Genomic DNA, 55180 nt, shown 5'->3' with positions numbered 1-55180 from the left:
AACGCTCCATTCCGACCAAAACGGGCGGCAAAAACGCCTTTTTCAAGCCTTAGCGGAGGCAAAGGCACTGCATCAGCCCGTTTTTCCGCGCCCTGCTAAAGCTGCTGCCGATGGCCCTCCGCAACGCATTTGACTTGTGACGCGGCGCGTTCCGCCGGATAAGGGCGCATGCAGACCAGCGCCACTCCCGTTTTCGACGCCATCGCCTCCGGTCCCTCCACCGGAAGCCCCATCACACATGGCGCCGGCCCCCTTGCGTCCATCGCGCCGGGAGTGGCCTTCTTCGACTTCGACGGGACGCTGATCCACGGCGACAGCCTGCTGATGTTCATCGGCGAGGTCATCGGGCGCAACCGCGCCCGGCTGGCCTTCCTGGACGCCCTGCGCTCCGGCCTGCACCGCCACGCGCGCGGGCGCGGGCCGGGGGTGGATTTTCCGGGATCGGTCAAGACCATCCTGCTGCGCCGCACGCTGCGCGGCGTTCCGGTGGTCGACGCGCTGGCCGCCGCGGAACGGCTGGTCTACCGCATCCGCTGGCACGCCCCGCTGGTCGAGACCCTGAAGATGCACCGGCGCGAGGGGCGCCGGGTGGTCGTCGCCACCGGGGCGCTCGACGTCTACATGCCGGCCCTGCTGCGCGGGCTGGGAGTCGACGACTTGCTCGCCACCGGGATGGAGGTCGAGGACAACACCCTGACCGGGCGGCTGTGCACCGGCAACTGCGTGCGGCTGGACAAGCTGGAACGGGTGCGCGGCTGGATCGCCGCCAACGGCCCCTTCGGCGAAACCTGGGGCTATGGCAACCGGCCCAGCGACCTGCCCATGCTGTCGATCGTCGACCGTCCCACCGTCGTCAAGATCCGCTGACGTCAATATCCGCTGATCGGACGGCGCGTGCCGCCCACGGTGATTTGCAACCGGCACCCGCGTGGCGTAGAAAATCTGTCAGATTCCAGGAAAGCCCGTGGTGAGACCCCCATGACGACCGGCTTTTCCATCGATGCCGACATCCGCCCGCCCGGCCAGGGGGGCCGCAGCGCCGTTGTCGCCGACGACGATCCCGGCCAGCGGGACGCGCTGGCCCGTCATCTGGCCGAACGCGGCTTCACCGTATCCACGGTGTCCGGCGGTTTCGAGGCGTTGACCATCATCGGAGCCGAAGGTTCCACCGTTGCCCTGCTCCACCGCCGCCGGCTGGAGGACGAGGGGGACCGCGCCGCGGCTCTGGCCTGCATGCTCTACCCGCACACCCGGATCATCCTGACCGCCGGAGCACCGGATGCCCAGCCGGGCAACAGCCCGGTCACCGTGCTGGCCCGCCCGGTGGATCTGGCGCTGCTCGACCGCTGCCTGGACGGGCTATAGGACGACCTCCACCGGCGTCCCCACGGCAAGCCCGGCGTCATGGTCGGCGCGGCCCCGGTTGACGGCGATCTCCGCCAGACCGCTGGAGTTCGCGTACCACAGCGCCTCCCCCACGGGGACGTCGGCGAAGGTCCGGCCCCGGCGCACCGTGCGCCCGCCGGCCCGCAGCACCGCGTCCTCCGGCAGCCGGTCGGCGCGCAGGCCGGTCATGGCGTTGCCGTAGACGTCCACATAGACGATCCGCGCCAGATCGTCCGGCCAGTCGGGCCGCGCGAGGCTGGCCGGATCGACGGGCTCCAGCGCGACCGGGTTGCCCATGGCGAGGCTGGCCGCCACCGGGGCGAACAGGTCCCGCCCGTGGAAGCTGGCCGACAGCCGCTCGGGCCGCCAGCCGATGCTCCAGGCGCGCACCGACCCGGCCCGCCGCAGCAGCAGCTCGAACAGGCCGTTGTCCGGCCCGACGAAGCGGCGCCCGTTGGCCTCCACCACCAGCGGGCGGCGGTCGGTCCCGACGCCGGGGTCCACCACGCAGAGGAAGACGCTGTCCGCCGGGAATTCCGGAGCGTAGGCGGCCAGCAGATAGGCCGACAGCTGCGGGTCGAAAGCGGGGGCGTCGGCGAACAGGTCGATGACCGGCAGGCCCGGCGCCATCCGCGCCAGCACCGCCTTCATCTGCCCGGTGTAGGGGCCGGACAGCCCGAAATCCGTAAAGAGCACGATCATCGCGCCACTGTAGCGCACTCCTCCCCGTTCGGTAAGACACGGATCGTCACGAGCCGCCTTGCAAGGCCGGAGAGGCGGTTCATATATTCAGGGAACGCAAATGCACTCCGCCCCGTTTACTTGGTCCGCCCACCGTAACCTTACCGATCTTTGTCGGGACCAATGAATATGAACATATGTTCAAAAACCTTCGCGACGAAGAGCCTGACGAAGTTTATTGCGGTCGCCATCTTGGCGATCGGCTTGGCCGCCGCTCTCCTCTTGCCGGGAGCGGCGTGGGCCGAGGGCGAGCGCCCGAAGATCGTCGCCACCACCGGCATGGTCGCCGACCTCGTGCGGGCGGTGGCCGGCGACCGGGCGGAGGTGGAGGCGCTGATGGGCGAAGGCGTCGATCCGCACCTGTTCAAGCCCACCCGGTCCGACACGGTGAAGCTGCTGCGGGCCGACGCGGTGTTCATCAGCGGCCTGCATCTGGAGGGAAAGATGACCGCCGCCTTCGACCGGCTGCGCGAGTCCGGCAAGCCGGTGGTGGCGCTGGGCGACGCCGTGCCCAAGGAGCGGCTGCTCAGCCCCCCGGAGTTCGAAGGCGCCCACGACCCGCACATCTGGATGGATGTGGGGATCTGGGCCAGCACCCTGCCGGCCATCCGCGACGGGCTGGCGCGTCTCGACCCCGCGGGTGCCGAGACGTACGCCCGCAACGCCGACGCGTACGGGGCGGAGCTGACGCGGCTCGACGCGTACGCCCGGCGCATCCTGTCCTCCATCCCCGGCAAGGCCCGCGTGCTGGTGACCGCCCACGACGCCTTCAATTATCTGGGCCGCGCCTATGCGATCGAGGTGCGCGGCATCCAAGGGATCAGCACGGAATCGGAAGCCGGTCTTCGAATCATCGAAGAATTGGCCGCGTTGCTGGCCGACCGCGGCGTGCCGGCGGTCTTCCCGGAAACCAGCGTGTCCGACCGCAACGTCCACGCCCTGGTCGAGGGGGCGGGGGCGCGCGGCCACCGCGTGACGCTGGGAGGTGCCCTGTTCTCCGACGCCATGGGCGCGCCGGGCAGCTATGAAGGCACTTACATCGGCATGATCGACCACAATGTGACGACCATCGCCCGCGCGCTGGGCGGCGAGGCGCCGGCCGACGGCTTTCAGGGCAAGCTCGCCCTGGCGCAGCGCTGACGCGGCGGAGGAGAAACGGACCATGCAGTATCTCTGGCGCACCCCCGGCAGCCGCACCGCCCCCGAAGAGGCTTCGCCCATCGGGCCGCCCCCCTTGGAAATTCGCGGCCTGACCGTCGCCTACCACCGCCGGCCGGTGCTGTGGAACGTCGACTACGCCGCCCCGCCCGGCGGGCTGATCGCCGTCGTCGGGCCGAACGGCGCGGGCAAGTCGACCCTCATCAAGGCGTGCCTCGGGCTGGTCCCACGGGTGTCGGGCACGGTGGAGGTGTTCGGGCGCCCGATCGCCAAACAGCGCCGCCTGATCGGCTATGTGCCGCAGCGGGAAAGCGTGGACTGGGACTTCCCCGTCTCGGCGCTCGACGTGGTGGCGATGGGCCGCTATGGGAAGATCGGCTGGTTCCGCCCGGTCACCCGCGCCCACAAGGAGGCGGCCCTGCACGCGCTGGAGCGGGTGGGCATGGCCGACTTCGCCAAGCGCCAGATCGGGCAATTGTCCGGCGGCCAGCAGCAGCGCGTCTTCCTGGCCCGCGCGCTGGCCCAGGAGGCGCAGCTCTATTTCATGGACGAGCCCTTCGCCGGGGTGGACGCTGCGACGGAGCGCGCGGTGCTCCAAGTGCTGCGCGACCTCGACGCCGCCGGGCGGACGGTGATCTGCGTCCACCACGACCTCCAGACGGTCAGCGACTATTTCGACCACGCCCTGCTGCTCAACACCCGCGTGGTCGCCCAGGGGCCGGTCGCGCGGGTGATGACGCCCGACCTGCTGTCCCGCACCTATGGCGGACGGCCCATGCCGGCCCCGGCGGCGGCGGCAGAGGAAGCGGAGGCGTCATGATGGATGAGGCCCTGCGCATCCTGACCTTCCAGTCCGGCTTCAACAGCGCCGTGGTGGTCGCCGGGACCGCCGCGCTGGGGCTGGCCGGCGGAACGGTCGGCACCTTCCTGCTGCTGCGCCGCCGCGCCCTGGTCAGCGACGCGCTGAGCCACGCCACCCTGCCCGGCATCGCCGTCGCTTTCCTGGTCGGGGCGGCGCTCGGCCTGCCCGAGCGTTCGCTGCCGCTGCTGCTGGCCGGGGCGGTGGCCAGCGGGGTGGTCGGGCTGCTGACCGTGCAGGCGCTGTCCCGCTTCACCCGGCTGACCGAGGATTCGGCGATCGGGGCGGTGCTGTCGGTCTTCTTCGGGCTGGGCGTCGTGCTGCTCAGCGTCATCCAGAATCTGGAGCTGGGCGGGCAGGCCGGGCTGAAGACCTTCATCCTGGGCCAGACCGCCGCCATGGCGCAGGGCGAGGCCATCGCCATCGGCCTGCTGGCCGCCGGGGCGGCGCTGGCCGTCGCCCTGTTGTTCAAGGAATTGCGGGTGCTGGCCTTCGACCCCGGCTTCGCCGCCGTGCAGGGCTGGCCGGTGGGAGCGCTCGACCTCGCGCTGATGGGGCTGGCGACGCTGGTGACGGTGATCGGGCTCCAGACGGTGGGGCTGATCCTGGTGGTCGCGCTTCTCATCATCCCGCCCGCCGCCGCCCGCTTCTGGACCGACCGGCTGCCCGCCCTGACCGTCGCCGCGGCGGTGATCGGCGCGCTGTCCGGCTGGCTCGGCGCCACCCTGTCGGCCCTGCTGCCCAAGCTGCCGGCGGGGGCGGTCATCGTCCTGGTCGCTGGTGGCTTCTTCCTGCTCAGCTTCCTGTTCGCCCCGGCGCGCGGGCTGGTCGCCGCCGCGCTGCGCCAGGGACGGCTGCGCCTGACCTTCGCGGAGCGGCGCGCCCTGACCGACCTTTTGGACGGCCGGCCGGTGGAGGGCTTCGTGGCGCTCTGGCTGCGCCTGCGCGGCCACACCCGCAACGGAGCCCTGACCCCCGCCGGGCAGGCCGCCGCCCGTGCGGCGGCGCGCGACCGCCGGCTGTGGGAGCGTTTCCTGGCCGATTATCCGGCCCTGCTGCCCGCCCACGCCAACTGGGGCGTCGACCCCATCGACTCGGTCCTGCCCGGCGACATGGTCCGGCTGCTGGAGGAGCGGAGCGCCCCGTCATGATGCCCGACGTCCAGGAATTCCTTCAGATCGACGCCCCCGCCCTGCTCGCCGCGGTGCTGGCCTGCGCCGCCTGCGCGCTGGTCGGCAATTTCCTGGTGCTGCGGCGCCAGGGCATGATGGGCGACGCGGTCAGCCACGCCATCCTGCCCGGCATCGTCGGCGGCTTCCTGGTTGCCGGCACGCGGGAGACGCTGCCGATGATGCTCGGCGCGCTGGCCGCCGCGGCGCTGGCCGGCCTGCTGATCGAGGCGGTGCGGCGGCTGGGCCGGCTGGAATCCGGCGCCGCCATGGGCGTCGTCTTCACCGTGATGTTCGCCGCCGGGGTGGTGATGATCGAGCAGGCGTCGGCCGGTGGGGTCGATCTGGACGCCGACTGCGTGCTCTACGGCCAGCTGGAGACCATCCTGTGGCTGGCCCCCAAGGGCTGGGCGTCGCTGACCGACCCGGCGGTGTGGGCGGCCCTGCCGCGGGAGGTGCTGACGCTGGCCGCGGTCTTCACGCTCTGCGTCACCCTGGTCGGGCTGTTCTACAAGGAGCTGAAGATCACCACCTTCGACCCGGCGCTGGCCTCCACGCTGGGCATCCCGGCCGGGCTGTTCCATTACGGGGTGGTGCTCCTGGTCGCCGCCACGGCCATCGCCGCCTTCGAGGCGGTGGGCTCCATCCTGGTCATCGCCATGCTGATCGCCCCGCCCGCCGCCGCCCGCCTGCTGACCGACCGGCTGGCCGCGCAGATCCTGCTCAGCGTCGCGCTGGGGGTGCTGGCGGCGCTGGCCGGCTACGGCGCTGCGGCCTTCGGGCCGATGCTGCTCGGGGCGTCGCACTCGCTGAACGCCGCGGGGATGATCGCCGTGGCGTCCGGGCTGATCCTGGCGCTGGCCGTCCTGTTCGGGCCGCGCCACGGCTTGCTGGGCCGGCGCCGCGCCGTCGGCCGGTTGCGCAGCACCTCTGGATTCATTGCTCCGGAGGCGCAAAAGCCGTAACGTTTTCGCCTCGTCCGATGCGGAGCGCCGAATGTCGTTCCTCCACCGCCGGCTGCGCCGTTGGAGCTGGCTCACCCTGGTCGCCTTCCTCCTTCTGATGGCGAGCGCGCTGCACACGCTGCGGCATCTTCTGGAGCATGGAACCGACGAGCTGATCTGGCCGTTTTTCGGGATCGGGCTGGCCGGCGCGGTGACGGCCCTGGCGGTGCTGCGCGAGCGGGAGGCCACCCGGCGCGCCGAGGCGGAGGCCCGCGCCGCCGACGGTCGGGCGGCCGACGCCCACCGCCGCCTGTCCGAAGCCATCGAGGTCGTCAACGAGGGCTTCGCCCTGTTCGACGCCGACGACCGGCTGGTCCAGTGCAACGCCCGTTTCCGCGAAATCTACGCCCTGCTGGGGCCTCTGGAGCCCGGCATCACCTTCGAATCGCTGATCCGCCGCGCCGCCGCCGCCGGCCATTACCCCGACTGCGCCCCCGGCGACATCGACCGCTGGGTCGAGCGGGAGATGGAGCGGCACCGCAACCCGCAGGGGCCGCAAGTGCTGCGGATCGGCGACGGGCGCTGGTTCAAGATCGAGGAGCGGCGGACCAGCGACGGCGGCTATGTCGGGCTGCGCACCGACATCAGCGAGCTGAAGCGGCGCGAGCAGGAGCTGGCCCACAAGTCCGACCTGCTGGAGGCCACCTTCAGCGCCATGTCGCAGGGCCTCGTGGTGTGGAGCGCGGACTATCATTTCCTGACCTGCAACCGGCGCCTGCGCGAGATGCTCGACCTGCCGGACGACGCGCTCCATCCCGGCCTCAGCATGGCCGGCTTCCTGCGCTTCATGGCCGAACGCGGCGAGTTCGGCCCCGGCGACACGGCGGACATCGTCGCCCGCCACCTGACCAATCTGCGCCCCGAGGGCGTCAGCCGGATCGAGCGCACACGCCCCGACGGCCGGGTGCTGGAGATCACCGCCAGCTTTCTGCCCGACCGCTCGGTCCTGATGACCTACACGGACATCACCGAGCACCGCCGGGTGGAACAGGCCCTGCGCGAGAGCGAGGACCGCTTCCGCAAGCTGTCGGACGCCGCCATGGACGGCATCCTGGTGCATGAGCAGGGGGTGATCGCCGACGCCAACCGGGCCGCCGCCGCCATCCTCGGCTACACGCCGGACGAGCTGACGGGGCAGTCGATCACCGCCCTGATGGCGCCGGAGGACCGCGACCTCTCCTGGCAGCGCATCCGCGCCCGCGACGAGACCCCCTTCGAAACCGTCTGCCTGCGCCGCAACGGCGAACGGCTGACGGTGCAGGGTGAGACCCGCTACGTGCCCTACCGCGGGCGGACGATGGCGATGGTGTCCTTCCGCGACATCACCGACCACCGTCGCACGGAGGCGCAGCTCCGCCTCGCCAAGGAGCAGGCGGAGCTGGCGAGCCGCGCCAAGTCGGAGTTCCTGCGCACCATCAGCCACGAGATCCGCACCCCGATGAACGGCGTCCTGGGCATGCTGGGGCTGCTGCTGGACGGTCCGCTGGGGGAGGAGCAGCGCACCTACGCCCGCACCGCCCGCGAGTCGGCGGAGGCGCTGCTGTCCATGCTCAACGACATCCTGGACATCTCCAAGATGGAGGCCGGGAAGCTGACCCTGGAGTCGGGCCGCTTCTCCCCCGCCGAGGTGGTGGAGAGCGTGGCCGAGCTGCAGGCCGCCCGCGCCTTCGCCAAGGGGATCGAACTGGCCGTCTGCATCCCCGGCGGCCTGCCGGCGACACTGCGCGGCGACTCGGGCCGGGTGCGGCAGGTCCTGCTGAACCTCGTCGGCAACGCCGTGAAATTCACCGACCATGGCGGCATCGCCGTCACCCTGTCGGAACTGGACGGCGACGGCCATGCGCCGCCGCGCCTGCGGTTCGAGGTGGCCGACACCGGCGTCGGCATTCCGCAGGAGGCGCAGGCCGACCTTTTCACCGAATTCTCCCAGGTGCATCCCCGTCTGTCGCGCCGCCACGACGGCGCCGGTCTGGGGTTGGCAATCTCCAAGCGGCTGGTGGAGATGATGGGGGGAAGCATCGGATTCGACAGCACCGCCGGCCAAGGCAGCCGCTTCTGGTTCACCCTGCCGTTGGAGCCCGGGACGCTGCGGACCGCCGACACGGAGCCGCCGCTGGCCGGGCAGACGGTCCTGCTTCTGGAATCCAATCCCGTCGCCCGAAAGGCGCTGGCCGAACAGATCCGGTCCTGGGGGGCCGCGGTCGGCGCGCCGGACGTCGTGGCGATGGTCGCCGGGCTGGACACCGGCACCCTGCCCGCCGCCGATGCCGCGGTGATCGGCAGCGTGGAAACCCCGGTCGCCGGCTCGCTGACCGACCGGCTGCGCGCGCGGGGCGTGGGGCGGATCGTCCGTCTCGCCCTGCCGCACCGGACCGTGGGCGGGGACGGCAACGGCGCCGACGCCACGGTGACGAAGCCGGCCCGGCCGTCGCGCCTGCTCGCCGCCATGACCGGGCGGAGCGTGGCCGAGGCGCCGCCCGCCGCGGAGCCGCGTCCGCACAGCGCGGCCGCCCCATCCGCCGCCGGACCGGGCCGGCGGATTCTCCTGGTCGAGGACAGCCCGACCAACCAGATGGTCGCCGCCCTGCTGCTGCGCGGCGCCGGCTATCGGGTCGACATCGCCAACAACGGGCGGGAAGCGCTGGAGGCGGTGCAGGCCGCGGCATCCGGCCCGTCGCCCTATGGGCTGGTGCTGATGGACCTCGCCATGCCCGAGATGGACGGGCTGACCGCCACCCGCCGGCTGCGCGGCCTGCCGCCGCCGGTCGGCGGCGTCCCGATCATCGCGATGACCGCCGACGCCATGGACAGCGACCGCGAACGCTGCCTGGCCGCCGGGATGAACGGGCATGTCGCCAAGCCCATCGACCGCCCGCATCTGCTGGAAACCGTCGCCCGCTGGCTGGACGCCGCCCCGTTGGAGCCTGCCGCGCCCGCGGAGGCCACCACGCCGATGACGGAGGGCGTGCCCGAGATGGGTGTGCTGGACATGGATGTCCTGGACATGGAGGTGCTGCAGCAACTCGCCCGGGATCTCGACGCGGACCTTCTGGCCGACGTCATCCGCCAGTTCGTGGAGGAAACGTTGGAGCGGGCGGAGAGGATCGACCGCGGCGGCGCGGCGGCGGCGGACGGGAACCCGGCCGATCTTGCCGGGCTGGCGAAGGAGGCCCACACGCTGAAGAGCACCGCCGGGACCTTCGGCGCCCGCGACCTGTCGGCGGCCGCCCGGGCGCTGGAGCTGGCCTGCCGGAGCAACGCGGTGGGCGAGGTGACGTCGCTGTGCCGCGACATCCCCCGCCTCACCCGGGAAGCCGTGGAGGCCTACCGGCTGCGCGGCTATGTCATCTCATGACGTCGCTTCACTCCATGACGCTGATGTTGACCGCGGCGTCCTTGCCGTTGTTGCCGCGCGCGACCTCGAACTCGACGCGCTGGCCCTCGGACAGGGCGTGAAGACCCGACTTCTGCACGGCCGTGATGTGCACGAACACGTCCTTGGCGCCGGCCTCCGGCGCGATGAAGCCATATCCCTTGGTGGTGTTGAACCATTTGACGGTGCCGGTGGTCATAAGGCGAACTCCTGCTCCTCGGTCGGGGGGCTGCCGCCGGTCCGCGCCGCGGGGCGCAAGGGGCCGGCGAAGGACGATGGACGGTGTGGCGGTCATGTCCGGCGATCCGGTGTAGCGGTCCGGTGTGGCGCCACGCGGAAGCGCAAGCAAAGCAACGCGAGGGGAGGCTAGCCGGATGGCACCGGAACCGGCAAGGCGGCTTCACGGCATATGCCCAATGTGGCCAGAACGGTCATTTGGAAATAAGCCGATGGCGGCAGGTCCCGGCACGGCAAGACTTTCGATGGTCTTGCGTGAATTGAACGCACACGAAGCCTATGCTTCGGCAGGACCAGTGGCGCGGGGCTGGGAACGGGGCCTGGAACGGGGGACGGGACTCAGAGTTTCCCTTCGGCCTGCCAGGCGAGGCGCTTGCGGTAGATCGTCGAGGCGCTGATCTCCAGCAGGGCCGCGGCACGGGGGATGTTGCCGTCGCAGGCGGCGATGGCCTCCTCGATGGCGTCGCGCTCCACCTCCCACAGCGGCTTCACCGTCTTGGGGGACGGCGCCTGGGCCGCGGAGGGGTGGGCATGGGCATGGCCGCCCTGACCGTTTCCGCCGTTCGCGGGAAGCGGCGCCGCGGTCCCCGCCGGGGTGCCGAGCGGGGCCGGCAGCATGGCCGGCGTCACGGTGTCACCGTCGTGCAGAACCACGATGTTGCGCACCACGTTCTGCACCTGCCGCACGTTGCCCGGCCAGTGGTAGGTGCGCAGCGCCTCCTCCGCCGCCGGGGAGAAGCGGACGAAGCCCTTGCCCTCTTCCCGGGTGTAGTCGGCCAGGAACTGGCGGCAGATCTCCAGCACGTCGTCCTCGCGCTCGCGCAGCGGCGGCAGGTGGATGGGGATGACGTGCAGCCGGTAATAGAGATCCTCGCGGAACCGCCCCTCCTCGACCTCGCGCAGGGGATCGCGGTTGGTGGCGCAGATGATGCGCAGATCGACCTTCTCCAGCCGGCTGCCGCCGACCGGCGTGAAGGTGCCGGTCTGGATGAAGCGCAGCAGCTTGGTCTGGAGGTCGGGCGCCAGCTCGCAGATCTCGTCGAGGAACAGGGTGCCGCCGCTGGCCCGCGCCGCCGCGCCCTCGCGGTCGGCCACCGCTCCGGTGAAGGAGCCCTTCATGTGGCCGAAGATCTCGCTTTCCATCAGATCCTTGGGGATGGCCCCGCAGTTGATGGCGACGAAGGGCCGGTCGGCCCGCGGGCTCTGCCGGTGGATGGCCTCGGCGCAGACCTCCTTTCCGGTGCCCGACTCGCCGGTGATGAAGACCGTCGCGCGGGAGGAGGCGGCGCTGTCGATGATCCGGTAGACGGCCTGCATCGCCAGCGAGGAGCCGAGGAAGCCGTGGTAACGGCTGCGCCCCAGGTCCTTCTCGAAGCTGTCGACCAGTTGGGCGAGGCGCAGCCGCTCCATGGCGTTGCGCACGGTGACGGTCAGCCGCTCCGCCGAGAAGGGCTTCACCAGGAAATCGTAGGCGCCGTAGCGCATCGCCTCCACCGCCACCCCGACCGAGCCGTGGGCGGTGATGATGATGACCGCGCAGGGCAGCGCCTGGGCGCTGATCCGCTTCAGCACGTCCATGCCGTGCATGTCGGGAAGCTGGAGGTCCAGCAGCACGATCCGCGGCGCGCCGTCGGCCAGTTGCTCCAGCGCCGCGGCCCCCGTCTCCACCGTGGTGACGGAGGTGCAGTCCTTCTTCAGGAACTCCGCATAGACGCGGGCCAGCGACGGCGTGTCTTCGACGAGCAGAACGGGCGTGGAGCGCGCGGGCATGGACCGTTTGAATTCAAATGGAAAATACGGAAAAGAGCATGCGGACCGCCTTGGTTATCAGCAAATCCTTAAAAATGCACTCTACGCGATGACGGGCCGCGGGCGAAAGACCTGGAATGCGTCCGCGCAAGGAAATATCCCATCCATGGTTTCACATTCCGGTCATGGATGTGCATTTCACACCGGATTCGCTGTGAGGACGAGCGAAGGACGCTTGTACCGGGCGCCGTGATGGAATATCTGAATTCTACAAAATCCATAGCAAGGAGCGGCGGACCCCCGTGGCCGAAACATCCGTGCTGTCCGGCAAGCGCATCCTGCTCGTCATCGCGGGCGGCATCGCGGCCTACAAGAGCCTGGAGCTGATCCGCCGCCTGAAGGAGCGGGGCGTGCGCGTGCGCGCGGTCCTGACCCGGGCCGGGGCGCAGTTCGTCACGCCCCTGTCCGTGCAGGCGCTGACTGAGGACACCGTCTACCAGGACCTGTGGTCCCTGACCGACGAATCGGAGATGGGACACATCCAGCTGTCGCGCGACGCCGACCTGCTGGTCGTCGCCCCGGCCACCGCCAACCTTCTGGCCCGCATGGCCGCCGGCATGGCCGACGATCTGGCCGCCACCGTGCTGCTGGCCACCGACAAGCCGGTGCTCGTCGCGCCGGCGATGAACGTGCGCATGTGGGAGCATCCGGCGACCCGCGACAATCTGGCGCTTCTGGAAAAGCGCGGCGTCCGCCGGGTCGGCCCGAACAAGGGCGAGATGGCCTGCGGCGAGTACGGATTCGGGCGCATGGCCGAGCCGATGGAGATCGTCCAGGCCATCGCCACCCATTTCGAGGAGCTGGACGCGCCCAAGCCGCTGGCCGGCAAGCGCGCGCTGGTCACCAGCGGTCCGACCGTCGAACCCATCGACCCGGTGCGCTACATCGCCAACCGCTCCTCCGGCAAGCAGGGCCACGCCATCGCCGAGGCGCTGCGGCGGCTGGGGGCGGAGGTGACGCTGGTCACCGGCCCGACCCGCCTGCCCGACCCGCCCGGCTGCACCGTGCGCCCCATCGAGACGGCGCGGGAGATGCTGGCGGCCTGCGAGTCGGCCCTGCCCGCGGACATCGCGGTCTGCGCCGCCGCCGTCGCCGACTGGCGCGTGGCCGGCGAATCGGACCGCAAGCTGAAGAAGGACGGCGGCGGTCCGCCGAGTCTGGCCCTGACCGAGAATCCCGACATCCTGGCGACCCTGTCCCAGGCCGGGCCGCGCCGCCCGGCGCTGGTCGTCGGCTTCGCCGCGGAAACCGGCAACGTGGTGGAGTATGCGACGGCCAAGCGCGCGCGCAAGGGCTGCGACTGGATCGTCGCCAACGACGTGTCGCCGGGCACCACGACCTTCGGCGGGTCCGACAACACCGTCCATCTGATCCGCGCCGACGGCACCGAAGACTGGCCCACCATGGGCAAGGACGCCGTGGCCGCCCGCTTGGCCGAGGCCATCGCCCGGCATTTCAATCCGCCTTCCCCCCCTGCCCCCCAGGAGACCATTCCGTGAGCGCAACGGCATCCGCCATTCCCGTTCCCATCGTCCGGCTCGCCCACGCCGCGGGGCTGGATCTGCCGGCCTACGCAACGGAACACGCGGCGGGCATGGACCTGCTGGCCGCGCTGGCGGAGCCGGTGGTCCTGGAACCGGGCCGCCGCGCGCTGATCCCCACGGGCGTCGCCTTCGCCCTGCCCGACGGCTACGAGGCGCAGGTGCGCCCGCGCTCCGGCCTGGCGCTGAAGCACGGGGTCACGGTGCTGAACAGCCCGGGCACCATCGACGCCGACTACCGCGGCGAGGTCGGGGTGATCCTGATCAACCACGGCGACCAGCCCTTCACGGTGGAGCGCGGTCAGCGCATCGCCCAGTTGGTGATCGCCCGCTACGTGCGCGCCGCCTGGGCCGAGTCGGCCGCGCTTCCCGACAGCGCCCGCGGCACCGGGGGCTTCGGTTCCACCGGCCAGTTCGCCCAGTCCTCCCCCGCGCAGGAGACGCACTGATGCTCCGCATCTCCAAGAAGCTGATGTTCGCGATCGAGGCGGTGCTGGACATCGCCTACAACGCCGGCACCGAACCCGTTCAGTCCGGCGAGATCACCCGCCGCCAGGGCATTCCCAAGCGCTATCTGGAGCAGGTTCTCCAGCAGCTCGTCCGCGACGGCGTCCTGGCCGGCGTGCGCGGGCCACGCGGCGGCTACCGTCTGGCCCGCGAGCGCCGACGGATCACGCTGGGCGAGATCGTGAAGGTCGTCCGCTCCATGGAGACCGCGACCGATCCCATCGAGGAGCCGGCGGGCTCCATCCTGGGGCACAAGGTGGTGCGCCCGCTGTGGAACGAGCTTCAGGAGGAATGCATGAAGAAGCTCGACGACATCACCATCGAGGATCTCTGCCTGCGCGCCCGCACCGCCGGCGTCGAGAGCGAGACCGAAGACCGCATCGATTTTACGATTTGATCCCACACGGAAAACGGTTAAATTCTGCACATGATGTAGAAAGTGGGAAAATACCACACACCGGAGGAGTGAAAAATGCCGGGTTCCGAGTTTCGCGGTAAGATCTACGACAGCATTCTCGACACCGTCGGCGCCACGCCGCTGGTGCGCGTCAACCGGCTGGCCGAGGACGCCGGGGCCAAGGCCCAGATCGTCGGCAAGCTGGAGTTCTTCAACCCGCTGGCCAGCGTGAAGGACCGCATCGGCTTCGCGATGATCGACGCGGCGGAGCGCGCCGGCACCATCGAGCCGGGCCGCACCACCCTGGTCGAGCCGACGTCGGGCAACACCGGCATCGCGCTGGCCTTCGTCGCCGCCGCCAAGGGCTACCGGCTGATCCTGACCATGCCGGAAAGCATGTCGGTCGAGCGCCGCAAGATGCTGAAGCTGCTGGGCGCCGAACTGGTGCTGACCCCGGCGGCGGAGGGCATGAAGGGCGCCATCCGCCGGGCCGACGAAATCGTCGCCACCGATCCGAACGCCTACATGCTCCAGCAGTTCAAGAACGCTGCCAACCCGGAGATCCACCGCAACACCACGGCGGAGGAGATCTGGAAGGACACCGACGGCAAGGCCGACTTCCTGATTTCCGGCGTCGGCACCGGCGGCACGCTGACCGGCGTGTCGGAGGTCCTGAAGGCCCGCAAGCCCGGCTTCCGCACCATCGCGGTGGAGCCGGAGGACAGCCCCGTCCTGTCCGGCGGCATGCCCGGCCCGCACAAGATCCAGGGCATCGGCGCCGGCTTCGTGCCGGACGTCCTGAAGAAGGACCTGATCGACGAGGTCGTCCGCATCTCCAACCAGCGCGCCTTCGAGACGGCCCGCAAGGTGGCGAAGCTGGAAGGCATCCCGGTCGGCATCTCCTCGGGCGCGGCTCTGGCCGCGGCGCTGGAGATCGGCTCCCGTCCGGAGAACGAGGGAAAGCTGATCGTCGTGATCCTGCCGTCCTTCGCCGAACGCTATCTCTCCACCGCCCTGTTCGAAGGGCTGGAGTAAATCGCCCCCCTCCCGCGTCCGCCCACGGGCGCGGGAGGGGTCTCTCGACGCTCCGCCTCGCGCAACCGGGCGGCGAATATTGCATCGTCCCGCATCCTGCTGTAGAGTGGAAAGCGTCCGGTCTTTGTGCCCGTCCTATGCATCGGGCGGCGGTTTGACAGAAAGATTGGATTTTAGTAATCTAACCTGTCTGCGCCGGGAGTTTCGGCCGGCGCGGCTCCGCCGTTTCAGGCGACGGCCCGGCTTGCGCCACGGGCGCCCGACGATGCGGAGCTGACGGCACAGGACCAGCGGGGGAGACCACCATGGGCGTCGCGATTCCGAATGCCTCGACGATGAACTGGTTCCAGTTCCGCGGCATCACCAACGAATTGGACTCCAACCTCGCATCCACCGACTACCGCCAGTTCACGGTGTCGAAGACCGGCGAATTCAATTTCAAGATCGCCGACATCAACACCAACATCAAGATCGTCGACCAGAACAACAAGGTCGTCGCCGAGGCGAAGGCGAAGAACGAGGCGGCGGAGACCAGCGCGAAGCTCGGCCCCGGCACCTACACCGCGGTCATCTCCCAGGCCGTCCGCGGGGTGAACGAGCGCGAATACACGCTGGACATCACCGAACGCCAGAACATCATGATGGTGGGGACCGGTGCCCAGATGAAGGGCATCGCCCGGGCCGTCGTCGGCAACGACAGCGGCGTCCAGAAGCACACGCTGACCGTCGCCCAGGGCGGCGAGTTCGTCGGCAACATGTCCCTGCCCTACACGCGCTGGGCCCTCATGAGCAAGGAGGGCAAGGTCGTGGCCTCCGGCGACACGATGGACCCGGCGAAGTCGGGCGAGGACATGCTGAAGAAGCCCAGCTTCAAGGTCGAACCCGGCCAGTACGAGCTGGTGATCGTCCCGCCGAAGAACGTGGTCGGCGAAATCCCCTATCAGCTCAACTTCGTCCAGAAGGTCGCCAAGGCGCCCGAGTCGACCGAGGAACGCCCGTTCGACAAGATCATGCGGGAGCGCGAGGCGCGGCTGAAGCAATGGGCGGCGGAGGACGCGAACAAGTCGTCCAGCACGTCGAAGACCACCCCCTACAAGATGAGCCTGCTCGCCTGACGCCACCGGTCGCGGCAGGCTCCCGAGCGAGGGGACTTGCGCGGCATGGGGCGTTCCGCGCTATTCTGCGGATCATGGATTTCACCGACACCCAGCTTCACCGCTATTCCCGCCACATCATCCTGCCGGAGGTCGGCGGCGTCGGGCAGGAAGCGCTTCTGCGCGCCCGGGTCCTGGTCGTCGGGGCCGGCGGGCTGGGCGCGCCGCTGCTGCTCTACCTCGCCGCGGCGGGGGTGGGCACCATCGGCGTCATCGACGACGACACGGTGGACCTGTCCAACCTGCAGCGGCAGGTGATCCACGACGAATCGACGCTGGGCCTGCCGAAGGTGGAGAGCGCCGCCGCCCGCATCCGCGCGCTGAATCCCGACGTGGCGGTGGAGGTGCACAAGGCGCGGCTGACCAGGGACAACGCGCTGGACCTGATCGGGCGCTACGACATCGTGGCCGACGGGTCGGACAATTTCGCCACGCGCTTCCTGCTGAACGATGCCTGCTACTTCGCGAAGAAGACGCTGGTGTCGGCGGCGATCCTGCGCTTCGACGGGCAGGTCTCCACCTTCAAGGCGCATCGCGGTGACCCGCACCCCTGCTACCGCTGCCTGTTCCCGGAACCGCCGCCGCGCGGGCTGGTGCCGTCCTGCTCCGAAGGCGGCGTGCTGGGAGCGCTGGCCGGCTTCGTCGGCTCGCTCCAGGCGACCGAGGTGCTGAAGGAAATCATGGGCATCGGCGAGAGTCTGTCGGGCAGCCTGATGATGCTGGACACGCTGCACGCCTCGTTCCAGCGCATCACGGTGCGCCGCGACCCGGACTGCCCGCTGTGCGGCGCCCACCCGACCATCCACGACCTGTCCGCCCACTGAGCGGCGCCTGGGAGAGCCCTGACCCATGGAAGGTCCCGAGTCCCTGTCCATCGTCCTGTTCGCGGGCGGTTTCGACCGGGTTCACTACGCCTTGGTGATGGCGAGCGCGGCGGCGGCGACCAACCGCAAGGTCACGCTGTTCTTCACCGGCCGCGCGCTGAACACGCTGCTGGCCGAGGGTGCGGACGGCACGCCGGGCTGGCACCGGCTGGACCCCGCCGACGACGGCAGCCGACCGGCGGAGCGCGACGCCGCCTTCACCGCCAACGGGCTGGCCGGCTTCGAGGAACTGCTGGAAGCCTGCGTGATGCTGAAGGTCACGGTCATGGCCTGCGAGATGGGGCTGCGCGCGCTCGGCCTGCCGGCCGGCGTCCCTCTGCGCCCCGACGTGCCAGTGAAGACCGGCGGAGTCGTCACCTTCCTGAACGACGCGCCGAAGACCGGCGCGATCCTGTTCGTGTGAGCGCGATGACCGACGACCACAATTTGGTGATCGAGTACGCGAACCGCTTCGAGGCGATCGCCGCGGAGGGTTTCGAGGGCCGGCCCTACCGGGATGCGCTGGTTCATCTGGCGCAGCATGTGACGGCGCATCCCGGTCTCGCCCCGCGGGTGGCACACGCCCTGCGCGTGATGATCGGCTTCATCGAGGACAGCGACCGGGCGAAGCGCTTCGGTCCGAAGGTGGCGATTCTGCAGGAGGCGGTGGGGTTGCTGGAGGAGCGGCAGGGCTGAAGCGTTTCGGGGCCAAGTCCGGGATTGCCCCCTCTTCAAGGTCGGGCTCAACGTCGAAACCGATCTCGCATCACGACCGGCCGTGGCTGGACGCCGATCCATACGGAAGAATTACTCCGGCCCGTGGGACTCGCACTTTTCCGTGTTCGACTTCCTGAAATTGCCTGTAAATCCTCTTCGCTTAGAAAACAACAGGGCGAGGAGGACGGCCGTGGTTGCTTATACATCAATTTACGGAGAAGTTCTCGAAAGAACACCCTGGGAAGGTCGGAACATCGTGCTTCTTACACAGTCGCCTGATCTAGAAATCAATGTGATGCAGAGCATCGTCTCCAAGCTGGACGAAAGCTACGATTTCTACACGCGCATCACAGGACGGGAACCGAACCCATATTTCACCTACAACGGCAAGGCCACGATCGCCGAAGTACAGGACACCTGCGGTGCGGGCTGCGGCTTTCTCGGCTTCACCGGCATCGAAATCATGCCGGAATATTTCAACATCCTCTACACCGGGGTGCGCGACGCTGGCCTCTACGATCAAGTGCTCTTCTACGAACTTGGCCGGAATTTCTGGTTCTACGACCAGCCGCTCCAGGGACTGCCGCCCTTCACCACCGGCTTTGCCATTGAGAACCGCTTTCTCTCCATGGACGCTGCCGGCGTCGACGGAACCACCTTTAACGGGCTCGAATGGAACCAGCTGGTCACATACATCCAGCAGGACATGGCCCAGCTCTATTTCTCCAATGGCGACCTGAATTGGCGCAACACCCTGGCCACCGACACCGGTCCCCAGAACCCCTACAACTTCAGCGGGGCCGACCTCGCCGGCTCCCTGCTCCACCGTCTCTACGAGGACTTCGGCGAAGACAACTACGCCCGCTTCTGGCAGAGCCTGATCACCAAGGATGCGGCGACTACTCCGGAACAGGCCCGCGCCAACTTTCTGGCTGCGGCCAAGGATGCCACAGGCGTCGATTACAGCTGGCTGTTCAAGGAAGGTTGGCAGTTCAAGACCGGCACCGGAAACGCCGAAACCTTGCGCTCGGACGCCAGAAAGGGGAACTCCGCGATCCTCGGCTTTGGTGGGAACGACACCCTGCTGGGGTCGCACAATGCCGAGCTGATGGTCGGCGGACTCGGAAACGACACTCTGTACGGCAATCGCGGAGACGACACCCTGCTCGGCAGCGTTGGCGACGACTGGATTCAGGGCGGCGATGGCACCGACCTGCTCGCCGGCGGCGATGGCAAGGACCGCTTCGTCTTCCAGAGCACGCGGGACGCCGGCAACGGCTCCCAGCGTGACACCATCCTGGATTTCTCGACAGACGACAGCCTCGACCTGCGCGGCATCGACGCCAATACACGCCAGCGCGGCGACCAGGCGTTCACGTTCATCGGCGGCAGCAGCTTCCACCGTCGGGCGGGCGAACTGCGTTGGGCGGGCGGCATGGCGCAGGGGGATGTGAATGGGGACGGACGGGCCGACTTCCAGATCACCCTCCAGGGCCTGGACAAGCTTCTCGGCAAGAACATCATCCTCTGATTCGGCGCCTTCGGGTGCCGCCGGCATGACACCGGCGGCGCCCGAACCCGGCGGCACCCGAACAGTGAACCGCGCCGGGTTTGTCGGAGGCCGGTTCGGGTGGCCAACACCGCCCCTGCGGACGTCAGACCGACTTGCTGTCCAGCGCGTAGCCCGCCGAGCGGACGGTGCGGATCAGATCCATCTCCGTCTCCTCGTTCATCGCCTTGCGCAGACGGCGGATGTGCACGTCCACGGTGCGCGGCTCGACATAGACGTCGTGGCCCCACACCACGTCGAGAAGCTGCTCGCGCGAGAAGACGCGGCCGGGATGCTGCATGAAATGGCGCAGCAGGCGGAACTCGGTCGGCCCCAGATGCACGTCGCGCCCGTTCCGGCGAACCCGGTGGGCCGCCAGATCCATGGTCACGTCGGCGAACTGCAGCGTCTCGTCGGTCATGCCGGGGGCCGAGCGGCGCAGGACGGCGCGCATGCGGGCGACCAGCTCGGTCGGGGAGAAGGGCTTGGTGATGTAGTCGTCGGCGCCGGAATTCAGGCCGCGCACGCGGTCCGCCTCCTCGCCGCGGGCGGTCAGCATGATGATCGGGATGTCGCGCATCTTGCTGTTGCGGCGCATCTGGCGGCAGACCTCCAGCCCCGACATCAGCGGCAGCATCCAGTCGAGCAGGACGATGTTCGGCGTCTGCTCCCCGGCCAGCAGAAGGGCTTCCTCGCCGTCGGTGGCGGCGTTCACGCGGAAGCCTTCCTTCTCCAGATTGTACTTCAGCAGCGTCACGATGTCGGCTTCGTCCTCGACGACGAGGACGAGCGGCTTCAGCGCCGAATTCATGCTTGTCCCGCTCCCACTGCGCGTCTCGCCGTCACGCGGCATGTCCCGCTCCATCGTTATCCGGGCCACCGTCCCGCGGCAATCCCTGTTCCATCGCCTCCGTGGCCGCATCCATGACCGAACCGTCCGGCTCGACCACGGCGAAGCTGCTGCCGTCGTTCTTCGGGCGCGCGGCGCGCAGCGTCGTGCCGACCACCAGATAATGGATGGTCTCGGCGATGTTGGTGGCGTGGTCGCCGATCCGCTCCAGGTTCTTCGCCATGAACAGCAGGTGCGTGCAGGGCGTGATGTTGCGCGGGTCCTCCATCATGTAGGTCAGGACTTCGCGGAACAGGCTGGTGTAGAGGTCGTCCAGCTCCTCGTCGCGTTCCCAGGCGGCGATGGCGCGCCGGACGTCGCGCTCGATGTAGGCGTCCAGCACGTCCTTCATGATCGACTCGACCAGCCGCCCCATGCGCGGGATGGCCGCCGCCGGGCGCACCACCGGCACCTGGGCCAGCGCCAGCGAGCGCTTGGCGATGTTGGAGGCGTAGTCGCCGATCCGCTCCAGGTCCGACGCGATCTTCAGCGCCGACACGATCTCGCGCAGGTCCTGGGCCAGCGGCTGGCGGAGGGCGAGCAGGCGCACGGCCTCGGCGTCGATGTCGCGCTCGTAGGCGTCGATGCGCCGGTCGGCCTGCATGACCTGGGCGGCCAGCGCGACGTCGCGGCGGGCCACCGCCTTCACGGCGGCGTCCACCTGCGCTTCGGCGACGCCGCCCATCTGGGTGATCAGATTGGACAGGCGCTCAAGTTCGTGCGCGAAGGAGCGCACGATGTGTTCGGTGCTCATGCTTCACGTCCTTCGCTGATGGAAAGGATGCGGCGAGGCCGGGGATCAGAGGCCGGGGATCAGCCGTAGCGGCCGGTGATGTAGCCCTGGGTGCGCTCGTCCCGCGGGTTGGTGAAGATTTCCTCGGTGTCGTCGCACTCCACCATGTCGCCCAGATGGAAGAAGGCGGTCTTCTGGGAGACGCGGGCCGCCTGCTGCATGTTGTGGGTCACGATGACGATCGTGTAGTTCTCGCGCAGCTCGTCGATCAGCTCCTCGATGTGGGCCGTCGCGATGGGGTCGAGCGCCGAGCAGGGCTCGTCCATCAGGATCACCTCGGGGCTGACGGCGATGGCGCGGGCGATGCACAGGCGCTGCTGCTGGCCGCCGGACAGGCCGGTGCCCGGCTCGCGCAGGCGGTCCTTCACCTCGTTCCACAGGCCGGCGCGCTTCAGCGAGGTCTGGACGATCTCGTCCATCTCGTCGCGGTGGCTGGCGATGCCGTGGATGCGCGGGCCGTAGGCGATGTTGTCGTAGATCGACTTCGGGAAGGGATTCGGCTTCTGGAAGACCATGCCGACGCGGGCGCGGAGCTGCACGGCGTCGATCGACTTGCCGTAGACATCCTCGCCGTCGAGCGCGATCAGCCCCTCGACGCGGCAGTTTTCGATGGTGTCGTTCATGCGGTTCAGGCAGCGCAGGAACGTCGACTTGCCGCAGCCGGACGGGCCGATCAGCGCCATCACGCGGTTTTCCTGGATCTCCAGGTTGATGCCCTTGAGCGCCTGTTTGGCCCCGTAGAACACCTTGACGTCACGGGCGACCATCTTGGTGCCGTGGATGCCGGCGGCGGGACGCGAAGCCATGGCCGTGGCCGGGATGTGGGTCTGGACGCTCATGGGGTTACCAACGCCTCTCGAATTTCTTGCGCAGGAAGACGGCCAGGCCGTTCATCAGGATGAGGAAGGCGAGCAGGATCAGGATCGCCGCGGAGGTGCGCTCCGTGAAGGCCCGCTCGGGGCTGTCCGCCCACATGTAGATCTGCACCGGGATGGCCGTGGCGCTGTCGGTCAGGCCGCCCGGGATGTCCACGATGAAGGCCACCATGCCGATCATCAGCAGCGGGGCCGTCTCGCCCAGCGCGCGGGCCATGCCGATGATGGTGCCGGTCAGGATGCCCGGCAGGGCCAGCGGCAGGACATGGTGCGTCACCGTCTGCAACGGCGAGGCGCCGACGCCCAACGCCGCTTCGCGGATCGACGGCGGCACCGCCTTCAGGGCGACGCGCGAGGCGATGATGATGACCGGCAGGGTCATCAGCGCCATCACCAGACCACCGACCAGCGGCGCGGAGCGCGGCAGCCCGAAGAAGCCGAGGAACACCGCCAGACCGAGCAGGCCGAAGATGATCGACGGCACCGCGGCGAGGTTGTTGATGTTGACCTCGATCAGGTCGGTCCAGCGGTTCTTCGGCGCGAACTCCTCCAGATAGACCGCGGCGGCGATGCCAATGGGCACCGACAGCAGCATGGTCACCACCAGCGTCAGGGCGGAGCCGACGACGGCGCCCAGGATGCCCGCCTGTTCCGGCTCGCGGCTGTCGCCGGCGGTGAACAGGGTGGTGTTGAAGGTGCTGCGGATCGACCCGTTGGCGACCAGCGCGTCGATGGCGGCGATCTTGACGTCGTTCAGCCGGCGCTCGCTCTCCGGCACGTCGCGCCGGATGAAGCCCTTCATGAACTGGTCGATCTCGTCGTCGGCGCGGACCCAGACGGTCTGCGTGGTGCCGACGAGGGAGGGGTTGGCGTTGACCATCGCCTCCAGCTCGTACGGCGCGCCGGAGGACAGCAGGTCGTTCAGCGAGCGGCGGGTGGCGCGGTCGGTGGCCGCCGGGACCTGGGCGTAGAGCGCCTGCCGGACGAGGGCGGTGTAGTTCCGTTCCTCGACCTGCTGCTTGTCCAGGGTCACCTCAAGCCGGATCTGCGCCTGCCAGAAGGCGGTGTAGCCCTTGCTGACGATGGAGCCGAGCAGAACCACCAGCATCAGAGACGCGATCCCGACGGCGAGCATCCCGGCGATTCGGAACCGGCGCTCCGCGGCGTAGCGGCGGCGCAGGCGGGCGGAGAATTCCTCGCTCTGGTAGCGCGACTTGGTGACGGCGACCGACATGGCCCGCGTATCCTGTTCCACGAGGTCAGTCATATTTCTCTCGATACTTCTGGACCACCCGGAGGGCGACCATGTTGAGGGTGAGGGTCACGACGAACAGGACGAGGCCCAGCCCGAAGGCCGACAGCGTCTTGGGGCTGTCGAACTCCTGGTCGCCGACCAGCAGCGTGGCGATCTGCGTCGTCACCGTGGTCACGGCGTCCAGCGGGTTGGCGGTCAGGTTGGCGGTGAGGCCGGCGGCCATGGTGACGATCATCGTCTCGCCGATGGCGCGGCTGACCGCCAGCATGACGGCGGCGACGATGCCCGGCAGGGCGGCGGGCAGCACGACCAGCCGGATCGTCTCCGACTTGGTGGCGCCCAGCCCGTAGGAGCCGTCGCGCAAGCTCTGCGGCACCGCGTTGATGACGTCGTCCGACAGCGAGCTGACGAAGGGGATGATCATCACGCCCATCACGAAGCCGGCGGCCAGCGCCGATTCAGAGCTGACGCTCAGCCCCAGGCTGTTGCCCACGTCGCGGACGAAGGGCGCCATGGTCAGGGCGGCGAAGAAGCCATAGACCACGGTCGGGATGCCGGCCAGCACCTCCAGGATCGGCTTCAGCCAGGTGCGCAGGCCCGGGCTGGCGTATTCCGACATGAAGATGGCCGCCATCAGCCCGACCGGAACCGCCACCGCCATGGCGATGCCGGTGATCAGCAGCGTGCCGGCGAACAGCGGGATCGCGCCGAAGGAGCCGCTGGAGCCCACCTGATCGGCGCGCATGGCCATCTGCGGGCTCCAATGCGTGCCGAACAGGAACTCCAGCGGGTTGACCACCGCGAAGAAGCGGATCGCCTCGAACAGAAGCGACAGCACGATGCCGATGGTGGTCAGGATGGCGACCAGCGAGCAGATGACCAGCGCGATGTTGACCGTGCGTTCCACCCGGTTGCGGGCGCGCAGGTCGGGGTCGATCCGGCCGCGGGCGTAGAGCAGGCCGCCGATGGCGATGCAGCAGCCGATGACCAGCAGGCTCCAGTCGCCGAGCGCGTGCAGCCGCAGATAGCGCTCCGCCGCGGCGACCACCTCCGGATCGGGCTCGCGGCCGGTGGCGACGCCGTGGGCGAGGTTCAGGATGTCGGCGCGCAGCAGGCCGAGCGACTGGGCGTCGCCGTTGACCAGCCGGTCCGGCAGGCCGGACAGGACCATCTGCATGACCAGCCAGCCTTCCGACGCCCCCCAGAAGGCGAAGAGCAGCAGGGCCGGAAGCCCCGCCCAGAGGGCGACGTAGAAGCCGTGGTAGGACGGCACCGAATGAAGCTCGACGATGCGGCCGCCGACGGAGGCGACGGCACGCGACCGGCCCATCTGGTAACCGATCACTGTGAGCAGGGCCAGAATGATGAGCAGTACCGTGAGCTGCATGCGAAACCGCCGGAAATGGGCTGAGAATTGGCTCCTGGCACAAACGGGAAACCGGCGGCCCTCCGAGGAGAGCCGCCGGTGCCGTCAGCCGGTCAGAGCTGGAGCGGGGTCAGGTTGGTCGCCGAGGTGCGGGCGGCGTCGCGCTCCGCCTTTGGCATGGAGATCAGGCCCTTGTCGCCCAGGTAGCCGTCCTCGCCCATCGCGCGCTCCGAGGTGTACTCGGCGATGAACTCGCGGATGCCCGGGATGACGCCGGCGTGGGCGTTCTTGATGTAGATGAACAGCGGGCGCGACAGCTCGTACTTGCCGGCCTGGACCGCTTCCGGCGACAGATCGACGCCGTCCATCTTGGCGGTCTGCAGCTTGTCGCGGTTCTGGTCGTAGAAGCTGTAGCCGAACACGCCGAAGGCGTCCGGGTTGGCGGTCAGCTTCTGGACGATCAGGTTGTCGTTCTCGCCGGCCTCGACGTAGCCGCCGTCCTCGCGGATGGTCATGCAGGCCTTCTCGCGGGCCTTCTCGTCGGCGACGATCGTCTTCACCTCGGCGACCTTCTTGCAGCCTTCGAGCATCACCAGCTCGTTGAAGGTGTCACGGGTGCCGGACGTCGGGGGCGGGCCGAGGACCTCGATCTCCTTGTTGGGGAGCTTCGGGTCGATGTCCGACCACTTCTTGTAGGGGTTGGCGACCATCTTGCCGTCGATCGGCACGTCCTTGGCCAGGGCCTTCCACAGGATCTGGGTGGTCAGGTCGGTGTGCGGGGCCTGCTTGGAGTAGGCCAGCGCGATGCCGTCGAAGCCGACCTTCAGCTCGGTGATCTGGGCGACGCCGTTGGCGGCGCACTGCTCGACCTCGGACTTCTTGATGCGGCGCGAGGCGTTGGCGACGTCCGGGTGCTGCGGGCCGACGCCCGCGCAGAACAGCTTCAGGCCGCCACCGGTGCCGGTCGACTCGACGACCGGGGTCTTGAACTTGCCGCCCTTGCCGAAGGCCTCGGCAACCGCCGTGGTGAACGGGAACACGGTCGAGGAGCCGACGGCGCGGATCTGATCGCGCGACTGGGCGTTCGCAGCACCCGCGAAGGCGGCGGTCATGGCGACGACCGCAGCGGCGGTGACGGCGAGCTTCTTGGAATTCACGGTATCCCTCCGATGGTCCGGTTGCCCCTTTTCCGGGGAACGCGATGGTTCAACCCCGTGCCGCTTCCCCCAGGGGCGGGCGGCTTGCGGGGCGGACACTAGTCGGGGTCCGCGACGCGCTGATTACGGTTTTATGACAGTTTCATGACGACACCCACTTTCGGTCACGCCGGACGGGGTGGACGCAACCTCCAGTGCCCCGCGCCGCACGGGCCATTACGTTCCACAAAGGATACTGGTAGGCGGCGGAGCATGGATGTCTCGCCGTGGGCCATCGACCTGAAGCTGGCTCCTGCCGACCGGGATCGGTTGGAAGGCCCCATCCGTAGCAGCAACACGCCGCAGAAGCTGGTGCCGCGTGCCCGCATCGCGCTGTTGAACGACGGTACGTGCCTGAACGGCGCCATCGCGCGGAAGGCCGGCGTGTCGTTGCCGACCGTGCACCGCTGGCAGCGCCGCGTCCAGGAGGACGGCATCAAGGGGCTGTTGCGCGACAAGACGCGCCATGGCGGCCAGCGGGGCGAGCGGCACCAGCGTGCGCCGCATCTGGCGCACGCCTTGGTGTTGTCGGTCGATGAGAAGTCGCAGATCCAATCCCCGGAGCGTACCCAACCGGGGCTGCCGATGGCGAAGAACCAGCCCGCGACGTACACCCACGATTGCACCCGCCACGGAACGACCACCCTGTTCGCCGCGCTGAACGTGCTGGACGGCACCGTGATGGGCAGTGCGCGGCCCGCCACCGGCATCAGGAGTTCATCCGTTTCCTCATGCCGGTCGGCAAGGCGGTCCATGTGATCCTAGACAACTACGCTACCCACAAGCACCCGAAGGTCCGCGCCTGGCTGGACAAACATCCGCGCTGGGTTTTCCACTTTACCCCGACCTCGGCGTCGTGGCTGAACGCGGTAGAGGGCTTCTTCGCCAAGCTGACCCGCAAGCGCCTGCGCCGGGGCAGCTTCCGCGGCGGCGTCGATCTCCAGGCCGCCATTCACCGCTTCATCACGGAGCATAACAGGACGGCCAAGCGTTTCGTCTGGACCGCCGATCCTGACCGCATCATCGCCAGTGTTAATAAAGCAAAGAAAATTTCGGAACGCAGAAATAACATCATTCGGTTAGTCTCCAATCATGTCGGCATTTCCCAAGAGCTTTCTGCCAAGCGATTGGCGAACCAAAATTGTGGTTCATAGAAAGATATATCGCGCCTCTATTTGAGTGGCCCTGAAGATAATGCTGGCATATAGCCTTGTGGAAGCTTGAGAGAGCGGCTCAGATAAGCATCACTGTTCAGTGCTTGGCACATCAATAACGGGCCTCCTCACCCGATATCTATGGCGTCGAGATGCAGCGAGGCCGGGAGGTGGCAATGAAGGCATCTACGTTTGCGCTTGTGCTGCTGGTTTTCACCGCCGAGTTCACGGCTTTGCCGCATCCGCGAGCGCTCGCCGGACCCGCGGAGGATGTCCGCTCATCAATGCAACTCCTCAAATCCAAGGCCGCGGCATTGGGCGCCCCGAACATCAAAGGAGAAGATGCGATTGCCGGAAAGACCGTTCCGGCTTTGTACTTTGGCGACACTAAGATGAACAACAACTTCTCACTCGTCGACGAGGTACAAAAGGAGAAAGGAGGAACGTCTACCATTTTTGTCAAGAATGGCGATGAGTTTGTCCGGGTAGCAACGAATGTAAAGAAGGATGACGGATCTCGTGCGATCGGAACCGTGCTCGATCCCAAGGGTAAGGCGATTGCAGCAATTGCTAAAGGAGAGAGCTTCTATGGAGACGTTGACATACTGGGAAAGCCATACACCACTGGCTATGAGCCCATACGCGACGCGCGCAACAATATAATCGGCGTCTATTATGTCGGATACCTGAAGGACTGACGACAGCAACCAGACGAATGACCGAGCCTGCTGTTGTTTGTGCCGCTACCTTCGTCACCGGGAACGGCCTGGAATGGCCGTTCCACGTCAAGGCGCGGAGGCCGCCCACAGCCACTTACTTAACGATCCGTTTGGAGCGCTCCACTAACTGTCCGGATGCGACACCTCCTTGGCGCGTTCGACCACCACCATCGCTTTGGACCGCGACGGCGGTCCCGGTCGTACATGCGACCGGAGCCTGCCGGCGAATGAGGCAATATAAGCCTAAAGCGAACGACAGTTCGCTTTAGGCTTGGCGCCGCGCGGGCTCCGCGGCGCGGCCCTCTCCCGACTCCTCCGAGGCCGCCGGCAGATAGACCGTGAAGGTGCTGCCCACCCCGACCGCGCTTTCGATGGTCAGGCGGCCGCGGTGACGGTTCACGATGTGCTTGACGATGGCCAGCCCCAGCCCGGTGCCGCCCATGGCGCGCGACCGCGCGGCATCGACCCGGTAGAAGCGCTCGGTCAGGCGCGGCAGATGGGTGCGGGCGATGCCCTCCCCCTGGTCGCGCACGGCGACGGCGACCATCGGCATCCCCCGTCCGCCGCGGCCCGCCGGGCCGGACACCCCGACCGCCACGCCGTCGGCGAGCGACACGGCGACGGTCACGTCGGTGTTCTCGCGCGTGTATTTGATCGCGTTGCTGACGAGGTTCTGGAAGACCTGGGTGAGCTGGTCCTCGTCGCCGACCACCGCGGGCAGGCCGTCCGGCGCCTCCAGCGTCAGGCGGATGCGGCGGCTGGCCGCCTTCAGCTCCAGCGCCGCCATCACCCCGTCCAGCCGGTCCAGCACGTCGACCTTGCCGGCGGGCGGCATGTGCTCGTCCAGCTCGATTCGCGACAGCGACAGCAGGTCGTTGACGAGGCGGGCCATGCGGCTGGCCTGGTCCTGCATGATCGACAGGAAGCGCTCGTGCGCCTCCAGATCCTCGCGGGCGGGGCCGCGCAGCGTCTCGATGAAGCCGAGCAGCGAGGACAGCGGCGTGCGCAGCTCGTGGCTGGCGTTGGCGATGAAGTCGGCGCGCATCTGCTCCGACCGGCGCAGCGCGGTGATGTCGTGCAGCGTCAGGATGACCATCCGCCCCGGCACGGTTCCGGCGGGCACCCCGTCCTCACCAAGGGCCGGGCGGGGGACGCGCCGCTGGAAGGGCTTGACCCGCACCTCGAACATGCGCTCCACCGGCACCGGCAGGCTGAATTCCAGGATGCGCGAGGCGCCGCCCTTCAGCACCGCGTCCACCGCCTCCAGCACCGCCGGGTTGCGCAGCGAGGCGGCGAGGTCGCGGTCGAGGATGCGGTCGCCGAACAGGGCGCGCGCCGCCTGGTTGGCCCGCGCCACCTGCCGCTCCGCCCCGACCAGCACCAGCGGGTCGTGCAGCGCCTCGATGATGGATTCGTTGGCTTCGAGCTGGGCCAGCGCCAGTTCGGTGCGGGCGTTCATCACCCGGTGCAGCCGCACCGCCGCCGCCGCCGCCGCGCGCACCGGGCGGGAGGCGGTGACGGGCAAGGGCGGGACCACCTCCGTCGGGCCGGCGGCGAGCTGTGCGGCGTGGGCGGCCACCGTCCGCAGATCGCGGAAATACAGCTGGATCATCAGCGCCACCCCGCCGACCCCGGCCAAGCCCCCCAGAATCACGACCAGCGGTCCGATCGTCCCCTGCCGCCACAGCCCCCACAGGGCCGGCAGCAGCGGCGCCAGCACCAGCGCGGCGGCGAGGATCAACCGGAGGGGCGGCATCGGCTTGGGAGTCATGGACGGCGCTTCTCGTGCGTCATGCGGACGGTCTTGGAGACGGAACTCCGCTTTTACACCATCCCGCAAGCCGGTGAGCGGACGTCACAAAAGATTAACGCGCGGGCCAGGGAAACACCCGGCCCGCGCGCCGTCCGAAGAGCGCCGCTTCGCTGCTTACCAGGGCAGCGAGTCGTGGGCCGCCAGCGCCGCCGCGGTGACCAGATCGTTGACCGAGGCGCCCATGGTGACGATCTGCGCCGGCTTGTCCAAGCCGATCAGCAGCGGGCCGATCATCTGGCCGCCGGCCATCTTGTGCAGCATCTTTGCCGTGATGTTGGCCGAATGCAGGCCAGGCATGATCAGCACGTTGGCCGGGCCGGACAGCCGGCAGAAGGGGTAGACCCGCTTCATCAGCTGGTAGTCGAGCGCCACGTCCGCCGACATCTCCCCGTCATACTCGAAATCGACGCGGCGGCTGTCGAGGATGGAGATGGCCTCGCGCAGCGGGTCGGTGTTCGGGTGGGGATGCTGGCCGAAGTCGGAGAAGGACAGCAGCGCCACCCGCGGCTCGTGCCCCATCTGGCGCGCCTTGGCCGCGGCGCCGATGGCGATGTCGGCCAGCGTCCGGCCGTCCGGGCGGACATGCACCGTGGTGTCGGCGATCAGCACCGTGCGGTTGCGCGTCAGGAAGACGTGCAGGCCGAAAACCGGCTCGTTCGCCTTGGCGTCGATGACCCGGCGGATCTCCTCGAAGGCCACGCCGAAGTTGCGGGTCAGGCCGGTGACCATGGCGTGGGCGTCGCCCTGCGCCACCATCAGCGCGGCGAAGACGTTGCGGTCCTGGTTCACCATGCGCTGGCAGTCGCGCAGCAGGGCCCCCTTGCGCTGCATCCGGCGGTACAGATAGTCGCTGTAGCGGCGGTTGGCGTCGGAGACGCGGGCGTTGTGGATCTCCAGCGAGACGGCGGGCTGGCCCATCGCCGCCAGCTGCTCCTTGATGACCTCCTCGCGCCCGATCAGCACCGGCGTGCCGAAGCCGGCGGCGCGGTAGGCGAGCGCAGCGCGGATCGTCCGCTCCTCCTCGCCCTCGGCGAAGACGACGCGGCGCGGGTTGGCCTTCACCTTTTCCAGGATGAGCTGGAGGCTGTCCGCCGTGGGGTTGAGGCGGGTGCGCAGCGCGTTCCGGTAGCCCGCCAGATCGACGATGGGCTTGCGCGCCACGCCGGTCTCCATGGCCGCCTGGGCCACCGCGGCGGGCACCGTCACGATCAGCCGCGGGTCGAAGGGCACCGGGATGATGTATTCCGGCCCGTAGCGCAGGCGGCGGCCCGCATAGGCGGCGTCCACCTCGTCCGGCACGTCCTCGCGCGCCAGGGCGGCCAGCGCCTTGGCGGCGGCGACCTTCATCGCCTCGTTGATGGTGGTCGCCCGCACGTCCAGCGCGCCGCGGAACAGGTAGGGGAAGCCCAGGACGTTGTTGACCTGGTTCGGGTAGTCGGAGCGACCGGTCGCCACGATGGCGTCGGAACGGACGGCCTTCACCTCCTCCGGGGTGATTTCCGGGTCGGGGTTGGCCAGCGCGAAGATGATCGGCTTGGCCGCCATCGACTTGACCATCTCCGGCGTCATCGCGCCCTTGGCCGACAGGCCGACGAAGACGTCGGACCCCGCGACCGCCTCCTGGAGCGTGCGCTTGTCCGTCTCCACCGCGAAGGACGACTTCCACTGGTTCATGCCGTCGGTGCGGCCGCGGTAGACGACGCCCTTGGTGTCGCACAGGATGATGTTCTCGCGCGGCACGCCCATGGTGGTGAACAGCTCGGCGCAGGCGATGCCCGCCGCCCCGGCGCCGTTGACCACCATCGTCACGTCCTTGAGATTCCGCCCGGTGATGTCGCAGGCGTTGATCAGGCCGGCGGCGGCGATGATGGCGGTGCCGTGCTGGTCGTCGTGGAAGACGGGGATGTCCAGCAGCTCGCGCAGGCGCTCCTCGATGATGAAGCAGTCCGGCGCCTTGATGTCCTCAAGATTGATGCCGCCGAAGCTCGGCCCGAGGAAGCGGACGCAGTTGACGAACTCGTCGACGTTCTTCGTATCGACTTCCAGATCGATGCCGTCCACGTCGGCGAAGCGCTTGAAGAGGACAGCCTTGCCTTCCATCACCGGCTTGGAGGCGAGCGCGCCGAGGTCGCCCAGGCCCAGCACCGCCGTGCCGTTGGAGATGACGGCGACGATGTTGCCCTTGGCCGTGTAGTCGTAGGCCGTGCTGGGGTCCTCGGCGATGCGCAGGCAGGGAACGGCCACGCCCGGCGAATAGGCCAACGACAGGTCGCGCTGGGTCGTCAGCGGCTTGGTGGGCGCGATCTCCAGCTTGCCCGGACGCCCGGAGGAGTGCAGCAGAAGGGCTTCTTCGTCGGTGACGCGCTTTGTATCGGGTTCGGTCATCGGGGTTCGGTTCCTGAGCGTAGGCTGTTGCAGCCGTTCTTCTTTGGGCCGGCCGTCGTTGTTGTTTTCGGTTCCGGCCGGTCGGGCGGCGGATGTTAGCCCGCGCGGGCGCGTCCCGCCAGAGCGGGATCGCACGAAAGATGCGAATTTTTCCTGGAATACGACATATCAGATCACGAACGATGATCGAAGCAATCGTTTCGTGTCCGGAAGGAGGCTCAGCAGCCCTCGGCCATGTCGTAGATGGCGTCCATGTCGCTGATCAGGACCTTGTTGCCTTCCTGCAGCGAGATCACCCCGGCGGTCTTCAGCTGGGTGAAGGTGCGGCTGACCGTCTCGGTGGTCAGGCCCAGGTAATCGGCGATATCGGCCCGGCTCATCGGCACATAGACGGGGTTTTCCTTGTGCCCGCGCCGGGCGGCGCGCTGGGACAGCATCAGCAGGAAGGAGCAGATCTTCTCCTTCGCCGTCTTGCGGCCGAGAAGCAGCATCTGGTCCTGAGCCGCCGCCAGCTCGTTCGAGGCCATGGAGAAAAGACGGCGCTGCATCTTCGGGAACTCGTCCATCAGCGCGTCGATCTTCTTGCGCGGGAAGCGGCAGAGCGTCGCCGCCGTGACCGTTTCCGCGGTGTAGGCGTAGCTGTCGTTGACGGCCAGCCCCAGGAAGTCGCCGGTGACGAGGAAGCCGGTGATCTGGCGGCGCCCGTCCGGCAGCAGCTTGTAGAGCTTCACGGTGCCGGCGGTGACGTTGTAGAGCGCGTCCGCCGCGTCGCCTTCGCTGAACAGGGTCTGTCCGGCTTCGACGCGGGACGTCTGGAGGATGTCGGCGAGACGGCGCAGCTCCTCGGGGTCCAGGGCGGCGCAGACGGTCAGACTGCGCACGGGACAGGCCCCACAGGGATTCATCTCACTCGCCGCGCCCTTTTCGCGGGCGCGTCCCATGTCAAAGGGTGGCATGGCATGACCCAGCCCTTAGCCGTACAACGCCCCCATAATCGTCATATTCGGTCTGTTTCGCAACGGTGCTCACAGGGGCCGTGGCCGAATTGCCATAGCCACGCCTTAAGAGCGCTTCTTCGGGGGGCTCGACGGCTCGGCGTTCGGGCGCGGCGGCTCATCGTCGAACAGGATGCGGTGGGCCGCCCCATCGAGATCGTCAAACTGCCCGGACTTGAGAGCCCACAGGAACGCTCCCAGGCCCATCAGCCCCAGGCTCAGCGCGATCGCGATCAGGTAGAGAAGCTCGGTCATCGGTCAGGTCCTTGGTCACCGCGCCGCGGCTGAGCCGCAGGGCGTTGGCGATAACGATCAGGGAGGAGGAGGACATGGCCAGCGCCGCCAGCAGCGGCGTCAGCATGCCCGCCATGGCGATGGGCACCGCGAACAGGTTGTAGACCAGCGCGATGCCGAAATTCTGGCGCACCAGCCGCCCGGAGCGGCGGGACACCTCGAACGCCTCCAGGATGGGGCGCAGGCGGCGGCCCTGGAACACCACGTCGGCGGCGGTCTGGCTGACGTCCACCGCGGTGGACGGCGACATGGACACGCTGGCCGCGGCCAGCGCCGGGGCGTCGTTCAGCCCGTCGCCGACCATCAGCACCTTGCGGCCCTCGGCGGCGAGCGCGTCCAGAACGGCGGTCTTGTCGGCAGGCGTCTGGCCGGCCCGCCAATCCTCGATGCCCAGTTGTGCGGCCACCGCGGCCACCGCGCCGCGGCGGTCGCCGGACAGCAGCCGGACGTCGAGGCCCCGCGCCTTCAGTCCGCGCACCACCGCCGCGGCGTCGGCGCGCGGCGCGTCGAGGAAGGTTATGCGCACCGGAATGGCGCCGGGGCGGGCCAGCCATAGCTCCGGCCCGGCGGCGTCCTCCGCCGTGTCCGGCGCGCCGGTGAAGGCGCGACTGCCCAGCCGGATTTCCCCGTCAGGACCATCCAGGGCGAGGCCGGCGCCGGGAACCTCGCGCACGCCGGCGGCGACGGGCACGCTGGGCAGCGCGCGGGTCAGGGCGCGGGCCAGCGGGTGGCGGCTGGCCCCGGCGAGCGCAGCGGCAAGGCGCAGGTCGTCCTCGGCCACGCCGTCGAGCTGCGGGACGGGCCGCCCCTCGGTCAGCGTGCCGGTCTTGTCGAAGACCACCGTGTCGATGACGGCCAGCCGCTCCAGCGCCGTGGCGGTCTTCAGCAGGATGCCCTGCCGCATCAGCCGGCCGCTGGCGATCACCTGCACCACCGGCACGGCGAGCGCCAGCGCGCAGGGGCAGGTGATGATCAGGACGGCGACCGCGTTCATCAGCGAATCCTGCCAAGGCAGCCCGCCGAGCAGCAGCCAGCCCAGGAAGGTGCCCAGCGCCGCCACATGGACGACGGGGGCGTAATGGCGCGACACGCGGTCGGCGATAGCGACGTATTTGGCGCGGCCCTGCTCCGCCACCTCCATCAGCCGGACGATCTCGGCCAGCAGCGTGCCCTCGCCCACCGCCGTCACGGTCACGCGCAGCGGGGCGGTGAGGTTGAGCATGCCGGCGAACACGCGGTCGCCGGGGCGCACGCTGCCCGGCACCGTCTCGCCGGTGATCAGGGCGGTGTCGAGGTCGGAGACGCCATCGGCCACCGTGCCGTCGACCGCGACCCGCTCGCCCACCGCCACCAGGATGGTGGAGCCGGGGTTGACCTGATCCGGCGGGACGATGGCGCTGCGCCCGTCCTCGTTCAGCACGGTCACCGAGGTGGCGTGCAGGCCGAGAAGCTGTTCCGCCGCCGAGCGCGCCCGGCCGCGCGCCCGCTGGTCGAGGTAGCGCCCGATCAGCAGGAAGAACAGCAGCATCATCGCGCCGTCGAAATAGGCGTGCTGGCCGCTGTTGATCGTCTCGAACAGGCTCATGCTGGTGGCGAGCAGGACGCCGATGGTGATCGGCACGTCCATGTTCGTCCGCCCGCGCCGCAGCGCCTGGAAGGCCGAACGCGCGAAGGGCCGCAGGGCGTAGGCGATGGCCGGCATGCAGATCAGCGCCGACAGCCAGTGCATCAGGTCGCGGGTGGCGCTGCCCATGCCCGTCGCGTGCCCGGCCCAGACCGACACCGACAGCAGCATGACGTTGCTGGCGCCGAAGCCGGCGACGGCCAGCGCGCGCAGAAGCTCCTTCTCCGTCTTCGCTTGAGCGTCGCCCAGCCGCTCCGGATCGAAGGGCACGGCGCGGTAGCCGATGCGGGCGATGGTGTCGACGACCGTGTTGGCGTCGGTCTCGGCCTCGCGCCACGTCACCGACAGGCGGCGCGTGGTCATGTTCAGCCGCGCGTGGGTCACCCCCGGCTGGCGGGCCAGCGCCGTCTCGATCAGCCAGACGCAGGCCGCGCATTGCAGCCCGTCCACCATCAGGTGCAGCGAAGCGGTGCCGTCCTCGGCGTGCTTGGCGTGGGGGGCATAGTCGAGCGGCGGTGCCTCCCCGTCCGGGCGCAGCGGCCGGGCGGCGGGATCGACGCAGCGCCGCTCGTAATAGCGTTCCAGCCCGAGCCCGCGGACGAGGTCGTAGGCCGCCGCGCAGCCGGTGCAGCAGAAGGGGCCGGCGCCGTCGGAGGCGGTGGTGCCGGTGCCCTCGGGATGCTCCTGCCCGCAGTGGAGGCAGACGGTCATGTCACGAAACCCGTGTGCTGGTGTGCCGCGCGCCCGTTCGATGGACGCTTACTTGACGAAGAGGCGCTGTTCGTCCTGATAGTCGCCCGTGGCATGATGGATTTCCACGCGCAGGTCCCACTGGCCGGGCAGCGGCAGCGCCACCGGAGCGGCGAAGCGGCCCTCGCCCAGATAGGGCAGGTCGAGGCGCACATCGTGGCCCTCGCTGGTCGGGCGGATGAAGGCGACCTTCACCTCGGCGTCCTTCAGCAGATTGCCGTGCTTGTCGTGCAGCGTCAGCGCCAGGATGCCCTTCTGCGCCTCGGTGCTGGTGAAGTCGGTGGCGACCTTCCAGCCGCGCTCGGCCTGGGCGCGGGCGCCGGCCAGATCCTCGTTGTACTTCAGCCCCTTCATGAAATGCTGCTCGGTCTGGACACCAGTCCAGCTCGACAGGGCGAAGTGCAGCATCACGCCGTTGACCGCGATCACGACGGCGAAACCGGCCACGAAGATCCAGGGGATGTACCAGCCGGGCTGGCGGCCGGTCCGGCGGGGCGGGGTGCGGCGGGTTCCGGCGTCGGTGGACAGCGTCATCGTCGTCTTGACCTTTGGTGAATGCAGCGCGAAGAGCCGGTCGGGATCAGTTGGCCGGCCCCATGAAGACGGAGTCATAGGTCGCCACCTCACCATCGGCCGAGGTGAGCCTGAAGGTAAGGGGCTGGGAGGCGCCTTGCAAACCGGTGCGCGGCGCGGTCACGAAAATTCTGTAGGTCGCCACCATGTCCGGATCGGCGGTCAGGCGCTGGGTGCCGGCCTGCTCGTCCTGACCGTCGCCGGCCACCGACAGGCTGGCCCCCGCCACGCCGGAAACCGCCAGCGTGTAGGCGCGCGGGTCGCGGGTCATGTTGGAGATCTTGAAGGTGTAGGCGTTGCGCACCGACCCGTCGGACAGCGCCACGAACAGCGGCGCGCGGTCGCGCAGGACGCTGATGTCCAGCCCCGGCTTCAGCAGAAGCCCGACGCCGATGCCGCCGGCGATGACCAGCATCATCAGCGTGTAGAGGATGGTGCGCGGGCGCAGCAGGCGGAAGGGCACGGGCTTTCCGCCGGTGGCGACGGCCACCTGATTGGTCTGGGTGTCGAACGTGATGAGGCCGGCCGGGCGTCCGACCTTGGTCATGATCTCGTCGCAGGCGTCGATGCACAGGCCGCAGCCGATGCACTGCATCTGCAGCCCGTCGCGGATGTCGATGCCGGCGGGGCAGACCTGGACGCAGTTGAAGCAGTCGATGCAGTCGCCCAGCCCCTCGGCCCTGCGTTCCTCCCAGCTCTGCGACTTGCGCAGCAGGCTGCGGCCCTCGCCGCGCCAGTCCTGGTAGGTGACGATCAGGCTGTCCTCGTCGATCATCGCCGACTGGAAGCGCGGCCACGGGCACATGTAGGTGCAGACCTGCTCCCGCGCGAAGCCGGCCAGCAGGTAGGTGGTGGCGGTGAACAGGCCGATGAAGCCGAGGACGGTCGAGGACACCTCGAAGCGCAGCATCTCGCCGAGCAGAGTCGGCGCGTCGGTGAAGTAGAAGATCCAGGCGCCGCCGGTCGCCAGCGCGATCAGCAGCCAGATCAGGTTCTTCAGAACCTTGCGCCCGGCCTTGCGGGCGGTCCAGGGGCCTTGGTCGAGGCGGATGCGCTCGCCGCGGTCGCCCTCGACCAGCCGTTCGACCCAGACATAGAGGTCGGTCCACACCGTCTGCGGGCAGGCGTAGCCGCACCAGACGCGGCCGGCCAGCGAGGTCGCCAGGAACAGGCCCAGCGCCGCCAGGATCAGCGCGCCGGTCAGGTAATAGATCTGCTGCGGCCACAGCTCCACGAAGAACAGGTAGAAGCGGCGGTTGGCGAGGTCGAGCAGCACCGCTTGGTCGGGGGCGTTCGGCCCGCGGTCCCAGCGGACCCATGGCAGCACGTAGTAGATCGCCAGGAGAACCGTCAGCGCCGCCCATTTGATGCTGCGAAAGGTGCCGTGCACCGCCTTGGGATAGACCTTGGCGTGCTTCTGGTACATTGAGCGCGACGCGCGGCGCGGCGCCTTCGGCGGGGCGGCGGCGGGCGCGTCCCCGGCGGCCGGGGCTGGGCCTTCCAAGACATCGCTTCGGAGCGGCGGCTGTTCGGTGGTCGTGCTCATGACCTCGCCTTCTTCGTCTGGCGTCCGCCACGCGGGCGGCTTGGCCATGCCGACATGGTTCGGCTGTGGCGAGGGGACTATGGCGGCACAACGTCACAGGGGCATTGCGCTGGATCAAAGGATGTGGGGGGCGGAACCGGGGTGCCTGCGCCCTCCCCCGAGCCCCCGTCGTGGGCCGGACAACAAGCCGCCCGGAAAAAGAAAATGCCGGGGAGTCGCCTCCCCGGCACCGAAGTCCGGCGGACCCGCCAGGGGGGCGTCCCCCTCCCCGGCCGGTCCTTCCTGGCTGGACGGCTTACTTGCCGCCGCCCAGGTTGTGGACATAGACGGCCAGCGACTTGACCGTCGCGTCGTCCAGACGCTTCGACCAGGCGGGCATCACGCCGGCGCGGCCGTTCGTGATGGTCTCCACCAGCGTGGCCTTGTCGCCGCCATACAGCCAGTTGGCCGTGACGAGCGGCGGAGCGCCGACGTCCATGCCGACCGCGACCGAGCCCTGCGCGCTGTCGCCGTGGCAGGCGGCGCAGTTCTCGTCATAGACGGTCTTGCCCTTTTCCGCGGCGGCGGCGTCGGTCGACCGCTTGTTCAGCGACAGGATGTACTCGGCGACCTGACCGATCTGCTCGCGGTTCAGGATGCCGTCCCGGCCGAAGGCGGTCATGCCGATGCCGACCGTCCCGCGGGTGTCGCCGTCATCCGCACGGATGCCGTGCTGGATGGTCTTGTAGATGTCGGCGGTGGTGCCGCCCCACAGCCACACGTCGTCGGCGAGCGTCGGGAAGCCCTTGGCGCCCTGACCGCCGGCGCCGTGGCAGGCCGCGCAGTTCTCGTTGAAGTAGGAGCGGCCGCCGGCCATCGCGAAGGCAAGGAGGTCCTTGTTCTTCTGGATGTCCTCGACCGAGGTCGCCGCGATGGCCGTCAGGTACTTTTCCTGGGCCTTCTTGCCGTCGGCGACCTTCTGCACCAGCTCCTCGCGCTGCGAGTAGCCGAGCAGGCCCTTCGTGTAGCTCTTGCCCAGCGGCCAGGCCGGGTAGAGCACGTAGTAGACGAGGGACCACGCGATGCAGACGTAGAAGATGTACAGCCACCACTTGGGCAGGGGGTTGTTCAGCTCCCGCAGGCCGTCCCACTCGTGGCCGGTGGTCTCGACGCCGGACAGGGCGTCCTTTTCTTTCTGTGCCATGGCCTAAAACTCCTGACCATCTTCCTTGAGCGGGATCCGGGAGGCGTCTTCGAACTTGCCCCGGTTGCCTGGCCACATGGCGTAGACCACGATGCCGGTGAAAAGCAGGGCCAGCCAGACGGTCCAGAAGGACCGCAGGGCGACAGTGATCGAATCCAAGTCCATGGATCCCTCCCGGTTACTGCTGGAGCTGCTTGGGCGACTGGTACTTGGTGAAGTCCACCATGGTACCCAGGACCTGCAGGTAGGCCACCAGCGCGTCCATTTCGGTGACGCCCTTGTTGCCCGTGAAGTTCGCCACGACGGCCTTCGGGTAGCGCTTCGTCAGACCGGCCGTGTCGGCGTCCGGGTTCTTCTGCGCTTCGAGGTCGGCCTTGGCGCTGGCGATCTGCTCGTCCGTGTAGGGGACGCCGACGATGCGCAGGGTCTTCATGTGATCCTGGATGTCGGTGTACTTCAGCGGACGGTCCTTCATCCAAGCGTAGCCCGGCATGATCGATTCCGGCACCACGGCGCGCGGATCGACCAGGTGGGCGACCTGCCAGTCGTTGGAGTACTTGCCACCCACGCGGGCCAGGTCCGGACCGGTGCGCTTGGAGCCCCACTGGAAGGGATGGTCGTACATGCTTTCCGCGGCCAGCGAGTAATGACCGTAGCGCTCCACCTCGTCGCGGAACGGACGGATCTGCTGGCTGTGGCAGTTGTAGCAGCCTTCGCGGTAGTAGATGTTCTGGCCAGCCAGTTCGAGCGGCGAATAGGGACGAACCCCGTCCACCTTCTCGATCGTCGACTCGATCGTGAACAGCGGGACGATCTGGACGAGGCCGCCGATCGACACGGTGATCAGGATCAGGACGATGAGCAGAAGCGTGTTCCGCTCGATCGTGTCGTGACTAAAGCCCTTTTTTTGCTCAGCCATTTTCTCAGTTCCTCCGGCGTCAGGCCGCACCGACCGCCGCCTTGTGCGGGGCGGAGGCATAGGGCTTCTCGATGCGGACGTCACCCTTGGCCGTGCGCCACAGGTTGTAGACCATGATCAGGGCACCAGCCAGGAACAGGACGCCGCCCAGAGCACGGATCACGTAGAAGGGATGCATGGCCGCGACCGTCTCGACGAACGAGTACTGGAGGAAGCCGAGGTTGTCGTAGGCGCGCCACATCAGGCCCTGCATGATGCCCGACACCCACATGGCGGTGATGTAGAGCACGATGCCGATGGTGGCGGTCCAGAAGTGGTAGCTGACCAGACGCAGGCTGTAGAGCTGCGAGCGCTTCCACAGGACCGGGACCAGATAGTAGATCGCGCCGAAGGAGATGAAGGCCACCCAGCCGAGCGCACCGGAGTGCACGTGGCCGATCGTCCAGTCGGTGTAGTGCGACAGGGCGTTGACCGGCTTCACCGACATCAGCGGGCCCTCGAAGGTCGACATGCCGTAGAAGGCCACCGACGTCACGAGGAAGCGCAGGACCGGGTCGGTGCGCAGCTTGTCCCAGGCACCCGACAGGGTCATGATGCCGTTGATCATGCCGCCCCAGGACGGCATCCACAGCATGACCGAGAAGGTCATGCCCAGCGTCTGCGCCCAGTCCGGCAGGGCCGTGTAGTGCAGGTGGTGCGGGCCGGCCCAGATGTAGAGGAAGATCAGCGTCCAGAAGTGCACGATCGACAGGCGGTACGAATAGACCGGCCGCTCCGCGCGCTTCGGAACGAAGTAGTACATGATGCCGAGGAAGCCGGCGGTCAGGAAGAAGCCGACCGCGTTGTGGCCGTACCACCACTGCACCATGGCGCTCTGCACGCCCGAGACGAACGGGTAGGACTTCATCCCGGTCAGCGACACCGGGACGTTGACGTTGTTGCCGATGTGGAGGATCGCGACGGTCAGGATGAACGCCATGAAGAACCAGTTGGCGACGTAGATGTGCGACTCCTTGCGGGTCATCACCGTGCCGATGAACTGGATGGCGTAGAGGACCCAGATGACCGTCAGATAGAGGTCGAGGATCCACTCCGGCTCCGCATACTCCTTGCCCTGGGTGTAGCCGAGCACGTAGCTGAGCGCCGCCAGGACGATGAAGATGTTGTAGTTCCAGAAGACGAACTTCGCGAGGCCCTCGCCGCCGAACAGGAACTGGCGGCTGGTGCGCTGCACGGAGTAGAGCGAGGTGGCGAACAGGACGTTGCCGCCGAACGCGAAGATCACGGCCGAGGTGTGGACCGGCCGCAGGCGCCCGAAGCTCGTCCACTCAAGGCCGAGATTCAGCGCCGGAAAAGCGAGCTGCAGCGCGATGAAGACGCCGGCCAGGAAGCCGACGACGCCCCAGAACACTGCAGCGATGACGAAGAGTCGGACGGCGTCTTCGTAGTAACGCACATTTTCCGACACCCGCTGGCTGCCCAGGGCGGCCCCTGGCGTCAGAGTCGCTGATGTCATTCAATCTCTCCCGTTTGCCCCGGGCGGCTCGGGCCGCTCCCTCTGAGGTTGCACCACCGCTGGGTACGTACTGTTAAGGAGGGGGGCAGGTTCACATACGATGCACTTCTTATGCGGACGCCGGTTGCGCCTGCCTCCAATAATCCCAATATGTGTAGGGGTGGACCTTGCAACATTGATCTACGTCAACGACCGGTCTTACCGGTGCCTGCCATCGTTCACCGTCCTTCACGCGGTCGGACGGGCATGGACGAAAGCTTCATCGCGAAACCTCTCGGTCAGCGTCAGATCGACCAGGCCTATCCGCTGGTGCGGGCCATCTTCCCGGACCTGCCGGTGGAGCAATGGCGCGCATTTGCCGCAGCACTTATCGGGCCGGTTGATACCCCCGCGACACCGACGGGCATCATGACCGTGCAGAACGCACGGGGGTACCTCCATGGACTTTTCTCATACGCTATTGCGGAGCATCTTCGCCACGGCCGAATTCTGGCCGTGGAGAATTTCGTCGTGCTCGACCTGTTCGACATGACGGGCCCGGCGGAGGCTTTGCTGCGCTCCATGGATCGTCTGGCGCGCAGCCACGGATGCACGGCGATCCACACCGCCCTGCCGGAATTGCTGGCCGGGGAGGCCGGGTCGCGCGGGTCCCTGCTGACCTGCTTTCACGAGGACGGCCACCGCACGGAAACCTTGCGGCTGTGCAAGGCGCTGGACGGCGCCAACGACAACCGCGCGCATCGGTCGCAGGCGGAAAGCCCGATCGGGATCCCGTAAGTCCCGCCGGAACGGGCCGGCGCCCTGCCCCATCCCGCGACTCCATCCCCCGTTTCCCGCGACTCCGGCGATGTGACCGTTTGCTCGGCGGGCGCGAGCGGCTAGGATGCGCCATCATGACCGACACCCCCACCACCCCCGTCAAATACCGGGCGATCCATCTGCAGGCCGGCCGCCAGCGGCGCGTCCTGCACGGCCACCCCTGGGTCTATTCCAACGAAGTCCAGATGGACACGGCGGCCAAGGCCATCCCGCCGGGCAGCCCGGTGCGCCTGCTGGACCCCGGCGGGAAACCGCTGGGCATCGCCACCTTCAACCCGCACACCCTGATCGCCGCGCGGATGCTTTCCGGCGACCCGGCGACGGTGGTCGACCACGCCTTCCTCGCCGGGCGGCTGAAGCGCGCGGTGGCGATGCGCGATGCGCTGTTCGACCGGCCCTACTACCGCGTCGTGCACGCGGAGGCCGACGGGCTGCCGGGGCTGATCGTGGACCGCTACGGCGACGTGGTGACGGTGCAGGCCAACAGCGTCTTCATGGACCAGCGCATCGACGCCATCCTGGCCGCCATCGACGAGGTGCTGGCGCCGCGCGCGGTCATCCTGCGCAACGACAGCACCCAGCGCGCGCTGGAGGGGCTGCCCGAGGAAAGCCGGCTGGTGAAGGGCGAGATCGACGGCCCGATCCGGCTGGAGGAGAACGGCGCCACCTTCTTCGCCGACCCGCTGGGCGGGCAGAAGACCGGCTGGTTCTACGACCAGCGCGACAACCGCGCCTTCATCGCCAAGCTGGCGAAGGGCAAGCGGGCCATCGACTTCTTCAGCTACAACGGCGGCTTCGGCGTGCTCTGCGCCGTCGAGGGCGCGTCGTCGGTGGTGTCGGTCGACCGCTCGCAGGGGGCGCTGGACAACGCTACCCGCGCCGCCGAGGCCAACGGGGTGGCTGACCGCTTCGAGGCGCGCCGCGCCGACGCCTTCAACGAGCTGGAGCGGCTGAACGCCGAGGGCGAGACGTTCGAGGTCGTCATCGCCGACCCGCCGGCCTTCGTGAAGTCCAAGAAGGACCTCGCCGTCGGTTGCCGCGCCTACCGCAAGATGACCCGTCTTGCCGCCAAGATCACGGCGCCGGGCGGCTTCCTGCTCTGCGCGTCGTGCAGCCACAACGTCGACCCGCCGACCTTCGCCGAGCAGGTCGCCCGCGGCCTGCACGACGCCGGGCGGACCGGGCGCATCCTGCGCAGCGCCGGGGCCGGGCCGGACCATCCTGTGCACCCGCATCTGCCGGAGTCGGCCTATCTCAAGGCCATCGTGATGCAGTTGGACTGAGGGTGACCCACCACGAAGGCGCGACGATGGCGATGATCGTCGTGCCTTCGCGGTTCCCCTCCGCGGACCCTACGGGCGGCTGAACACCCCGACGACCTCGACGTGGGCGGACCACAGGAACTGATCCACGGGGTAAACGCGGCTCAACACATACCCGCCGTCCACCAGCGTCCGGGCGTCGCGGGCGAAGGTCGCGGGGTTGCAGGACACCGCCACCACCCGCGGTACCTTCGAGCCGGCCAGCGCCTGGGCCTGGGCGGTGGCGCCGGCGCGCGGCGGGTCGAAGACCACCGCGTCGAACCGCGCCAACTCCTTCGCCGTCAGCGGGTTCTCGAACAGGTCGCGCCGCTCCGTGGTCAGGCGCAGCGCCCCCGCCGCCTTGTTCAGCGCGGCCAGCGCCGGGGCGTCCCCCTCCACCGCATGGACCGCCGCCCGCTCGGCCAGCGGAACGGCGAAGGTGCCCAGCCCGGCGAACAGGTCGGCCACCCGCTTCGGCTCCCCAATGTTGGCGAGGACGGCGGCGACCAGGGCGGTTTCCCCCTCGGCGCTCGCCTGGAGGAAGGCGCCGGGCGGCGGAGTCACCGGCAGGCCGGCGAAAGACACCACGACCGGGCGGCGGTGGGCGGTGGGCTCCGGCGTACCACGCTCGTCCGCCTGCCAGGAGATGCGGGCCACACCCTCCGCCTCGCCGAAGGCCACCAGCCGTTCCCGCGCCGCGCGGTCCAGGCTGCGCGGGCCGACCAGCACGAGGTCGATCCCGCCCTCCAGGTCGGTGGCGATCACGTCGCAGCCGCCGCCGTCCGGAAGAACCGACAGCAGCAACCCGCGCAGCGGCTCCACCAGCGCGAACAGGCCGGGCCGCAGCACCGGACACTCCGCCAAGTCGGTCAGCCGGTGGCTCATCCGCTCATTGAAGCCGAGCCAGACCCGGCGCCCCCGCTTCAGCGCGGCGAAGCGGGCGCGGCGGCGCGCGGCCGGCGGCGTCCGCGACAACGGTTCCAGGGGGGTGTCGCCCAGCCCGACGCGGGCCAGCGCGCCCTGCACCAGCCCGACTTTCCAGGCGGCATAGGCGGCGTCCTCCATATGCTGAAGCGTGCAGCCGCCGCAGGTTCCGAAATGGGAACAGGGCGGTGCGGCGCGTCCCAGGCCGGGCTCCAGGATCTCCAGCAGGTCGGCGCGCAGGCCGTCTCCCTTGGCGTTGGCGGCCTCCTTCACGGCCACCCGCACGCGGTCGCCGGGAACGGTCAGCGGCACGAAGAGCTTGGCATCGTCGAAGCTGGCGATGCCGTCGCCGCGGGCGCCGACCTCGCCGATGGTCACCTCGGCGACCCGGGGGGCAACACGGGGGGCGGTGCGCGGTTCGCCGCTGCGGGGGGACGGGCGGTGTTTGGGGGCGGGTCGTTTCACGCGGTCACTCTCAGGACGGCCATCATGCCGGTCTCCTGATGCTCCAGAACATGGCAGTGGAGCATCCAGTCGCCGGCCTCTTCGGCCACGAAGGCGATCTCGGCCGTTTCACGGGGGCCGAGCAGGACGGTGTCGCGCCACTCGCGGTGCTCGGCCGGCCGGCCGTTGCGCGAGAGGACGCGGAAGGGAAAGCCGTGCAGGTGCATGGGGTGCCACCAGCCGGTCTCGTTGACGAAGGCCGTCACCTGCGTTTGACCGCGTTTGACGGTGATGAGCGGCTCCAGATGGTGACCTATGGATTGATGGTTCATGGCGGCCACGCCGTTCAGCGCCCAGAAGGGGCCGCGCGGCCCGACACTCTTCGGCATGGCGCCGTGCATCCCGCCATCCAGCACCACGTCCTGGCGGACGGCGCCGGCAAGGTCGGGTTCGGGCAGCGGATTGGCGGCCAGTGCGATCGGGGCGTCCAGCGGCGAGTCGCGCAAGGGCGCCTCGTCGCCGTAGGTCAGCCGGGTCAGCCGGGTCAGCCGGTAGGCCATGCGCGGGTAGAAGCCGTCCACCACGTCGAACCCCTCGCCCGGCTGGCCTTCCATGTCGATCACGAGGTCGGCGCGCTGGCCGGGTCCCAGCACCACCCTGCCGTCCGGCGGGGCGTGCGGCGTCACCGGCTGACCGTCGAGCGCGATCACCCGCGGCGCGTGTCCCTGGAAGTCGAGCGCGAAGACGCGGGCGTTCGCCGCGTTGATCAGGCGCAGGCGGACGCGCTCCCCGGCGCGGACCGGCACGCTGTCGCGGACGGCGCCGTTGATGGTGACGGTGTTGCCGATGCGCCCGGCGTGGGTGGCGTCCATGGGATGGCCGAAACCGCCGGCCAGTTCCGCCTCCTTCGTCAGGCGCCAGTCGCCGAGCAGCCAGAGCAGGTCGCGGTCGACGCGGACCACCGGCTCGCGCTCCTCCACGATGAAGGCGCCGGTCAGGCCGTGGGCCACCTGCACCCCGCTGTTGACGTGCGGGTGGTACCAGAAGGTGCCGGCGTCCTTCAGCGGGAATTCATAGTCGAACCGCCCGCCCGACGGCACCACGGCTTGCGACAGGCCGGGCACCCCGTCCATGGCGTTGGGGACGCGCAGGCCGTGCCAGTGGATGGTCGTCGGCTCCGGCAGCGCGTTGGCGAAGGCGATGCGCGCCGTGTCGCCCTGGCGGAAGCGCAGCTCCGGCCCCGGAATTCGCCCGTCATAGGCCCAGACCGCCGTGTCGGGAAAGCCCGTCCCTGCCAGATTGGCGCGGGCCGGGCCGGCGGACAGGCTGACCCCCTCCCCCACCGCCGCACGGGCCGCGTGCGGCAGCAGAGCGGACCCGGCCAGCAGGGCGGAGCCGGTGAGCAGACCGCGGCGGGTCAGCGGGAGAAAGGGCGGCACGGCGTCCTCACACGTAGCGGGCCAGGGCGTCGCGCAGGTCGGCCGGCACCGGGGTCGGGCGGTGGCTGTCCTTGTCGACGATGACGCAGACGGCCTCCTGCACGGCGATGCAGCGGTCGCCCTCGAAGATCGCCGCCCCCAGGACGACGGAGGTGTTGCCGACCTTCGCGACCCGCGCGCCGACGCGGATGTCCGCCGGGAACCGCAGCTCCGCCTTGTAGTCGATGACACTGCGCGCCAGCACCACGGTCCAGGGGCACTCGTCGCGGAAACCACCGCAATCATGGACCAGCAGCACGCGAATCTGTTCGAAATACACGCCGATGGCGTTGTTGTTGACGTGGCCGAGCGCGTCGAGGTCGGCGAAGCGCACATGCTCCCCGATCCAGAAACGGTAAAGGTCGGGGCGGGTCGGATCGGTCATGGTCGCCTGTCGGATGATGGTTCGGGCCGAATGTGGCCGGTGGCGCGGGCCGGGGCAAGCCCGGGCATGACGGTCATTCCCCGCAGCGTCCCGATTTGCCGCGCCAACCCGGGCGGGGCGGTGTTATAGGAGTCGCACCATACACCCGCAACGGACCGCAAGATGAGCAAGGACAGCACCAACCAGACGGCCGAGGCCCTCTTCGAGAAGGCCCTGTCGGTCGCCGAGAAGCATCTCGAGGCGGCGATCAAGGAAGGCGGGGTCCTCGGCCCCTACATCGCCGTCGCCATGATCGAGGCCGCCGTGAACACCGCCGTGGACGAGACCAGCCACGAGGACGTCATCGACATGCTGCGCGATCTGGCCGCCCAGATCGAAGCGGATGCGGACGAAAGCGAAGAATAAGGTCTGCCGCCGTCACGCGGGGTCCGGCTGCCGGCGCGCTTCGCGCCGGCGCAGGATTTCGTAGACGACGGCGCCCAGGATGGTCAGCGCGATCAGGATCAGCGACAGCGCGTTGACCGCGGGCGTCAGGCCCGTGCGCACCTTCGAGGCGATGTAGACCGTCAGCGTGGTGTCCAGCCCGCGGACGAACAGCGTCGTGTTGTAGTTCTCGAAGCTCTGCAGGAAGGCCAGGAAGGACGCCGACAGGATGGCCGGCGTCAGATAGGGCAGCGTGATCCGCCGGAACACCTGCCCGTGGGTGGCGCCCAGATCCAGCGCCGCTTCCTCCAGCGTCTGGTCGAACCGTTGCAGCCGCGCCAGGAACAGCAGCATCGCGTAGGCCGCGATGAAGCTGGACTGCGCCAGGATGGTCAGGAACAGGCCGCCGGTCACCCCGAACCACTCCCGCCAGAAGACCAGCGTGGAAATGCCGACGATCACCCCCGGCGTCAGCAGCGGCGACACCATCACGGCGTAGAGGAAGGTCCGCGCCCGGCTGTGCAGCCGGTCGAGCAGCAGCGCCGCCGCCAGCCCCAGCGGCACCGCCACGGCGATCACCCCCGCCCCGACCAGCAGGCTGGTCCCCAGCGCCTGCCACATGCGCTGGTCGGCCCACAGGGCGCCGAACCATTGCAGCGTGAAGCCCATCCAGGGGGTGACGGTCGGAAAGCGGCTGCTGTTGAAGGTCGCCGCCGCCATGATCCCCAGCGGCAGGAACAGATAGCCGAAGAAGAGGACCAGATAGGCCCCGGTGACCCAGCGGCGGAAACTTGCGGCGGTCATGTCGGCCCCATCATTTCGCAATATCCGTGAGGCCGACGCGGAACAGCCGCATCATCAGCAGGATGAAGGCGACGCACAGGATCAGCAGGATGAAGGCGTAAGCCGCCCCCTGGTTCCAGTTCCCGCCCTCGAAGAACCAGTTGTAGATGACCTCGGTGAACCAGCGGCTCTGCGGTCCGCCCAGCAGGGCCGGCACGGCGTAGCTGCCCGCCGCCAGCATGAAGGTCATGATGCAGCCGACCGCGATGCCCGGCTTGGCATGAGGGATGACGATGCGGCGGTGGATGCGCAGCCACCCCGCCCCCAGGTCGCGCGCCGCCTCGATCTGGTTGCGGTCCAGCGACTCCATGGCGTTCATGATCGGGAACACCATGAAGAGGATGTAGACGTAGACCATCCCGATGATCACCCCGGCATCGCCGCCGAGCAGCCGCTGCGGCTCCGAGAAGACGCCGAGCACGACGAGCAGCGCGTTCAACGGTCCGTTGAAGGCCAGGATGATGTACCAGGCGAAGGTGCGCAGCAGCTCGTTGATCCAGAAGGGCACGACGAGCATCAACACGAGCAGCGGCAGGCGCCGCCGCGGCGCCACCTGCGCCATGTAGAAGGCCACGGGGTAACAGACCGCCAGCGTGACGGCGGTGACGAGGCTGCTCGCCCAGATCGTCTTGAGGAAGATCGCCAGATGGATCTGGTTGGTCCACAGCGTCGCGTAGTTGCGCAGCGTGTAAACGTCCTCCGGCCCGCCGGCCTTGCTGGGCGGCAGCGACGGGCGGAAGGAGAAATCCACCATCAGCAATTGCGGCAGCACGACCAGCAGCAGCAGCCACGCGGCCACCGCCAGCAGGATCGCCGCGGTCAACACCGGACCGTACCGGCGCAGCACGCCGCCCATGACCACTCCCCCAACCCGCCGATATACTAGGATCGAAAGCCTCTCATGACCGCGGGCCGGAGCGCAAGCGAGGCCATGCCTCGTCCAATAACCACAACTTTATTGCCTTTTTTCGAGGCTTGGACTGTGCCCATAGTGGAGTCATGCGTGCATGGCGGACATCCGGGGTGATGAGGGAAGCCACAGCGTGGGTCGCCGCGCTGGTGCTGGTCTTCCACGCCCTGGTCATGGCCACCCACGTCCCGGCGCCGCTGGCCAAGGTCCTGGCGGAGTCGGCGCCGTTCACCATGGCCGGCTCGATCTGCCATTCCGGCGCCGCGCCTGACGCCTCCGCCGCACCGCACGCCGACCATGGCCCCGTCCCCGACGGCACGCCAGGCCACGTCACCTACTGCCCGATCTGCCTGTCGCTGGGCGGCGGGTCCCTGCTGGGTCCGGCCATGGCGCCGGCCCCGCTGCCCCCGGCCGGGATCGTGCTGGCCGCCGTTCCGCTGCCCGCGGACGACGAGGCCGGGGCCGGCCGCGCCCCGCGCGCCTTCTCCGCCCGGGCGCCTCCGGTGGGTGTCTGACCGAGTTCCCTCGCAGACACACACGCATTCACAGGCGCGGACCTGCGGCTGAACGGCCTTTTTCCGACACGCGACCGCTTCTCTTTCCGTCTCCCCACCGTCGCTGACGGTTGCCCCCACCCCGGCCCTCCCCCGCTTCGCAGGGGAGGGGACGGACGCCATCTCCCTCCCCTGCGAAGCGGGGGAGGGCCGGGGTGGGGGCCGCGCTGCGGAAACGGAGACGCCGTCGGTCGGAACCAAGCCCTACGGCCAAAGCCGGCGCCTGTGCTCACACACCGGAGATCACTCATGACCCGCCACACCCGCGGCGCCCTGCTGACCGCCGCCGTCCTCGCTTGCCTGCCCCTTTCCGCCGCCCTCGCCCACACCACGCTGGAGACCAAGCAGGCCCCGGCCGCCAGCACCTACAAGGGCGTTCTGCGCGTCGGCCATGGCTGCGGCAATTCCCCCACCGTCGCCCTGCGCGTGCAGATCCCGGAGGGGATCATCGCGGTGAAGCCGATGCCCAAGCCCGGCTGGACCCTGACGATCAAGGAAGGCCAATACGCCAGGGCCTATGATTACTACGGCGAGTCGCTGAGCAAGGGCGTCACCGAGGTCGCCTGGACCGGCGGCTCGCTGCCCGACGCCCATTACGACGAGTTCGTCTTCCGCGCCCGCCTGCCCGACGCCGCCCCCGGCACCGTGGTCTATTTCCCCGTGGTGCAGGAGTGCGAGACGGGCGTGCACCGCTGGATCGAGATCCCGGAGCCGGGCAAGACCGACCACGACTACAAGGAGCCGGCCCCCGGCGTTACCCTGACCGCCAAGCCGTAAGGGAAGGAAAAACGCATGCGCCGGCTGGTCGTGGGGTGGGTCGCCGCCCTGATGCTGCTGTCCCTGTCCGCGCCGGCCCTGGCGCATGCCGTGCTGGTGGAGAGCGTCCCGGAGGACGGGGCGCGGCTCGACAGCCCGCCCGCCGAGGCTGTGCTGCGCTTCAACGAGCCGGTGCGGCCGGTGTCGGTGACGCTGATCGGTCCCGGCGGGGTGACGCTTCCCCTGCCCACCCCGGCCGCCGGGGACGGGGCGCTGCGCATCGCGCTGCCCGGCGGGCTGGCGGTGGGGACGCACATCCTCAGCTACCGCGTCAGCTCGGCGGACGGTCACCCGGTCGCCGGATCGCTCCTGTTCGGGATCGGTGCGGAACCGGAACGACCGGCGGAGCTGGGCGGGGCGACGCCGCCGGCCACGCTGCTGGCCGCCGCCGCGGTTCGGGGGCTCCATTACGGAAGCCTGCTCGCCGCGGTGGGCGGTGGGCTGTTCCTGGTGCTGGTGGCGGGGCGCTGGAGTCCGCTGAACCACCGCCTGCGCCCCGGCCTGTGCCTGGGCGTCGGCGTTGCCGCCCTGGTGGCGCTGCTGAACGCCGGGCTGGCCGGCGCGGTGCTGGAAGGGGCACCGCTGTCCGCCCTGGCCGGCGCCCCGCCCTGGATCGCCGGCCTGACCAGCACGGCAGGGCCGAGCGCTCTCCTGGCGCTGCTCAGCCTGATCGCCGCCGCCCTGGGGCTGGCGCTGGAAGACCGTGGGACGATGGGCCGCGTGTTGCTGGTCATCGGGGCGGTCGGGGCAGCGCTGGCGCTGGCCGCCACCGGCCACGCCGCGACCGCGGAGCCGCGCTGGCTCAGCGTGCCGTTGGTCGCCTTGCACGGTCTGGCGGTGGCCTTCTGGATCGGCAGCTTCTGGCCGCTGGCCGTGCTGCTGCGGACGGAGCCGCCGGCGGAGTCGCTGCGGCTGGTCCGGCGCTTCTCAACCATCGCGGTTCCGGCGGTGGCGGTGCTTCTGCTCGCCGGAGCGGGGCTGAGCGTGTTGCAGATCGCCGACCCGCGCGCCATCCTGACCACCGCCTACGGCCAGATCTGGACCGGCAAGATCGTCTGCGCGCTGGCCCTGCTGGGGCTGGCCGCCGTCAACCGCTGGCGGCTGACGCCGCGGCTGGAGACCATGGGCGGGATGGCCGCGGCCCGGCTGCGCGCCAGCGTCCACACCGAAATGGTGGTGGCCGCGCTGGTCGTGCTGTTCACCGCCGGGCTGGGCACCACACCGCCGCCGCGCACCCAGGCCCCGCTGGTTTTCGCCGAGAAGCCGACGGGCTTCAGCACCGCGGTCGTGGCGCGCGGGCGCACCGCCATCGTGACGGTGACCCCGGCGACGCCGGGAGCGAACCGCGTCGAGATGCGCCTGACGGGACCGGACGGCAGCCCGCTCGACGCGCTGGAGGTGTCGGCGGAGCTGGCCCTGCCCGCCGCCGGGATCGAGGGCATCACCCGCCCCCTGCCCAAGGTGGCGCCCGGCGTCTACGCGGCGGACGGGGTGGCCCTGCCGGTGGCCGGGTCCTGGGCGGTGCGGCTGGACGCGCTGGTCAGCGACTTCGAGACGGTGCCCTTCCGCGCGGTTGTCCCGGTGGGCCGCTGAACGGCGTTACGCCGGCGTGTCCGGCAGCACCACGGCGTCCTCGGCCCGGAAGGCGATGCGGGCGGGTTCGCCGGGGGTCAGTGGCGGTTCGTCGCCGAGATGCGGGACCTGGACGGTGATGCCGCCCTCCAGGAAGGCGTTGATGAAGGCGCCCTCGAAATCGCGGTGGGTGACCCGCGCCTCCAGCGCGTTTTCCGCCCCCGCCCCCGCCGCCATGCGCTCCGGCCGGACGAACAGGGTGGCGCGGTCACCGGGGGCGAGGCGGCGCGGGTTGCGCCCGACCAGACGGCCGCGGGGCGTGTCCAGAGCGGCCAAGCCCCCCGCCGACTCGACGACGGTGCCGGCAAAGCGGTTGTTCTCCCCCACGAAGGACGCGACGAAGGCGGTTTCCGGGTGGTCGTAGATGGCCCGGCCGTCGCCCACCTGCTCCAGCACGCCCCTGGACATCACGCCGATCCGGTCGGACATGGTCAGCGCCTCGCCCTGGTCGTGGGTGATGTAGATGAAGGTCACCCCGGTCCGCTTCTGCAGGTCGCGCAGCTCGGCGCGCATGTGCTGGCGCAGCTTCAGGTCCAGCGCCGACAGCGGTTCGTCCAGCAGCAGGACGGCGGGTTCCACGGCCAGGGCGCGGGCGATGGCGATGCGCTGGCGCTGGCCGCCGGACAGCTCCGTCACCTTCTTTTCCGCGGCGTCCGGCAGCGCCACGAGGTCGAGCAGCTTGCGCACCCGCCCCTGGCGCTCCGCCGAGGGCACGCCGCGCACCTCCAGCCCGAAGCCGATGTTCTCCGCCACCGTCATCAGCGGGAACAAGGCGAGGTTCTGGAAGATCAGCGCGGTCGGGCGCTTGTTCGGGCCGATGCCGCGCATGTCCCGGCCGCCGATGCGGATGGCGCCCTCCGTCGGCTCCATGAAGCCGGAGACCATGCGCAGGATGGTGGTCTTGCCGCAGCCCGACGGGCCAAGGAAGCTGAAGAATTCCCCCGCCCCGACCGTCAGCGACACGTCGCGGACGGCGGTGACGGAACCGAACCGCATGGTGACGGACTCGAGCTGGACGTCCTGACTCATAGGCACCTGATTGGAAGTTCCAAACTCCCTCCCCCGTCCCGGGGGAGGGTCGGGGTGGGGGTACCGACGAGGATCGTGGCGCTGATTCTCGGCTTTACCCTCACCCGACGCCTTCGGCGTCACCCTCTCCCGGGACGGGAGAGGGTCGCACTCACGCGGCCAGGAAGCGGTCCTGGTACTCGTTGCGGATGGAGACGTACCAAGCCTCCTGGATCGGCCACCACCACAGCTTCTGCAGCGCATCGCCCGGATAGGCGTCGGCGAAGAACTGCTTGTTCAGGTCGGACAGATGCGCCTCCGCCCCGACCGCCGTGCTGGAGATGCCGGAATGGTTGGTGTAGAGGGCGCCCGCCTGCGGCGTGTAGAACCAGTTGATCCAGGCGTAGGCCTGCTCCAGGTTCGCCGCCTTGGCCGGGATCGCGAAGCCCTCCATCCAGGCCAGCGCCCCTTCCTTCGGCGCCAGGAAGCGGATCGGCAGCCCCTCCTTGCGCAGGGCGACCGCGGACGAATCCCAGGTCTGGCCGATGACGCAGCCGTTGGTGCGGAAGGCGCCCTGGGCCTCGTTCTCGTTCGACCAGAACTGGCCGATGGCCTTCTTGTTGGCGGCGGCGACCTGGAGGATCGCGTCGAAGTTGGCGCGCGCCTTCGCCTCGTCCTTGAACTGCTCGCGGATCGGGTGGGGCAGCTTGCCCTGGCCTTCGAGCCACAGGCCGATGCCGATCAGGCCGGAATGGCCGCGCACCGTCACCTTGCCGGCGTGCTCCGGCTTCCACAGGTCGCCGTAGCTGGCGGTGCCGTAGGTCAGCGGCGCCTTGGCCTGATCATAGGCGATGGCCTCGGTCCCCCAGTCGGCGGGCGCGAAGAAGCGCTTGCCGCCGACCACGCCGCCCATGGCGGCGGAGCCCTCGACCGCCGACTTCAGGCAGCCGTCCCATGTGACCTTCGACTCGTCCAGCGGCTGGACCAGCTCGAACTCCACGTAGTTCGGCACGCGGTCCACCGTGGGGTGGATGATGTCGAAGCCGGCGCCGCCGGTGGCCTTGAGCTGGTTCAGCAACTCGTCGTTGGTGCCGTATTCGGTCAGGGTGGCCTTGATGCCGGTCTTCTTCTCGAAGTCGGCCAGCATGTCCGGGCTGATGTAGCCGGCCCAGGAAAAGATCTTGACGCTGCCCGACGCGGCGCGGCCCTCGCGCAGGATGAAGGGGCCGACCGCGGCGACGCCCGCGGCGGCGGCGGTCCCCTGGAGCAGCAGGCGGCGGGTGAAGCCCTTGGCGGCGCGCTGCGTCTCGGCGCTGGAGCGCTGTTCCAGGCTGGTGGTTTCCGGAACCTTGGTCATGGCACCTGCTCTCCCCTTTTTTTATTGGCCCGAATTCATGCTGGCTGTGCCCATCGCGGGGCCGGCCGCGGGGCCGGACCTGCCGGACTCCGCCGCAGCGGCAACTGTGCCGCGATATCCGGGCGCCGTCCATGGCTCAAGCGGGAGTGGGCGCAAACTTCATCGACCTGTAACGACCCGCTCAGCTCTCCAGCATGCGGCGGAGCAGCTCGACGTCCTCGGCGAAGGCGGGGTCGGTGGTGCGCAGCTCCTCGACCTTCTTCACCGCGTGCATCACGGTGGTGTGGTCGCGCCCGCCGAACTTGCGCCCGATCTCCGGCAGGGAGCGGGCGGTGAGCTGCTTGGCGAGGTACATGGCGACCTGCCGCGGGCGGGCCACGGCGCGGGCGCGGCGGGCCGAATGCATGTCGGCGACGCGGATGTTGAAATGCTCGGCCACCCGCTTCTGGATCTCGTCGATGGTGACGCGGCGGTCATTGGCACGCAGCAGGTCGTGCAGCACCTCCTGCGTCGATTCCAGCGAGATGGCCCGGCCAACCAGCTCGGCGTGGGCGACGATGCGGTTCAGCGCCCCTTCCAGCTCGCGCACGTTGGAGGTGATCTTGTGGGCGAGGAATTCCAGGACCTTCAGCGGGATGGCCGCGTTCAGCGCGTCCGCCTTGGCCTGGAGGATGCCCAGCCGCAGCTCGTAGGTGGTCGGGTGGATGTCGGCGACGAGGCCCCAGCCGAGGCGGGAGCGCAGCCGCTCCTCCATGCCTTCCAGGTCGGACGGGCTCTTGTCGGCGGAGATGATGACCTGACGGTTCTGGTCCACCAGCGCGTTGAAGGTGTGGAAGAACTCTTCCTGCGTGCTGTCCTTGCCGCTGATGAACTGCACGTCGTCGATCATCAGCACGTCCACCGAGCGGAACTGCTGCTTGAAGGCCATGGTGTCCTTGAAGC

General features: G+C 69.0%; 51 protein-coding genes and 1 pseudogene (1 of these 52 running past the window's edge). 24 read left to right on the top strand and 28 right to left on the bottom strand.

Annotation, left to right across the window (positions count from 1 at the left end; genetic code table 11):
- Positions 1–168: 168 nt before the first annotated feature.
- Together ACFPMG_RS26645 and ACFPMG_RS26640 are read left to right on the top strand one after the other, a co-directional pair.
- Complete coding sequence (locus ACFPMG_RS26645; RefSeq protein WP_376998241.1) at positions 169–867, top strand: HAD family hydrolase; 699 nt, start codon at positions 169–171, stop codon at positions 865–867.
- 111 nt (positions 868–978) lie between these two features.
- Positions 979–1365 carry a response regulator gene (locus tag ACFPMG_RS26640; RefSeq protein ID WP_376998240.1) on the top strand — a complete coding sequence of 129 codons (387 nt, stop codon included), beginning with the start codon at positions 979–981 and terminating at the stop codon, positions 1363–1365.
- Here the strand turns inward: ACFPMG_RS26640 and ACFPMG_RS26635 are convergent.
- Positions 1360–2088, bottom strand: coding sequence for an SAM hydrolase/SAM-dependent halogenase family protein (locus ACFPMG_RS26635; protein ID WP_376998256.1), 729 nt, complete (start codon positions 2086–2088; stop codon positions 1360–1362). The two genes, ACFPMG_RS26640 and ACFPMG_RS26635, sit on opposite strands and share 6 nt — an antisense overlap.
- 231 nt (positions 2089–2319) lie before the next feature.
- On the opposite strand from ACFPMG_RS26635, the gene ACFPMG_RS26630 reads away from it, so the two are divergent.
- The 5 genes from ACFPMG_RS26630 to ACFPMG_RS26610 are packed head-to-tail and all read left to right on the top strand — an operon-like array spanning position 2320 to position 9672.
- On the top strand, positions 2320–3267 hold the full coding sequence (locus tag ACFPMG_RS26630; RefSeq protein WP_376998239.1) for a metal ABC transporter solute-binding protein, Zn/Mn family: 948 nt from the start codon (positions 2320–2322) through the stop codon (positions 3265–3267).
- Between the two features lie 22 nt (positions 3268–3289).
- Positions 3290–4105, top strand: coding sequence for a metal ABC transporter ATP-binding protein (locus tag ACFPMG_RS26625; RefSeq protein WP_376998238.1), 816 nt, complete (start codon positions 3290–3292; stop codon positions 4103–4105).
- Entirely contained in the window at positions 4102–5295 is a 1194-nt protein-coding gene (locus tag ACFPMG_RS26620) for a metal ABC transporter permease (protein ID WP_376998237.1), read from the top strand. Before ACFPMG_RS26625 ends, ACFPMG_RS26620 begins: the two co-directional genes overlap by 4 nt.
- Positions 5292–6278, top strand: coding sequence for a metal ABC transporter permease (locus ACFPMG_RS26615; RefSeq protein WP_376998236.1), 987 nt, complete (start codon positions 5292–5294; stop codon positions 6276–6278). Before ACFPMG_RS26620 ends, ACFPMG_RS26615 begins: the two co-directional genes overlap by 4 nt.
- A gap of 31 nt (positions 6279–6309) precedes the next feature.
- Complete coding sequence (locus ACFPMG_RS26610) at positions 6310–9672, top strand: PAS-domain containing protein (RefSeq protein ID WP_376998235.1); 3363 nt, start codon at positions 6310–6312, stop codon at positions 9670–9672.
- 7 nt (positions 9673–9679) lie between these two features.
- Here ACFPMG_RS26610 and ACFPMG_RS26605 read toward each other — a convergent pair whose 3' ends face one another.
- Complete coding sequence (locus ACFPMG_RS26605; protein WP_014238764.1) at positions 9680–9889, bottom strand: cold-shock protein; 210 nt, start codon at positions 9887–9889, stop codon at positions 9680–9682.
- Between the two features lie 377 nt (positions 9890–10266).
- A complete protein-coding gene (locus ACFPMG_RS26600) occupies positions 10267–11697 on the bottom strand; it encodes a sigma-54-dependent transcriptional regulator (protein ID WP_376998233.1) in 1431 nt (476 codons plus the stop codon).
- A gap of 281 nt (positions 11698–11978) precedes the next feature.
- Here ACFPMG_RS26600 and coaBC point away from each other — a divergent pair, with 281 nt between their 5' ends.
- The 9 genes from coaBC to ACFPMG_RS26555 all read left to right on the top strand — a co-directional run bounded on the left by coaBC (position 11979) and on the right by ACFPMG_RS26555 (position 19481).
- Positions 11979–13235 (top strand): bifunctional phosphopantothenoylcysteine decarboxylase/phosphopantothenate--cysteine ligase CoaBC, encoded by a 1257-nt coding sequence (gene coaBC / locus ACFPMG_RS26595; protein WP_376998232.1) that lies wholly within the window; start codon positions 11979–11981, stop codon positions 13233–13235.
- Complete coding sequence (dut, locus tag ACFPMG_RS26590) at positions 13232–13726, top strand: dUTP diphosphatase (protein WP_376998231.1); 495 nt, start codon at positions 13232–13234, stop codon at positions 13724–13726. Before coaBC ends, dut begins: the two co-directional genes overlap by 4 nt.
- The gene (locus ACFPMG_RS26585) at positions 13726–14181 is read left to right on the top strand and encodes an RrF2 family transcriptional regulator (RefSeq protein WP_014238770.1); all 456 of its coding nucleotides are present in this window, start codon (positions 13726–13728) and stop codon (positions 14179–14181) included. Before dut ends, ACFPMG_RS26585 begins: the two co-directional genes overlap by 1 nt.
- A gap of 75 nt (positions 14182–14256) precedes the next feature.
- Positions 14257–15216, top strand: coding sequence for a cysteine synthase A (gene cysK / locus ACFPMG_RS26580; protein WP_035669937.1), 960 nt, complete (start codon positions 14257–14259; stop codon positions 15214–15216).
- Positions 15217–15521: 305 nt separating this feature from the next.
- Entirely contained in the window at positions 15522–16331 is an 810-nt protein-coding gene (locus ACFPMG_RS26575; RefSeq protein WP_376998230.1) for a hypothetical protein, read from the top strand.
- 74 nt (positions 16332–16405) lie between these two features.
- Entirely contained in the window at positions 16406–17194 is a 789-nt protein-coding gene (locus tag ACFPMG_RS26570; protein ID WP_376998229.1) for a HesA/MoeB/ThiF family protein, read from the top strand.
- Between the two features lie 25 nt (positions 17195–17219).
- The gene (locus ACFPMG_RS26565; protein ID WP_376998228.1) at positions 17220–17657 is read left to right on the top strand and encodes a DsrE family protein; all 438 of its coding nucleotides are present in this window, start codon (positions 17220–17222) and stop codon (positions 17655–17657) included.
- A gap of 5 nt (positions 17658–17662) precedes the next feature.
- Positions 17663–17929, top strand: coding sequence for a hypothetical protein (locus tag ACFPMG_RS26560; RefSeq protein WP_376998227.1), 267 nt, complete (start codon positions 17663–17665; stop codon positions 17927–17929).
- A gap of 316 nt (positions 17930–18245) precedes the next feature.
- On the top strand, positions 18246–19481 hold the full coding sequence (locus ACFPMG_RS26555; protein ID WP_376998226.1) for a calcium-binding protein: 1236 nt from the start codon (positions 18246–18248) through the stop codon (positions 19479–19481).
- 124 nt (positions 19482–19605) lie between these two features.
- Here ACFPMG_RS26555 and phoB read toward each other — a convergent pair whose 3' ends face one another.
- The 6 genes from phoB to ACFPMG_RS26525 form a co-directional block, all read right to left on the bottom strand.
- Positions 19606–20310, bottom strand: a complete 705-nt coding sequence (gene phoB / locus ACFPMG_RS26550) for a phosphate regulon transcriptional regulator PhoB (protein WP_376998225.1) — start codon at positions 20308–20310, stop codon at positions 19606–19608.
- Positions 20311–20341: 31 nt separating this feature from the next.
- Complete coding sequence (gene phoU, locus ACFPMG_RS26545) at positions 20342–21142, bottom strand: phosphate signaling complex protein PhoU (RefSeq protein WP_376998224.1); 801 nt, start codon at positions 21140–21142, stop codon at positions 20342–20344.
- Between the two features lie 59 nt (positions 21143–21201).
- Entirely contained in the window at positions 21202–21987 is a 786-nt protein-coding gene (gene pstB, locus ACFPMG_RS26540; RefSeq protein WP_172428312.1) for a phosphate ABC transporter ATP-binding protein PstB, read from the bottom strand.
- A 37-nt stretch (positions 21988–22024) separates the two neighbouring features.
- Positions 22025–23323, bottom strand: a complete 1299-nt coding sequence (pstA, locus tag ACFPMG_RS26535; RefSeq protein ID WP_376998223.1) for a phosphate ABC transporter permease PstA — start codon at positions 23321–23323, stop codon at positions 22025–22027.
- Positions 23316–24698, bottom strand: coding sequence for a phosphate ABC transporter permease subunit PstC (gene pstC / locus ACFPMG_RS26530; RefSeq protein ID WP_149164583.1), 1383 nt, complete (start codon positions 24696–24698; stop codon positions 23316–23318). The genes pstA and pstC overlap by 8 nt, the downstream gene beginning before the upstream one ends.
- A gap of 92 nt (positions 24699–24790) precedes the next feature.
- Entirely contained in the window at positions 24791–25834 is a 1044-nt protein-coding gene (locus ACFPMG_RS26525) for a PstS family phosphate ABC transporter substrate-binding protein (RefSeq protein WP_376998222.1), read from the bottom strand.
- 252 nt (positions 25835–26086) lie between these two features.
- Here ACFPMG_RS26525 and ACFPMG_RS26520 point away from each other — a divergent pair.
- Both ACFPMG_RS26520 and ACFPMG_RS26515 read left to right on the top strand, forming a co-directional pair.
- A pseudogene (locus ACFPMG_RS26520) lies at positions 26087–26937 on the top strand (IS630 family transposase); the annotation flags it as partial.
- A 266-nt stretch (positions 26938–27203) separates the two neighbouring features.
- Positions 27204–27725: a Cache 3/Cache 2 fusion domain-containing protein gene (locus ACFPMG_RS26515; RefSeq protein ID WP_137115297.1), complete on the top strand. Its 522-nt coding sequence runs from the start codon at positions 27204–27206 to the stop codon at positions 27723–27725.
- A 286-nt stretch (positions 27726–28011) separates the two neighbouring features.
- On the opposite strand, the gene ACFPMG_RS26510 is transcribed toward ACFPMG_RS26515, so the two are convergent.
- The 11 genes from ACFPMG_RS26510 to ccoN all read right to left on the bottom strand — a co-directional run bounded on the left by ACFPMG_RS26510 (position 28012) and on the right by ccoN (position 41344).
- Positions 28012–29517: an ATP-binding protein gene (locus ACFPMG_RS26510; RefSeq protein ID WP_376998221.1), complete on the bottom strand. Its 1506-nt coding sequence runs from the start codon at positions 29515–29517 to the stop codon at positions 28012–28014.
- 156 nt (positions 29518–29673) lie between these two features.
- Positions 29674–31944, bottom strand: coding sequence for an NADP-dependent malic enzyme (locus tag ACFPMG_RS26505; protein WP_376998220.1), 2271 nt, complete (start codon positions 31942–31944; stop codon positions 29674–29676).
- Between the two features lie 218 nt (positions 31945–32162).
- Entirely contained in the window at positions 32163–32825 is a 663-nt protein-coding gene (locus ACFPMG_RS26500; RefSeq protein WP_247873943.1) for a Crp/Fnr family transcriptional regulator, read from the bottom strand.
- A gap of 180 nt (positions 32826–33005) precedes the next feature.
- Positions 33006–33146 carry a cbb3-type cytochrome oxidase assembly protein CcoS gene (gene ccoS, locus ACFPMG_RS26495; RefSeq protein ID WP_376998255.1) on the bottom strand — a complete coding sequence of 47 codons (141 nt, stop codon included), beginning with the start codon at positions 33144–33146 and terminating at the stop codon, positions 33006–33008.
- A complete protein-coding gene (locus tag ACFPMG_RS26490; protein WP_376998219.1) occupies positions 33100–35568 on the bottom strand; it encodes a heavy metal translocating P-type ATPase in 2469 nt (822 codons plus the stop codon). The genes ccoS and ACFPMG_RS26490 overlap by 47 nt, the downstream gene beginning before the upstream one ends.
- 48 nt (positions 35569–35616) lie before the next feature.
- Positions 35617–36141, bottom strand: coding sequence for a FixH family protein (locus ACFPMG_RS26485; protein WP_237904657.1), 525 nt, complete (start codon positions 36139–36141; stop codon positions 35617–35619).
- A gap of 46 nt (positions 36142–36187) precedes the next feature.
- Positions 36188–37726, bottom strand: a complete 1539-nt coding sequence (gene ccoG, locus ACFPMG_RS26480) for a cytochrome c oxidase accessory protein CcoG (protein WP_376998218.1) — start codon at positions 37724–37726, stop codon at positions 36188–36190.
- 295 nt (positions 37727–38021) lie between these two features.
- Positions 38022–38909 carry a cytochrome-c oxidase, cbb3-type subunit III gene (ccoP, locus tag ACFPMG_RS26475; RefSeq protein ID WP_376998217.1) on the bottom strand — a complete coding sequence of 296 codons (888 nt, stop codon included), beginning with the start codon at positions 38907–38909 and terminating at the stop codon, positions 38022–38024.
- Positions 38910–38912: 3 nt separating this feature from the next.
- On the bottom strand, positions 38913–39074 hold the full coding sequence (locus ACFPMG_RS26470) for a cbb3-type cytochrome c oxidase subunit 3 (RefSeq protein WP_014238792.1): 162 nt from the start codon (positions 39072–39074) through the stop codon (positions 38913–38915).
- Positions 39075–39087: 13 nt separating this feature from the next.
- The gene (ccoO, locus tag ACFPMG_RS26465; protein ID WP_376998216.1) at positions 39088–39828 is read right to left on the bottom strand and encodes a cytochrome-c oxidase, cbb3-type subunit II; all 741 of its coding nucleotides are present in this window, start codon (positions 39826–39828) and stop codon (positions 39088–39090) included.
- A 19-nt stretch (positions 39829–39847) separates the two neighbouring features.
- The gene (ccoN, locus tag ACFPMG_RS26460) at positions 39848–41344 is read right to left on the bottom strand and encodes a cytochrome-c oxidase, cbb3-type subunit I (RefSeq protein WP_094301480.1); all 1497 of its coding nucleotides are present in this window, start codon (positions 41342–41344) and stop codon (positions 39848–39850) included.
- A 246-nt stretch (positions 41345–41590) separates the two neighbouring features.
- Between ccoN and ACFPMG_RS26455 the strand changes: the two genes are divergently transcribed.
- A complete protein-coding gene (locus tag ACFPMG_RS26455) occupies positions 41591–42121 on the top strand; it encodes a hypothetical protein (RefSeq protein ID WP_376998215.1) in 531 nt (176 codons plus the stop codon).
- A 116-nt stretch (positions 42122–42237) separates the two neighbouring features.
- Positions 42238–43446, top strand: a complete 1209-nt coding sequence (locus ACFPMG_RS26450; RefSeq protein ID WP_376998214.1) for a class I SAM-dependent rRNA methyltransferase — start codon at positions 42238–42240, stop codon at positions 43444–43446.
- 69 nt (positions 43447–43515) lie between these two features.
- Here the strand turns inward: ACFPMG_RS26450 and ACFPMG_RS26445 are convergent, their stop codons facing one another.
- Genes ACFPMG_RS26445 through ACFPMG_RS26435 form a run of 3 tightly spaced genes read right to left on the bottom strand, consistent with a single transcriptional unit; the run spans position 43516 to position 46695 of the window.
- Positions 43516–44853, bottom strand: a complete 1338-nt coding sequence (locus ACFPMG_RS26445; protein WP_376998213.1) for a class I SAM-dependent RNA methyltransferase — start codon at positions 44851–44853, stop codon at positions 43516–43518.
- Complete coding sequence (locus ACFPMG_RS26440; RefSeq protein ID WP_376998212.1) at positions 44850–46271, bottom strand: multicopper oxidase family protein; 1422 nt, start codon at positions 46269–46271, stop codon at positions 44850–44852. Before ACFPMG_RS26440 ends, ACFPMG_RS26445 begins: the two co-directional genes overlap by 4 nt.
- Before the next feature lie 7 nt (positions 46272–46278).
- Complete coding sequence (locus ACFPMG_RS26435) at positions 46279–46695, bottom strand: acyl-CoA thioesterase (protein WP_376998211.1); 417 nt, start codon at positions 46693–46695, stop codon at positions 46279–46281.
- A gap of 162 nt (positions 46696–46857) precedes the next feature.
- On the opposite strand from ACFPMG_RS26435, the gene ACFPMG_RS26430 reads away from it, so the two are divergent.
- On the top strand, positions 46858–47100 hold the full coding sequence (locus ACFPMG_RS26430; protein WP_035670021.1) for a hypothetical protein: 243 nt from the start codon (positions 46858–46860) through the stop codon (positions 47098–47100).
- Between the two features lie 12 nt (positions 47101–47112).
- On the opposite strand, the gene ACFPMG_RS26425 is transcribed toward ACFPMG_RS26430, so the two are convergent.
- Together ACFPMG_RS26425 and ACFPMG_RS26420 are read right to left on the bottom strand one after the other, a co-directional pair.
- Positions 47113–47922 carry an ABC transporter permease gene (locus ACFPMG_RS26425; protein ID WP_035670025.1) on the bottom strand — a complete coding sequence of 270 codons (810 nt, stop codon included), beginning with the start codon at positions 47920–47922 and terminating at the stop codon, positions 47113–47115.
- A 10-nt stretch (positions 47923–47932) separates the two neighbouring features.
- Positions 47933–48817, bottom strand: a complete 885-nt coding sequence (locus tag ACFPMG_RS26420; RefSeq protein ID WP_376998210.1) for an ABC transporter permease — start codon at positions 48815–48817, stop codon at positions 47933–47935.
- 170 nt (positions 48818–48987) lie between these two features.
- Here ACFPMG_RS26420 and ACFPMG_RS26415 point away from each other — a divergent pair, with 170 nt between their 5' ends.
- The 3 genes from ACFPMG_RS26415 to ACFPMG_RS26405 all read left to right on the top strand — a co-directional run bounded on the left by ACFPMG_RS26415 (position 48988) and on the right by ACFPMG_RS26405 (position 51834).
- Positions 48988–49386 carry a DUF2946 family protein gene (locus ACFPMG_RS26415; RefSeq protein WP_376998209.1) on the top strand — a complete coding sequence of 133 codons (399 nt, stop codon included), beginning with the start codon at positions 48988–48990 and terminating at the stop codon, positions 49384–49386.
- Between the two features lie 288 nt (positions 49387–49674).
- Entirely contained in the window at positions 49675–50202 is a 528-nt protein-coding gene (locus tag ACFPMG_RS26410) for a YcnI family copper-binding membrane protein (RefSeq protein ID WP_376998208.1), read from the top strand.
- A gap of 15 nt (positions 50203–50217) precedes the next feature.
- Complete coding sequence (locus ACFPMG_RS26405) at positions 50218–51834, top strand: copper resistance CopC/CopD family protein (protein WP_376998207.1); 1617 nt, start codon at positions 50218–50220, stop codon at positions 51832–51834.
- A gap of 6 nt (positions 51835–51840) precedes the next feature.
- Here ACFPMG_RS26405 and ACFPMG_RS26400 read toward each other — a convergent pair whose 3' ends face one another.
- The 3 genes from ACFPMG_RS26400 to dnaA all read right to left on the bottom strand — a co-directional run.
- A complete protein-coding gene (locus tag ACFPMG_RS26400) occupies positions 51841–52902 on the bottom strand; it encodes an ABC transporter ATP-binding protein (protein ID WP_376998206.1) in 1062 nt (353 codons plus the stop codon).
- Positions 52903–53053: 151 nt separating this feature from the next.
- Positions 53054–54238, bottom strand: a complete 1185-nt coding sequence (locus ACFPMG_RS26395; protein ID WP_376998205.1) for an extracellular solute-binding protein — start codon at positions 54236–54238, stop codon at positions 53054–53056.
- Positions 54239–54419: 181 nt separating this feature from the next.
- Positions 54420–55180: the 3' portion of a chromosomal replication initiator protein DnaA gene (dnaA, locus tag ACFPMG_RS26390; RefSeq protein WP_376998204.1), read on the bottom strand. The gene runs 796 nt beyond the window's last position; 761 of the gene's 1557 nt are visible here — the last part of the coding sequence; its start codon lies off the right edge, out of view; it ends in the stop codon at positions 54420–54422.

Source organism: Azospirillum himalayense, from assembly GCF_042657465.1.
Taxonomy (GTDB): domain Bacteria; phylum Pseudomonadota; class Alphaproteobacteria; order Azospirillales; family Azospirillaceae; genus Azospirillum; species Azospirillum himalayense.
The sequence above is the reverse complement of the archived record's forward strand: the minus strand, read 5'-3'. Positions and strand labels throughout refer to the sequence as shown.

Bases quoted from the DNA above. Each gene is read 5' to 3' on its own strand.
- ACFPMG_RS26485 (WP_237904657.1), bottom strand. From the start codon at position 36,141: ATGACGCTGTCCACCGACGCCGGAACCCGCCGCACCCCGCCCCGCCGG.
- ACFPMG_RS26510 (WP_376998221.1), bottom strand. From the start codon at position 29,517: ATGACTCCCAAGCCGATGCCGCCCCTCCGGTTGATCCTCGCCGCCGCG.
- ACFPMG_RS26420 (WP_376998210.1), bottom strand. From the start codon at position 48,817: ATGGGCGGCGTGCTGCGCCGGTACGGTCCGGTGTTGACCGCGGCGATC.
- ACFPMG_RS26615 (WP_376998236.1), top strand. From the start codon at position 5,292: ATGATGCCCGACGTCCAGGAATTCCTTCAGATCGACGCCCCCGCCCTG.
- phoU (WP_376998224.1), bottom strand. From the start codon at position 21,142: ATGAGCACCGAACACATCGTGCGCTCCTTCGCGCACGAACTTGAGCGC.
- ACFPMG_RS26620 (WP_376998237.1), top strand. From the start codon at position 4,102: ATGATGGATGAGGCCCTGCGCATCCTGACCTTCCAGTCCGGCTTCAAC.
- pstB (WP_172428312.1), bottom strand. From the start codon at position 21,987: ATGGCTTCGCGTCCCGCCGCCGGCATCCACGGCACCAAGATGGTCGCC.
- ACFPMG_RS26505 (WP_376998220.1), bottom strand. From the start codon at position 31,944: ATGACCGAACCCGATACAAAGCGCGTCACCGACGAAGAAGCCCTTCTG.
- ACFPMG_RS26450 (WP_376998214.1), top strand. From the start codon at position 42,238: ATGACCGACACCCCCACCACCCCCGTCAAATACCGGGCGATCCATCTG.
- ccoS (WP_376998255.1), bottom strand. From the start codon at position 33,146: ATGGGCCTGGGAGCGTTCCTGTGGGCTCTCAAGTCCGGGCAGTTTGAC.
- ACFPMG_RS26610 (WP_376998235.1), top strand. From the start codon at position 6,310: ATGTCGTTCCTCCACCGCCGGCTGCGCCGTTGGAGCTGGCTCACCCTG.
- ACFPMG_RS26490 (WP_376998219.1), bottom strand. From the start codon at position 35,568: ATGACCGTCTGCCTCCACTGCGGGCAGGAGCATCCCGAGGGCACCGGC.
- ACFPMG_RS26570 (WP_376998229.1), top strand. From the start codon at position 16,406: ATGGATTTCACCGACACCCAGCTTCACCGCTATTCCCGCCACATCATC.
- ACFPMG_RS26425 (WP_035670025.1), bottom strand. From the start codon at position 47,922: ATGACCGCCGCAAGTTTCCGCCGCTGGGTCACCGGGGCCTATCTGGTC.
- pstA (WP_376998223.1), bottom strand. From the start codon at position 23,323: ATGACTGACCTCGTGGAACAGGATACGCGGGCCATGTCGGTCGCCGTC.
- ACFPMG_RS26605 (WP_014238764.1), bottom strand. From the start codon at position 9,889: ATGACCACCGGCACCGTCAAATGGTTCAACACCACCAAGGGATATGGC.
- ACFPMG_RS26515 (WP_137115297.1), top strand. From the start codon at position 27,204: ATGAAGGCATCTACGTTTGCGCTTGTGCTGCTGGTTTTCACCGCCGAG.
- ACFPMG_RS26585 (WP_014238770.1), top strand. From the start codon at position 13,726: ATGCTCCGCATCTCCAAGAAGCTGATGTTCGCGATCGAGGCGGTGCTG.
- ACFPMG_RS26640 (WP_376998240.1), top strand. From the start codon at position 979: ATGACGACCGGCTTTTCCATCGATGCCGACATCCGCCCGCCCGGCCAG.
- ACFPMG_RS26575 (WP_376998230.1), top strand. From the start codon at position 15,522: ATGGGCGTCGCGATTCCGAATGCCTCGACGATGAACTGGTTCCAGTTC.
- ACFPMG_RS26410 (WP_376998208.1), top strand. From the start codon at position 49,675: ATGACCCGCCACACCCGCGGCGCCCTGCTGACCGCCGCCGTCCTCGCT.
- ccoG (WP_376998218.1), bottom strand. From the start codon at position 37,726: ATGAGCACGACCACCGAACAGCCGCCGCTCCGAAGCGATGTCTTGGAA.
- ACFPMG_RS26645 (WP_376998241.1), top strand. From the start codon at position 169: ATGCAGACCAGCGCCACTCCCGTTTTCGACGCCATCGCCTCCGGTCCC.
- ACFPMG_RS26470 (WP_014238792.1), bottom strand. From the start codon at position 39,074: ATGGACTTGGATTCGATCACTGTCGCCCTGCGGTCCTTCTGGACCGTC.
- ACFPMG_RS26600 (WP_376998233.1), bottom strand. From the start codon at position 11,697: ATGCCCGCGCGCTCCACGCCCGTTCTGCTCGTCGAAGACACGCCGTCG.
- ccoP (WP_376998217.1), bottom strand. From the start codon at position 38,909: ATGGCACAGAAAGAAAAGGACGCCCTGTCCGGCGTCGAGACCACCGGC.
- pstC (WP_149164583.1), bottom strand. From the start codon at position 24,698: ATGCAGCTCACGGTACTGCTCATCATTCTGGCCCTGCTCACAGTGATC.
- ACFPMG_RS26555 (WP_376998226.1), top strand. From the start codon at position 18,246: ATGCAGAGCATCGTCTCCAAGCTGGACGAAAGCTACGATTTCTACACG.
- cysK (WP_035669937.1), top strand. From the start codon at position 14,257: ATGCCGGGTTCCGAGTTTCGCGGTAAGATCTACGACAGCATTCTCGAC.
- ACFPMG_RS26455 (WP_376998215.1), top strand. From the start codon at position 41,591: ATGGACGAAAGCTTCATCGCGAAACCTCTCGGTCAGCGTCAGATCGAC.
- ACFPMG_RS26395 (WP_376998205.1), bottom strand. From the start codon at position 54,238: ATGACCAAGGTTCCGGAAACCACCAGCCTGGAACAGCGCTCCAGCGCC.
- ACFPMG_RS26415 (WP_376998209.1), top strand. From the start codon at position 48,988: ATGAGGGAAGCCACAGCGTGGGTCGCCGCGCTGGTGCTGGTCTTCCAC.
- ACFPMG_RS26435 (WP_376998211.1), bottom strand. From the start codon at position 46,695: ATGACCGATCCGACCCGCCCCGACCTTTACCGTTTCTGGATCGGGGAG.
- ACFPMG_RS26565 (WP_376998228.1), top strand. From the start codon at position 17,220: ATGGAAGGTCCCGAGTCCCTGTCCATCGTCCTGTTCGCGGGCGGTTTC.
- ACFPMG_RS26635 (WP_376998256.1), bottom strand. From the start codon at position 2,088: ATGATCGTGCTCTTTACGGATTTCGGGCTGTCCGGCCCCTACACCGGG.
- ccoO (WP_376998216.1), bottom strand. From the start codon at position 39,828: ATGGCTGAGCAAAAAAAGGGCTTTAGTCACGACACGATCGAGCGGAAC.
- ACFPMG_RS26400 (WP_376998206.1), bottom strand. From the start codon at position 52,902: ATGAGTCAGGACGTCCAGCTCGAGTCCGTCACCATGCGGTTCGGTTCC.
- ACFPMG_RS26405 (WP_376998207.1), top strand. From the start codon at position 50,218: ATGCGCCGGCTGGTCGTGGGGTGGGTCGCCGCCCTGATGCTGCTGTCC.
- ccoN (WP_094301480.1), bottom strand. From the start codon at position 41,344: ATGACATCAGCGACTCTGACGCCAGGGGCCGCCCTGGGCAGCCAGCGG.
- ACFPMG_RS26430 (WP_035670021.1), top strand. From the start codon at position 46,858: ATGAGCAAGGACAGCACCAACCAGACGGCCGAGGCCCTCTTCGAGAAG.
- ACFPMG_RS26560 (WP_376998227.1), top strand. From the start codon at position 17,663: ATGACCGACGACCACAATTTGGTGATCGAGTACGCGAACCGCTTCGAG.
- phoB (WP_376998225.1), bottom strand. From the start codon at position 20,310: ATGAATTCGGCGCTGAAGCCGCTCGTCCTCGTCGTCGAGGACGAAGCC.
- ACFPMG_RS26625 (WP_376998238.1), top strand. From the start codon at position 3,290: ATGCAGTATCTCTGGCGCACCCCCGGCAGCCGCACCGCCCCCGAAGAG.